The organism is Pseudomonas sp. IT-196MI5 (assembly GCF_949767415.1).
Taxonomy (GTDB): domain Bacteria; phylum Pseudomonadota; class Gammaproteobacteria; order Pseudomonadales; family Pseudomonadaceae; genus Aquipseudomonas.
Genome location: NZ_CATKPZ010000083.1, coordinates 56,872 through 114,542, shown reverse-complemented (window position 1 = coordinate 114,542; position 57,671 = coordinate 56,872). Strand labels below are relative to the sequence as shown.

The window sequence follows — 57,671 nt, the reverse complement described above, 5'->3', positions numbered from 1 at the left end:
AATCCGCCTGAAAGACATCTGGCCGAGCGACGAAGAAATCGACTCGGTGGTGAAAGCCTCGGTGAAACCTGAGCAGTTCCGCCAGGTGTACATCCCGATGTTCGCCATCCACGAAGACACCGGCCCGAAAGTCGCGCCGCTGTACGACTGGCGCGAAATGAGCACCTACATCCGCCGTCCGCCGTACTGGGAAGGCGCGCTGGCCGGCGCTCGTCCGCTCAAGGGCATGCGCCCTCTGGCGGTACTGCCGGACAACATCACCACCGATCACCTGTCGCCATCCAACGCCATCATGCTCGACAGCGCCGCCGGCGAATACCTGGCGAAAATGGGCCTGCCGGAAGAGGACTTCAACTCTTACGCAACTCACCGTGGTGACCACCTGACCGCGCAACGCGCCACCTTTGCCAACCCGAAACTGTTCAACGAAATGGTTCAGGAAAACGGCAAGGTCAAGCAGGGTTCGCTGGCCCGTGTCGAGCCGGAAGGCAACGTGATGCGCATGTGGGAAGCCATCGAGACCTACATGGATCGCAAGCAGCCGTTGATCATTATCGCCGGGGCCGACTACGGCCAGGGTTCGTCCCGCGACTGGGCGGCCAAGGGTGTACGTCTGGCGGGTGTGGAGGCGATTGCCGCCGAAGGTTTCGAACGTATCCACCGCACCAACCTGGTGGGCATGGGCGTGTTGCCGCTGGAATTCAAGCCAGGCACCAACCGTCACACCCTGGCCATCGACGGCAGCGAAACCTACGACGTGATTGGCGACCGCACTCCGCGTGCAGACCTGACGCTGGTGATCCATCGCAAGAACGGCGAACGCGTCGATGTGCCGGTGACCTGCCGCCTCGACACCGCTGAAGAAGTGTCGATCTACGAAGCCGGTGGCGTGTTGCAACGCTTCGCCCAGGACTTCCTCGAAGAATCGGCGGTTGCCGTTTAACACAAGCAGTGCAGGCACGGGACTTCAGGTCCCGTGTCTCATTTCAAGGAGTAACGAGCACCATGGTTCACGCAGCTACTTTTCCAAAGCAAATAAGGATACCCGCCACCTACATGCGCGGCGGCACCAGCAAAGGTGTGTTCTTCAGCCTGCAAGACCTGCCTGAAGCGGCACAGGTCCCAGGCCCGGCCCGCGACGCTTTGTTGCTGCGCGTAATCGGCAGCCCCGACCCGTACGACAAGCAAATCGACGGCATGGGTGGCGCGACCTCCAGCACCAGCAAAACCGTGATCCTGTCGAAAAGCATCAAGGCCGATCACGATGTCGACTACCTGTTCGGTCAGGTGTCGATCGACAAGCCGTTCGTGGACTGGAGCGGCAACTGCGGCAACCTGTCGGCGGCGGTCGGTTCGTTCGCCGTCAGCAACGGTCTGGTGGACGCCAGCCGCATCCCGCACAACGGCGTGGCGGTGGTTCGCGTGTGGCAGGCCAATATCGGCAAGACCATCATCGCCCACGTGCCGATCACCAACGGTGAAGTGCAGGAAACCGGCGATTTCGAACTCGACGGCGTGACCTTCCCGGCAGCCGAAGTGCAGATCGAGTTTCTCGATCCGGCGGCGGATGAAGTGGGCGGCGGTTCGATGTTCCCTACCGGTAACCTCGTGGATGACCTGGAAGTGCCCGGCGTCGGTACCTTCAGGGCGACCATGATCAACGCCGGCATCCCGACGATTTTCGTCAATGCCGAAGACATCGGCTACAAGGGCACGGAGTTGCAGGGCGCGATCAATGGCGACCCGAAAGCCTTGCTGATGTTCGAAACCATCCGTGCCTACGGCGCGCTGCGCATGGGGCTGATTTCGAACATCGACGAAGCGGCCAAGCGGCAGCACACGCCGAAGGTGGCCTTCGTGGCCAAGCCTGCGGACTACGTGGCCTCAAGCGGCAAGGCGATTGCGGCAGGTGATGTCGATCTGCTGGTACGTGCACTGTCCATGGGTAAATTGCACCACGCGATGATGGGCACGGCGGCGGTGGCGATCGGTACGGCGGCAGCGATTTCCGGCACTTTGGTCAACCTCGCGGCGGGCGGTATCGAACGCAATGCGGTGCGCTTCGGCCACCCGTCCGGTACTTTGCGTGTCGGCGCCGAGGCCAGTCAGGTCAATGGCGAATGGACCGTGAACAAGGCGATCATGAGCCGCAGTGCGCGGGTGTTGATGGAAGGTTTCGTTCGCGTGCCAGGCGACTCGTTCTAATCCGATTTTGAACTGAACACAAAACCCTGTGGGATCGAGCTTGCTCGCGATAGCGGAGTGTCAGGCAACATCAATGCTGGATGTGCTGACGTCATCGCGAGCAAGCTCGCTCCCACAGGGAACTGTATTTCGATAATAAGAAACTGGTCACCGACTGAGATTGGTCCCTGAACCGAGGTCCCATCAACGACCCACTTCATAGAGTGAATCGAACATGAGTGCCAACGTCGACCTGAACAACCGCCCCGACTACGACAAGGTCCTGCAGGACATTGCCGATTACGTTCTCAACTTCAAGATCGAGTCCGAAGAGGCGCTGGATACCGCGCGCAACTGCCTGATCGATACCTTGGGTTGCGGCTTGCTGGCCCTGCGTTTTCCGGAGTGCACCAAGCATCTGGGGCCTGTGGTCGAAGGCACCGTCGTACCGTTTGGCGCCCGTGTGCCGGGCACCAGTTACCGGCTCGATCCGGTGAAGGCGGCGTGGGACATCGGCTGCATCGTGCGCTGGCTTGACTACAACGACACCTGGCTCGCCGCCGAGTGGGGACATCCGTCGGATAACCTCGGCGGCATTCTCGCGGTGGCCGACCACCTGTCGCAAAAGCGCCTGGCTAATGGCGAGGCGCCGCTGACCGTTCGCACGGTGCTTGAATCGATGATCATGGCCCACGAGATTCAAGGCGTGATCGCCCTTGAGAATTCGTTCAACCGCGTCGGCCTCGATCACGTGATTCTGGTGAAAGTCGCCTCGACCGCCATTACGGCCAAGCTGATGGGCGCCAATCGCGAGCAGTTGTTGTCGGCGTTGTCCCATGCCTTTGCCGACGGTCAGGCCTTGCGCACGTACCGGCATGCGCCGAATGCCGGCTCGCGCAAGTCCTGGGCGGCGGGCGATGCGTCCAGTCGTGGCGTGCGCCTGGCGGACATCGCGATGCGCGGCGAGATGGGCATCCCCGGCGTATTGAGTGCCAAACAGTGGGGTTTTTACGACGTACTGTTCAGCCACACCAATAGCGATCTGGCACTCAAGCCTGAAGACAAGCGCGGGTTCAGTTTCTCGCGGCCGTACGGCAGTTATGTGATGGAAAACGTGCTGTTCAAGATCAGTTTTCCGGCGGAGTTCCATGCGCAGACGGCCTGCGAAGCGGCGGTGACCTTGCATCCGCAAGTGCGTAATCGCCTGCACGAAATCGCCAGGATCGTCATCACCACCCATGAATCGGCGATTCGTATCATTTCCAAAGTCGGTCCATTGGCAAACGCCGCCGACCGCGATCACTGCATCCAGTACATGACTGCCGTGCCGCTGGCCTTCGGCAATCTGGTGGCGGAGCACTACGAGGACGATTTCCACAAGGCGCATCCGATCATCGACGTGCTGCGCGACAAGATGGTTATCGTCGAGGAACCACGTTACACCCGTGAATATCTGGAGGCCGACAAACGCTCCATAGCCAATGCGGTGCAGGTGTTTTTCAAGGATGGCTCCAGTACCGGGAACGTGGTGGTGGAGTATCCGATCGGGCATCGGCGGCGCCGGACTGAAGGTATCCCGTTGCTGGAGGAGAAATTCAGGGCGAACTTGCTGACACGATTCACCGGTCAGCGCAGCGAAGAGATTTTTGCGCTGTGCAAGGATCAACAGAAACTTGAGGCGACAGCGGTGAACCGGTTCGTGGATTTGTTTGTTATCTAGGAGACCGCGTTATCGTTCTTCACGAGCAGGCTCGCTCCCACAGGGTGCGGTTGTGAATGCAGTATTTGCGAACACCAACAAAACCTGTGGGAGCGAGCTTGCTCGCGATGAGGCCAGAACGAGCAATAGAGATTTATTTGAAACGCCGCTCCACACCTTTCTCCACGAGAATCTTCGCGGAGATTTCTTCCACGGAAAAATGCGTGGAGTTGATGTGCGGAATGTTTGCGCGGCGGAACAGGTTCTCGACCTCGCGCACTTCGAACTCGCACTGGGCGTAGCTCGAATAGCGGCTGTTGGGCTTGCGCTCGTTGCGAATCGCGGTGAGGCGGTCGGGGTCGATGGTCAGGCCGAACAGCTTGTGCTGGTGGGCGCGCAGGGCGTTTGGAAGTTGCAGGCGTTCCATGTCGTCTTCGGTCAGCGGGTAGTTGGCTGCGCGGATACCGAATTGCATCGCCATGTACAGACACGTCGGTGTCTTACCACATCGCGACACGCCCACTAGTATCAGATCGGCCTTGTCGTAATAGTGCGTGCGGGCGCCATCGTCGTTGTCGAGGGCGAAGTTCACCGCTTCGATACGCTCCATGTAATTGGTGTTGGAGCCGATGGAGTGGGATTTGCCCACGGTGTAGGAAGAATGCTCGGTCAGTTCCTGTTCAAGTGGTGCCAGGAACGTCGAGAATATGTCGATCATGAAACCATTCGAGGTTGCGAGAATCTCACGAATGTCCTGATTGACGATGGTGTCGAAGATAATCGGACGGAAGCCGTCGGTTTCGGCGGCTTTGTTGATTTGTTGTACCATGGCCCGCGCTTTGTCCACGTTGTCGATATACGGCCGCGTGACTTTGTTGAAGGCAATGTTTTCGAACTGCGCCAGAAGGCTTTGACCCAGGGTTTCGGCGGTAATGCCGGTACCATCGGAGATAAAGAAAGCAGATCGTTTCATTTGCACCTTGGGCCTTAAGCTAGTGACGAATCTTGGATATGATAGGCGCGATTTGTCGGCCGCCATTGGCCCGCATTCTCACTTATTTTCCAGGTCCAGGCCATATGGCCGGCAAACGCTCCCCCGAGCAGCCGGTTTTGAGCTTTTCCAACACAGTTAGTGGAGAGATCACCTTGGTAGAGTACGTAGTTTCCCTCGATAAGCTCGGCGTCCATGATGTAGAGCATGTGGGGGGCAAGAACGCATCCCTCGGCGAGATGATCAGCAATCTGGCAGGCGCCGGTGTATCGGTGCCCGGTGGCTTCGCCACGACCGCTCAGGCTTATCGTGATTTCCTGGAGTTGAGCGGCCTGAACCAGCAGATTCATGACGCCCTCGATGCCCTGGACGTCGATGACGTGAATGCCCTGGCCAAGACCGGTGCCCAGATCCGCCAGTGGATCATGGAAGCCGAGTTTCCTGAAAAGCTGAATGCCGAAATCCGCACCGCGTTCGCCACGCTGTCCGCCGGCAACCCTGACATGGCCGTGGCCGTGCGTTCCTCCGCCACCGCCGAAGACTTGCCGGACGCTTCCTTCGCCGGCCAGCAGGAAACCTTCCTGAACATCCGTGGTGTCGAAAACGTCATTCGCGCCGCCAAAGAGGTGTTCGCCTCGCTGTTCAACGACCGCGCCATTTCCTATCGCGTGCACCAGGGCTTCGACCACAAGCTGGTTGCCCTGTCCGCTGGCGTGCAGCGCATGGTCCGTTCCGAAACCGGCACCGCTGGCGTGATGTTCACCCTCGATACCGAATCGGGCTTCCGTGACGTGGTGTTCATCACCGGCGCCTACGGCCTGGGTGAAACCGTCGTACAAGGCGCGGTGAACCCGGATGAGTTCTACGTCCACAAGGGCACGCTGGCTGCCGGTCGTCCGGCCATCCTGCGTCGCAACCTGGGCAGCAAGGCCATCAAGATGATCTACGGCGACGAAGCCAAGGCCGGTCGTTCGGTGAAGACCGTCGACGTGGACAAGGCTGAACGCGCGCGTTTCTGCCTGACCGACGCCGAAGTCAGCGAGCTGGCCAAGCAGGCAATGATCATCGAGAAGCATTACAAGTGCCCGATGGACATCGAGTGGGCCAAGGACGGTGACGACGGCAAGCTGTACATCGTGCAGGCCCGTCCGGAAACCGTGAAGAGCCGCACCCAGGCCAACGTCATGGAGCGTTACCTGTTGAAAGAAACCGGCACCGTGCTGGTGGAAGGCCGCGCCATCGGCCAGCGCATCGGCGCCGGCAAGGTCCGCATCATCAAGGACGTGTCCGAGATGGACAAGGTCCAGCCAGGCGATGTACTGGTTTCCGACATGACCGACCCGGACTGGGAACCGGTCATGAAGCGCGCCAGCGCGATCGTCACCAACCGTGGTGGCCGTACTTGCCACGCGGCGATCATTGCCCGTGAGCTGGGTATCCCGGCAGTAGTAGGTTGTGGCAACGCCACCCAGCTGTTGAAAGACGGCCAGGGCGTGACCGTTTCCTGTGCTGAAGGCGACACCGGTTTCATCTTCGAAGGCGAACTGGGCTTCGACATCAAGAAGAACTCCGTGGACGCCATGCCGGAGCTGCCGTTCAAGATCATGATGAACGTCGGCAACCCGGACCGCGCCTTCGACTTCGCGCAACTGCCAAACGCCGGTGTGGGCCTGGCCCGTCTGGAGTTCATCATCAACCGCATGATCGGCGTGCACCCCAAGGCACTGCTGAACTACGACGGCCTGCCGCTGGACATCAAGGAAAGCGTCGACAAGCGCATCGCCGGTTACGACGATCCGGTCGGCTTCTACGTCGAGAAGCTGGTTGAAGGTATCAGCACCCTGGCCGCTGCGTTCTGGCCGAAAAAGGTCATCGTGCGCCTGTCGGACTTCAAGTCCAACGAATACGCCAACCTGATCGGCGGCAAGCTGTACGAGCCGGAAGAAGAGAACCCGATGCTGGGCTTCCGCGGTGCGTCGCGCTACATCAGCGAATCGTTCCGTGACTGCTTCGAACTCGAGTGCCGCGCTCTGAAGCGCGTGCGCAACGAGATGGGCCTGACCAACGTCGAAATCATGGTGCCGTTCGTCCGTACCCTGGGCGAAGCGAGCCAGGTGGTCGATCTGCTGGCGGAAAACGGTCTGGCTCGTGGCCAGAACGGCCTGCGCGTGATCATGATGTGCGAACTGCCGTCCAACGCGATCCTGGCGGAAGAATTCCTCGAATTCTTCGACGGTTTCTCCATCGGTTCCAACGACCTGACCCAGCTGACCCTGGGCCTGGACCGTGACTCCGGGATCATCGCGCACCTGTTCGACGAGCGTAATCCGGCAGTCAAGAAGCTGTTGGCCAATGCCATTGCCGCGTGCAACAAGGCCGGCAAATATATCGGCATCTGCGGTCAGGGTCCTTCGGACCACCCGGACCTGGCCAAGTGGCTGATGGAGCAGGGCATTGAAAGCGTTTCGTTGAACCCGGACTCCGTACTGGAAACCTGGTTCTTCCTGGCGGAAGGTCAAGCTTCGGCTTGATCCGCTCTCTGTGGGAGCGAGCCTGCTCGCGATGGTCGTAAACGATAACGCGTGTTTTCTGGATAAACGCGTTGTTCTGGAGTCCATCGCGAGCAGGCTCGCTCCCACACGGGGCGGTGCCTTTAAGATTCAAGCAGGGCGGGCTCCATCTGGATGCCGCCCTTTTTTGTGCAAGAGATTATGCAAAGCAGCAGCAACCTATTTCCTGTCGCTCTGATCAGCGCCGAACGGCGCGGTGATCTGAGCGAAGATGTCTATCGTTTGAAACCCGGTAACAGCCCCGACTTCACCGTCGAACTGGCTGTGACGCGTCTTGGCATGGCCGATGAGTCGTCCTCCCGTGGCGTGCCGGTAATCCTGCTGCACGGCAGCTTTTCCAATCGCCGGTTCTGGTTTTCTCCCAAAGGCATCGGGCTTGGCGCTTACCTGGCTCGCCTGGGGTTCGACGTCTGGATTCCGGAAATGCGCGGTCACGGCTTGTCCCAGCGTAACCACGATTACCGCAAGAATCGTGTTGCCGACTACGCACGCTATGACCTGCCGGCCATCGGTGCATTTGTCCGTGAACAGAGCGGGCAGGTGCCGCACTGGATCGGTCACTCACTGGGCGGTACTACACTGGCCGCAGCGCTGGGCGGCGAGTACATCGGTGAGCCGGTGGTGGCTTCCGCGGCGTTTTTCGGCACCCAGGTGAGTCGCACTTACTGGCCATTGAAGATTCCACCGGTGGAGTGGAGCGGTCGCTTCATTCTCAAGCGTTTTGCTCAATTGTCCGGTTCACGCCTCAAGCGCGGCCCGGAGGACGAGCCCATCGGCCTGGCCCTGGAAAGCATGCGCTGGTTTGGCTTGTTCGGGCGCTTCGGCGATGCCGACAAGGACTGGTGGGCAGGCCTGGCCGAGGTCAAGTTGCCCGTACTGGCGGTCAGTGCCGCGGGTGATCATCAGGACCCGGCCTGGGCGTGTCGCAAGTTGTTCGATCAGGTCGGTTCGCAGCACAAGCAATTCATCAATCTGGGGCGTGAGCAGGGCTTCGGCGACAATTTCGGTCACGTGGAAATGCTCGTCAGCAAGGCAGCCCAGGCTGAAGTCTGGCCATTGGTGACTCGTTGGCTGGCTGATCAGCAGACACCTTTGCCGGGAGCACAACAGGATTTGGCCGCGGCAATCTGAGCCTGACGCTCTAACAAGGGCATTTCGCTCTGATCGGCTTGCGGCTAAGATATGACGCATTGAGCTGTTCCGGTCACTTTGCGTGACTGAGTCATCACCGATGTTCGTGCTGTCTTCCTCTTTTCAGGAGTTTCTCGATGATCCATTACCTCACGCCTGACCTGTGCGACGCCTATCCGGAACTGGTGCAGGTGCTGGAACCGATGTTCAGCAATTTCGGCGGCCGTGATTCGTTCGGCGGCGAAATCGTGACCATCAAGTGCTTCGAAGACAACTCGCGGGTCAAGGAGCAAGTCGAGCTCAAGGGGAATGGCAAAGTGCTGGTGGTAGACGGTGGCGGTTCACTGCGTCATGCGTTGCTGGGTGACATGCTGGCCGAGAAAGCCGCGAAAAACGGTTGGGAAGGGCTGGTGATCTACGGTTGCATCCGTGACGTCGATATCATCGCACAGACCGATCTGGGCGTTCAGGCCCTCGCCAGCCACCCGAGGAAATCCGACAGGCGCGGGCTCGGCGATCTCAACGTTGCCGTGACCTTCGCCGGCGTGACCTTCCACCCGGGTCATTACATCTATGCGGACAACAACGGCGTGATCATCTCGCCAAGCCCGCTGAAAATGCCTGAATAAAGCGCTGGTCGACCAAAGGAGTGCGGATGTTCGAGGAAGAAAACGCGCAATGGGGGCTGGTACATGCCCTGGTGCTGGACGGTAGAGGCGGCGCGCGTTCGATTGCCCGGACTGAACTCGATGACTTGCAGTTGCAGGCCCATGAAAGCCTGTGGCTGCACTGGGATCGCAGTCATCCGCAAACCCGGACCTGGTTACGCAAATCCAGCGGTCTGAGCGAATTCAGTTGTGACCTGTTGCTCGAAGAAAACACCCGTCCGCGACTTTTACAGCTTTCCGACAGCGAACTGCTGCTATTTTTGCGCGGGGTCAATCTGAACCCCGGTGCCGAGCCCGAGGACATGGTGTCGGTGCGGATCTTCGGCTCTGCCCAGCGTGTCATTTCCCTGCGTTTGCGTCCGTTGCGTGCCACTGACGAGTTGCTGGTGCAACTGTCCGAGGGCAAGGGGCCGAAAACTGCCTCCGAACTCATCCTGTGCATGGCACAGTACCTCACCAACAAGGTGCAGGATCTGGTCAGCTGTCTGTCGGAAGTGGTCGATGAGGAAGAAGAAAAACTGGATGCCGACGAACGGTATACTCCTGAGCACGGATCGGTTTTGCAGATTCGTCGCCGGGCGGCTGCGTTGAAGCGCTTTCTTGCTCCGCAGCGAGACATTTTCGGGCAGTTGACGCGAATCAAGTTGCCCTGGTTCGTGGAGGACGATGGCGATTACTGGAACGAATTGAACAACAGCCTGACCCGCTACCTCGAAGAGCTGGAATTGACCCGGGAGCGGGTGGGGCTGGTCCTGGAGGCTGAAGACCGTCGTTTGAGCGTGCGCATGAACCGCACGATGTATCGCTTTGGCATCATCACCGGGATCTTTTTGCCAATGAGTTTTCTGACCGGGCTTTTGGGGATTAACGTCGGTGGAATTCCATTCTCTGCAAGCCCTTATGGCTTTCTGATCGCCTGCCTGATGATGGTCTCGGTGGCGCTGGGGCAATGGTGGTTATTCCGACGTTTGCGCTGGGTCTGAGGGAATCAATGTGACCCGATCAAAACTGACCGCGTCTCCCACAGACATTACGAGAGGTGCGTATGCACGATCCGTTTGAACAGTCTTTACGCGACATGCTCAAGGCCTCACCGTCCACCCGGGACGACGATGCGTGCCTGGGGCGTGTGCTGAAAACCGCCAACCGCCAGGTTGGCGCCGGTGATCTGTTCAGTCTGCTGGGGCGCTGGTTGCCCGCACTGATGATCGCCCTGAATAACGGATCGGCCCATGTCGCGCCGGTATCCCGTCTTCGTAAACCTGCTGCCCGCACTGCTGATAAGGCTGATTGAATATGGAACTTGATCTCTGGACTCAGAGCCTCGTCACTGCAATGACTGCGTTGTGGACCAAGGTTGCGAACTTCATTCCGAACCTGTTCGGCGCACTGGTTGTGCTGCTGTTGGGTTTTGTCGTGGCCAAACTGCTGGACACCCTGCTCTCCAAGTTGCTCGCCAAACTGGGCCTTGATCGCTTGATGGGCGGCACTGGCCTGACCAAGCTGCTGTCCCGCGCTGGATTGCAAGTTCCTATCTCGACCCTGATCGGCAAGATCGTCTATTGGTTCATTCTGCTTATTTTTCTGGTTTCTGCCGCAGAATCTCTTGGGCTTGAGCGGGTTTCAGCTACGCTGGATATGCTCGCGTTGTATCTGCCGAAGGTTTTCGGCGCGGCGCTGGTGTTGCTGGTAGGTGTTTTGCTGGCGCAACTGGCCAACGGGCTGGTGCGTGGAGCGGCAGAAGGCGTGGGCCTGGACTATGCTTCAGGGCTTGGTCGAATTGCCCAGGGCCTGGTGATCATCATCAGTATTTCGGTTGCGATCAGCCAGCTTGAGGTCAAGACTGACCTGCTGAACCATGTGATCGTGATCGTGTTGATAACCGTTGGTCTGGCGGTAGCGCTGGCCATGGGGTTGGGAAGCCGGGAAATTGCCGGCCAGATTCTTGCGGGAATCTATGTGCGTGAGCTGTACCAGGTTGGGCAACAAGTGCGTGTTGGCGAGGTCGAAGGCCAGATCGAGGAGATCGGCACGGTTAAAACCACATTGCTGACCGATGAGGGTGAGCTAGTCTCTCTTTCCAATCGGATCCTCCTTGAGCAGCATGTGAGTAGCCGCTAACCCGGCAAACCCTGCTAATGTATGCCGCCGCAAAATGCCTGTTGATGCTGGCTGCGGTGGACATTGACCTGACTGTCGGCCCGACTTGTTTTGAATAAAACCCAATCGTTATCCATGCGCTACGACCCCCGCGAGCTCTCTGATGAGGAGTTGGTCGCGCGCTCGCATACCGAACTGTTTCACGTAACACGCGCCTATGAAGAACTGATGCGGCGTTACCAGCGAACATTATTTAACGTGTGTGCACGGTATCTCGGGAACGATCGCGACGCAGACGATGTCTGTCAGGAGGTCATGTTGAAGGTGCTGTATGGCCTGAAGAACTTCGAAGGTAAATCGAAGTTCAAGACGTGGCTATATAGCATCACGTACAACGAATGCATCACACAATATCGAAAGGAACGGCGAAAGCGTCGCTTGATGGACGCATTGAGTCTTGATCCCCTTGAGGAAGCGTCCGAAGAAAAGGCGCCGAAACCTGAGGAAAAGGGTGGACTTGATCGCTGGTTGGTGTATGTGAACCCGATTGACCGCGAAATTCTGGTGCTACGTTTTGTCGCAGAGCTGGAGTTTCAGGAGATCGCAGACATCATGCACATGGGTTTGAGTGCAACAAAAATGCGGTACAAGCGCGCTCTAGATAAATTGCGTGAGAAATTTGCAGGCATTGCTGAAACTTAGTTCAGCGCAAATATCTCTTACGCGTAGGCAAGTTCTGTTAGACTTGCCGCCGAGTTGTCCCCCGGTTTGCGGGACTGCTTCACAATCACCAGATGGGGATTTAACGGATGAAACTGAAAAACACCTTGGGCTTGGCCATTGGTACTCTTATTGCCGCTACTTCGTTCGGCGCACTGGCACAAGGCCAAGGCGCAGTTGAAGGCGAGCTCAACTACGGGAAGAAGTACAACGACAGCGTTAACAACGTTGAAGACGGCTACACTCCTGGCGCCTCCATCGGTTACTTCTTGACCGACGACGTATCGTTGAACTTCACCTACAACAACGATGACTACACCCGTTCGAACAACAACACCGGCAACCAGAAAATCGAAGGCGACCAGTTCGGTCTGAACGCCCAGTACCACTTCAACAACGCTGGCGACGCTCTGCGTCCTTACGTTCAAGGTGGTGTCAAGCACGGCAGCCTGACCAACGTAGCTGCTGACGGCCACACCGGTCGTGACCAGTCGACTTTCCTGACTGCTGGCGCTGGCGTTAAGTACTACTTCGTTGAAAACGTTTACGCTCGTGCTGGCGTAGAAGCTGACTACAAGCTGGACAACGGCCGTTGGGACTACATCCCGTCCGTAGGTCTGGGCGTGAACTTCGGCGGCGGCAACAAGCCTGCTGCTGCTCCGGTTCCAGCTCCAGAAGTCTGCTCCGACAGCGACAACGATGGCGTTTGCGACAACGTTGACAAGTGCCCGGACACCCCAGCCAACGTTACTGTTGACGCTGATGGTTGCCCAGCAGTTGCTGAAGTCGTTCGTGTAGAGCTGGACGTGAAGTTCGACTTCAACAAGTCGGCAGTCAAGCCAAGCAGCTACGCTGACATCAAGAACCTGGCTGACTTCATGAAGCAGTACCCATCCACCACCACTACTGTTGAAGGTCACACTGACAACGTCGGTCCTGACGCTTACAACCAGAAACTGTCCGAGCGTCGTGCAAGCGCCGTTAAGCAAGTTCTGACCAACCAGTACGGTGTTGAATCGTCCCGCGTTCAGTCCGTTGGCTACGGCGAATCCCGCCCGGTTGCTGACAACAAAACTGAAGCTGGTCGTGCTGTTAACCGTCGCGTAGAAGCGCAGGTTGAAGCTCAAGCTAAGTAATTAGCTCGCAGCTCTGAGAAAAGCCCGGCTTAAGCCGGGCTTTTCTTTGTCTGCGATTTAGTGAGGAGGGACGCGTCAGGCGCGTTGATATCCAACATTGATGTCGACGGACAGAACCTCTTCGCGAGCAGGCTCGCTCCCACAGGAGGGGATGGCGTTGGCTGCGACTGCGCCAATCACCAGGATTGCCGGGCTTTTCAACTCGAAAGCACAGGCATCTTCCTCCATTGCCATCAGGCTGCTTCGACATTCCCGTTGATGCGGCAACGATGCATTTTCAATCATTGCCACCGGCGTATCTGCCGCCATTGCCCCCGCCAGCAGTTGCTCACGGATCTCGCTGAGCTTCGCCACCCCCATGTAGATCACCAGTGTCGTGCCGCCTTGGGCCAGCGCTTGCCAGTTCAGGCTGCTGTCATCCTGAGTGTGGGCGGTCACCAGAGTCACCCCTCGTGCCACGCCGCGCAGGGTCAATGGAATATCGCATTGCGTCGCGCCCGCCAGGCCGGCGGTGATGCCATTGACCAGCTCAACCTCGACCCCGCGCTCACGCAACCACTGCGCTTCTTCACCGCCACGCCCGAAGATGCACGGGTCGCCACCCTTGAGGCGCACCACGCATTTGCCCTGACGGGCATAGCGCAACATCAGGCGATGGATAAAGGCTTGCGGCGTTGAGCGACAGCCGCCGCGCTTGCCCACCGGAATTATCCGCGCGCCGGGACAGTGCTCCAGCACCGCGTCGTTGACCAGATCGTCGATCAGCACTACATCCGCTTCTCTCAACGCCCGAACAGCTTTGAGGGTCAGTAATTCAGGATCGCCGGGACCTGCACCCACCAGCCAGACTTTTGCGCTCATAGTGTTTTCCTCACGAGATGGTGGCTTGCGGCTGCGCGGTGGCGGCCAGCAAACGCTTGATTTCCGGGACGCAGGAGCCGCATTGCGTGCCGCAACCCAATTCTTGTTTCAAACCCGGCAAGTCCAGGCCGCGGCGGATGCCAGCGCAGACCGCGTTTTGGCTGACGTTTTTGCAGTTGCACAGGGTTTTGTTGCCGGTCGCTTCGGCGTCAACCTGGCCCGGTGGGGCGCTCAGTGGCGCGAGCAGCCAGCGCCGTAGTTGTTCATCGGTGCGACCTTCGAGCCAGAGGTTTTGCAGCCAGTGCCGGGCGAGGGTTTCACCCGCCAAGCGGATCGCGGTGATCCGGCCGTTCTCGATCCGCACCCGCTTACCGATGGAGCGTCGTGGATCGTCGTAGGCCAGTACCGGTCCATCGTTTAGCCCCAGGCATTGATCGATATCGCGCAGCAGTTGCGGATCTGGCGGCATGGCGCTGGCAGCGCGTATCAGCAGTGCAGGGCGCTCACGGCCGGTCAAACTGAGGCTGACGTAGGAAAACGCCTCGCAGAGGGGGCGCAGAGTCTCAAAGTGTTGTTGGACATCGCCCTCTATCAGCGCGAAAAGGTGCCAAGGTAAATGCACCGGTTCCAGGCGCACGCCGCTGTGTTTGAGTTCCGGTTGTTTCGACAACGGGTCGAAGGCAGGCAGGGTGAGGCTGTTCACGCCCCCCTTGAGGAAACGGTCACCAAAATGCATCGGCAAGAAGGCTTGGCCCGGACGCACGCTGTCGTCACTGGCGACCGGCACGATCACCGCGCCGCGGCGGCTTTTCAGGCTGATCAAATCGCCCGTTTGCAGGCGATGCCGGCGCAGCTCATCCGGGTGCAGGCTCAATACGGCTTCACTGACGTGACCGAACAGCTGCGCGGCGGTGCCGGTGCGGCTCATGCCATGCCATTGATCGCGCAAGCGGCCGGTGATCAGGGTCAGCGGGAAGCGTGCATCGCGTTGTTCTTTGGCGGCGCGGTACGGATCGGCCACGAACTGTGCGCGCCCATTGGCAGTGGCAAATATCCCGTCGACGTAGAGCCGTGCCGTGCCTTCGACGGCACCCGCAGGGAAGGGCCACTGCTGCGGGCCGAGACGATCGATCAGTGCATGGCTGATACCGGACAGATCCAGGTCGCGACCGTGAGTCAGGTGTTTGTATTCATCAAAGACCTGGGCGGGGCTATCAAATGCAAACAGGCTGGTTTGGCCGGGGCGCAGGTATTTCTCCAGGCGTTGTGCGAAATCTACCGTAATTGCCCAGTCCGGCCGTGCCTCACCCGGTGCGACGATTGCCTGGCGTACATGGGAAATGCGCCGTTCGGAATTGGTCACGCTGCCTTCCTTTTCTCCCCAACTGGCCGCGGGCAGCAGGAGGTCGGCAAACTTCGTGGTTTCAGTAGTGCGAAAGGCTTCCTGCAACACCACGAACGGGCAGGCTTGCAAGGCGGCGCGCACGGCCGTCTGGTCCGGCATGGATTGCGCGGGGTTGGTGCAGGCGATCCACAACGCCTTGATCTTGCCGCTGCGCACTTGCTCGAACAGCTCGATCGCCGAGAGCCCGGGATTTTCCGGCAGTTGCTCGACGCCCCAATAGGACGCAACTTGCTCACGGTGTTGCGCATTGGCGGCATCACGATGGCCGGGCAGCAGGTTGGACAAACTGCCGGTTTCCCGCCCACCCATGGCATTTGGCTGACCGGTGAGGGAGAAAGGTCCGGCGCCGGGGCGGCCGATCTGCCCGGTGGCAAGGTGCAGATTGATCAGTGCACTGTTTTTCGCGCTGCCGGCGGTGGACTGGTTCAAGCCCATGCACCACAGCGACAGAAAGCTTGGGGATGTACCGATCCACTCGGCACATTGCTGCAATTGCTCGATGCTGATTCCGCAGAGCTGCGAAACCATTGGCGGGGTGTAGTCACGCACCAGGCTTTTCAGCTCAGCCAGACCTTCGGTGTGGTCTTTGATGAAGTCACGATCGATCCAGTCTTCCCACAGCAGCAAATGCAAAATCCCATGGAATAAAGCGACATCGGTGCCCGGCAAGATCGGCAGGTGCAGGTCAGCCAGATCGCAGGTGTCTGTACGACGTGGGTCAATGACGATGACCTTCATCTGCGGCCGGCGGGCTTTGGCTTCCTCCAGGCGACGAAACAGCACCGGATGGGCGTAGGCCATGTTGCTGCCCACGATCATCACGCAATCGCTCGATTCCAGGTCTTCGTAGCTGCAAGGCGGCGCGTCGGCACCCAGGCTGCGCTTGTAGCCGACTACCGCCGAGGACATGCACAGCCGCGAATTGCTGTCGATGTTATTGGTACCCACCAGGGCACGTGCCAGCTTGTTGAAGGCGTAGTAGTCCTCGGTCAACAGTTGCCCGGAAATGTAAAACGCCACGCTGTCCGGGCCATGTTCGGCAATGGTCGCGGCAAATACGCTGGCGGCGTGATCGAGGGCGGTATCCCAGTCGGTACGGGTGCGGGCCAGTCCTTTACCGAGGCGCAGTTCGGGATACAGCGCCCGCGCCGTCAAGTCGCCAGTCAGGTGCAGGGTCGAACCCTTGCTGCACAGTTTGCCGAAATTGGCCGGGTGCGTCGGATCGCCGCTGACGCCGAGGATGCGTGAACCGTCGTGCTCGATCAGCACGCCGCAGCCGACCCCGCAGTAACAGCAGGTGGATGCAGTGATCTGGCGGTCCATCAGCCTGCATCCCGCAGGGCCAGCATCACCCGGCCATTTTCCACCCGGGCGAGATGGTGATGGGCACAGCCGATGTCCGGGGCCAGTGCTTCGCCGCTTTGCAGGTCGATTTGCCAGTTGTGCAACGGGCAGGCCACCCGCTTGCCGTAGACCAGGCCTTGGGACAACGGGCCGCCCTTGTGCGGGCAGCGGTCGTCAAGGGCGAACACTTCGTCGTCGCTGGTACGAAAAATCGCGATGTCTCCCTTTGGCCCGGCGATGATCCGTGAGCCCAGGGCATTGATCTCTTCCAGTGCGCAGATATCCAGCCAGTTCATGCCAGCACCTCCAGGTTTTTCACGGGGATGACGTCGAATTCTTTTTTCAGCTGGGGCTGTTCCAGGCGTTCCTTCCACGGGTCCTGTTCGAACGACAGGGAGAACTGCAGGCGATCGTTGAGCGCCTTGCGCCGCTCCGGGTCCTCGAGCACGGCTTTCTTGATATGGTCCATGCCAACCCGTTGCAGGTAGTGCACGGTGCGTTCGAGGTAAAAGGCTTCTTCGCGATACAGTTGCAGGAATGCACCGTTGTATTCGCGGACTTCTTCGGCGGTTTTCAGTTTGACGAAGAATTCCGCGACTTCGGTCTTGATCCCGCCGTTGCCACCGATGTACATCTCCCAGCCGGAGTCCACGCCGATAATTCCCACATCCTTGATGCCGGCTTCCGAACAGTTGCGCGGGCAACCGGAGACAGCCAGTTTCACCTTGTGCGGTGACCACATGTTGAACAGGTCATGTTCCAGTTCGATGCCCAACTGTGTGGAGTTCTGGGTGCCAAAGCGGCAGAACTCGCTGCCGACGCAGGTTTTCACCGTGCGGATGGATTTGCCGTAGGCGTGGCCGGACGGCATGTCCAGGTCTTTCCATACCCCCGGCAGGTCTTGCTTGCGGATGCCCAGCAAGTCGATGCGCTGACCACCGGTGACTTTGACCATCGGCACGTTGTACTTGTCGGCAACATCGGCAATGCGCCGCAGTTCCGAAGGATTGGTCACACCGCCCCACATCCGCGGGACTACAGAGTAAGTGCCGTCTTTCTGAATGTTGGCGTGAGCCCTTTCGTTGATCAGGCGCGATTGCGGATCGTCCCTGGCTTCCCCCGGCCAGGTGGAAATCAGGTAGTAGTTGAGCGCCGGCCGGCAGGTGGCGCAGCCATTGGGGGTGCGCCAGTTCAGGTAGCTCATGGTGCCGGCGATGGTCAGCAGGTGCTGTTCGCGGATGGCCTGACGGATTTGCCCGTGGTTGAGGTCGCTGCAGCCGCAGATGGCCTTTTCGCTTTTCGGTTTGACGTCGGCGGCACCGCCCACGGTGTTGATCAGGATCTGTTCGACGAGGCCGGCGCAGGAACCGCAGGAGCTGGCGGCCTTGGTGTGTTTCTTCACTTCGTCGACGCTGAACAGCCCGTGTTCCTGAATGGCCTTGACGATGGTGCCTTTGCACACGCCGTTGCAGCCGCAGACTTCGGCCGTGTCAGCCATGCTCATGGCTTTGTCCTGGCCTTGATGTCCTACGTCACCCAGTGCATTTTCACCGAACATCAAGTGATCGCGGATCTCGTCGATGGCGTGATTTTCACGGATCTGCCGGAAATACCAGCCGCCGTCTGCCGTATCGCCATACAGGCAGGCGCCGACCAGCACGTCATCCTTGATCACCAGTTTCTTGTAGACCCCGCCAATCGGGTCCGAGAGGGTGATGGTCTCGGTGCCTTCACCGCCCATGAAGTCGCCGGCGGAGAACAGGTCGATACCGGTAACCTTCAATTTGGTCGAAGTCACCGACCCCTTGTAGGTGGCAAAACCCAGTTGGGCGAGGTGGTTGGCGCAGACTTTGGCCTGTTCGAACAGCGGCGCCACTAAACCATAGGCGATGCCGCGGTGGCTGGCGCATTCGCCGATGGCGTAGACCCGGGGGTCGTAGGTTTGCATCGTGTCGTTGACCAGAATCCCGCGGCTGCAAGGGATGCCGGATTTTTCCGCGAGTTCGGTGTTGGGGCGAATGCCGGCGGCCATCACCACCAGGTCGGCGGGGATGATGTCGCCGTTCTTGAACTGCACCGAGCCGACCCGGCCGTTGCCGGCGTCGTGCAGGGCCTGGGTCTGTTCGCACAGGCGAAAGTGCAGGCCACGAGCTTCCAGGGCGGTTTGCAGGAGTTGGCCGCTGGTTTTGTCCAGTTGCCGTTCCAGCAGCCATTCGCCGATGTGCACCACGGTGACGTGCATGCCGCGCAGCATCAGGCCGTTGGCGGCTTCAAGGCCCAGCAGGCCGCCGCCGATGACCACGGCGTGCTTGTGGGTCTTGGCGGTGTCAATCATCGCCTGGGTGTCGGCAATGTCGCGGTAGCCGATCACGCCCTGCAAGGTATTGCCGGGGATTGGCAGGATGAACGGGGTCGAGCCGGTGGCAATCAGCAGGCGATCGTATTCGGCTTCGGTGCCGTCTTCGGCGATGACCCGGCGTTTGACCCGATCGATCTCCACCACTTTGCGGTTGAGCAGCAGCTTGATGTTGTTTTCCAGATACCAGTCCAGATCGTTGAGCACGATCTCTTCGAACGTCTGTTCGCCCGCCAGTACGGGCGACAGCAGGATGCGGTTGTAGTTGGTATGGGGTTCGGCGCCGAAGACCGTGATGTCGTACAGTTCATTACTCAGCTTGAGCAGTTCTTCCAGGGTCCGGACCCCGGCCATGCCGTTGCCGATCATCACCAGTTTTAGTTTTTTCATCAGGTTCTCCGGGGAGCTCAGGCCTGCCTCATCAGGGTTCAGGCCATGCTCGACAAAATTTTGCGCAAACAAAAAAAGGCGTCCCGCTAGTTGCCTAGCGAGGACGCCTTTGTCCTGGTCCCGTTCTCTCGGGAAGTGCAGCCTTCGTCGTTGAAGCCCGCGCTTTATGTCTGTTGAATGAGGTAATGCAGTGGTTGTGCCAACTCTCGCAAGGGCCTGATTTATGGGCTCTCACCGTGGGAGGAGAGGGTTGGCGTGCACCGGTTCAAGGCGTAGTGCCCGGTTTTGAAGCAGAAAAACTCAGCCATGAAACAGCAAAAACAGTAGCACCAGATTCACCAGTAACGACACCAGCGCCAATGTCCGCCAGACTTTCAGCGGCTCGCGCTCCAGCAACGGTCTGGGGCGCACGCTCAAGTTACGACGTTCTCCCTGTTCCAGTAGCAACAACCATTCTTCCGCCGTTTCGAAGCGCTGATCCGGAGCCGCAGCCACCGCGCGCTCCAGGCTTTGCGCGATCCATTCCGGCAGGTCGGGCCGGTAGCGACTGGCGCTGACAGGCACACTAAACCGTGGTCGCTGGAACGCTTCGATTTCGCCGTAGGGATAATGCCCGGTCAGCAGGTAATACAAGGTCACGCCGACTGCATACAAATCCTGTTGTGGCGTAGGAGGGTCGCCTCGAAAAGCCTCCGGCGCGATATAGCTGGGCGTTCCGGGCAGGGCGCAAGCTTGATCTTCGGACAGCCCAGGGCAGTAGGCGAGGCCGAAATCCAGCAGGCGCAACTCGCCGTCGTCCCCCAGCAACAGGTTCTCCGGTTTGATATCGCGATGCAGAATCTGCCGTCGATGCAGTATGCCGACGGCCCGCAGCAGGCGTTCGGCCAGGTCCAGCCATTGAGCCAGTGGCAGCGTTGCGACACGCTCATGCAGCTCAGCCAGGGTAGACCCGGAATATTCACGCATCACGTAGTACAAATGCTGACGCTGACTGGAGGCATGGACTTCGGGAAAATGCCGCCCGGCCACACGCTTGAGAAACCATTCCTCCGATAACAATGCCTGCCCGGCCTGATGATCGTCACGGAGCGCACCGGGCAAGGTTTTCAGCAACCAGGGTTGTTGCTGCGCGTCGCTCACCCGATACAGCAGCGATTGCTGGCTCTGGCCGAGGATCCCTTCCACGTGCCAGCCTTCGAAGGTCTGGCCCGGCTTCAGTGCAGGCGGGAGTGGCCATTGCTGCAAATGAATCAGTGCATCGCCAATGCTGGTTTCGCCAAGGGCATCGACCCGCACCAGCAGGGCGCTGGCATTGTCCTGGCTGCCGGCCAGGTGCGCGGCGCTGACCAGCGTTTGCGCGGCACTGTCCAAATCAGGCTGATCCCGCAGAATCGCCGCAATGGCCGTGTCGCCCAGCACGGCCCAGATGCCGTCGCTGAGCAGCACGAAACTCTCGTTCAGCCGAAGTTCGCCATCGAGAAAGTCCAGCACCAAGTGTTGATCCAGCCCGAGGGCCCGTTTAAGCACATGCTGCATGCCCGGCTGGTCCCAGACGTGATCCTCGCTCACTCGTTGCAGCGTGTCGGCGTGCCAGCGATATACCCGGCAATCGCCAACGTGAGCCAAGGTAAAACGCCGGCCGCGCATCACCAAGGCACTGACTGTGGTCAGCAGCGGTTGGCCGCCACCGTTAGCCTGCAACCAGCGATTTTGCGCCAGCAGCAGGCGATCCAATGCCTGGGCGACGCCCCAGGTTTCCGGGGTGGCGTAGTAGTCCAGTGCCAGGGCCTGCAAGGTCGAACGGGCGGCGAGCCCGCCATCGGCGCATTGGCTGACGCCGTCGGCGATGGCGAACAGATAACCTTTGCTCGCTGCCAGCGCCGGGGCCGGAGTGACCAGGCGCAGAGCGTCCTGGTTCTCCTCGCGGGGACCGATGGCGCTGTGTTCGGCGAAGCTCAGTTGCAGGCTCATGCAGTCCTCACACCCGTGCAGCGGTGACGGCTGCCGAACCCCAAGTGGTTCTCCAGCGACGTTTCACCCCATGTAGACCGAACCAGGCGAGTACGCCGAGGCTGGCGAACAACCACAGCGCCAGTTGATAGCTGCCGGTGCTTTGCTTGATCGCGCCCATGCCGGCCGCGAGGGCAAATCCACCGATGCCGCCGGCCATGCCGATCAGACCGGTCATCACGCCGATTTCCCGACGAAAACGCTGCGGCACCAACTGGAACACCGCGCCATTGCCTGCACCCAAACCGAGCATGGTGCAGACGAAAAGTGCCAGTGCGGCGTAGGAATTCGGCAGGTTGAAGCCGACAGCGGTAATGCAGATCGCCGCGACGGTGTACATCGCCAACAAGGTCCGAATGCCGCCGAACCGGTCGGCCAGCGCGCCGCCCAGAGGGCGCATCAGGCTGCCGCCGAACACACAGGCGGCGGTGTAGTAGCCGGCAGTGACCGGGCTCAGGCCGTACTGGTCGTTGAAATAGCCGGGCAGGGCACTGGCCAGGCCGATGAAGCCGCCGAACGTCACGCTGTAGAAAAACATGAACCACCAGCTGTCACGATCGCCCAGGGCCTTGAAGTAGTCGGCGATGGCTTTGGCTTTTGGCCGCTCGGGGGCGTTTTTGGCCAGCCAGGCGAAGACGATCAAGGCCAGAATCAGCGGGATCAGGGCGAACCCGAACACGTTGCTCCAGCCAAACGCCGCCGCCAGCACCGGGGCGATCAATGCGGCGAACACCGTGCCCGAGTTCCCCGCACCGGCGATGCCCATGGCCTTGCCTTGATGCTGCGGCGGATACCACTGCGATGCCAGGGGCAGGGCGACGGCGAAAGAAGCGCCGGCCATGCCGAGGAACAGACCCAGTAGCAACGCTTGCTCGTAGCTGTGGATACCGAGTTTCCAGGCGCCAAACAATGCGCAGATCACGATGACCTGACCGATCAGCCCGGCGGTTTTGGGCGACAGGCGATCAGCCAGCATCCCCATCACGAAACGCAAGACCGCCCCGGCCAGGATAGGCGTGGCGACCACCAGCCCGCGTTGCTGCGTCGTCAGGTGCAGGTCGGCGGCGATCTGTACCGCCAACGGACCGAGGAGGTACCAGACCATGAAGCTCAGGTCGAAGTAGAGGAAGGCTGCGAACAATGTGGGTGTATGGCCAGATTTCCAGAAGCTTGAATTCATCGCGCACCTCAGCTGTGAAGAGTCTCGAAAGGAGTCATGAGCTTGCAGGTGGGGCGCCGTTACGGCCGCACCACCGGCCCCGTGCTGTGGGGCCAAAACGAAAAAACGCCGCCACCCGATCCGCCAGGGGCGAATGAGGTGCGCGACGTCTTTGTCGTAGGTGGGGCAACCGCCGTTGGTTACCTGTGGTGATTACTTAGCGAGATCTGTGCCAACACTCGAAATCGAGTCGCCGCCATTCGCGAGCAGGCTCGCTCCCACAAGGGAATGGCGTCGAACACAAATCACCTGTGGGGGCGAGCTTGCTCGCGATGGCGCTCGGACAGGTGGCACAGGACTTCAGCCGAGCAACTCGCTCATGGCAATGATCTGCTCCGCCACCTGAATCAGCTTCTGCTGGCGGCTCATCGCCTGGCGGCGCATCAGCGTGTAGGCCTCTTCTTCGTTGCAGTCCTTCATTTTCATCAGCAGTCCCTTGGCCAGTTCGATGCGCTTGCGCTCGGCCAGTTGCTGGTCGCGGGCCTGCAATTGGGCACGCAAGGCCTGATCGCTTTCGAAGCGCGCCATGGCCACATCGAGAATCGGCTGCAGGCGTTGTGCGTGAATGCCTTCGACGATGTAGGCACTGACTCCGGACTTGATCGCCTGTCGCATCACACCGGGGTCGTGTTCGTCGGTGAACATCACAATCGGTCGTGGCTGGTCGCGAGTCACCAGCACCACTTGTTCCATGACATCGCGACCCGGTGACTCGGTATCGATCAGAATCACATCCGGACGCACCGTTTCGACGCGTTCGGGCAGGTCGATGGTCAGGCCGGATTCATCGATCACTTCGAATCCGGCCTCGGTCAGGGCGGCCTTCAGGCGTCCGACTTTTTTTGCGGTGTCGTTGATCAGCAGGATACGCAGCATGTTCGTGGTCTCCTGTCAGCGGCTGGCGGATCGAGGGGAGTTGTCGCTCATGGCGTGCAGTTTGAAACTGCGGGCATAACCGGCCGGGTCCGAGCCGTCCCAGATTTTGCCGTCGATCAACTGGCTGCTGCGCATTTCCTCGGCGGGTGAGGCGACGCCGACGGCACTGGCGGCTTCACGGTAGAGGTCCAGTTGCTGGACCTGCCGGGCCACCGCGAGATAGTCCGGGTCATCGCGCAACAAGCCCCAGCGGCGGAACTGGGTCATGAACCACATGCCGTCGGACAGATACGGCAGGTTGACCTCGCCATCCCCGTGCAAGCGCAGTGCGTGCGGGTCTTGCCAGCGATGGCCAAGGCCGTCGGCGTATTCGCCCAGCAGGCGCGGTTCGATACAGTCCAGTGGCGCGTCAAGGTACTGATCGGCACTGAGCAATTGTGCGGTACTGCGGCGATTCTCGGTGCTTTCTTCAATGAAACGGCTGGCCTCGAGAACCGCCATCACCAATGCCCGGGCAGTATTGGGGTATTGCTCGACGAACGCGCGGGTGCAGCCCAGGACTTTTTCCGGATGATCGGGCCAGAGGGTCTGGGTGGTGGCCAGGGTGAAGCCGAGGTCCTGTTGCACGGCGCTGGCGGACCAGGGTTCGCCGACGCAGAACCCGTCGATACGCCCGGCTCGCAGGTGCGCGACCATTTGCGGTGGCGGCACCACCACGCTGTCGACATCCTGCAATGGGTGAATGCCCTGGCTGGCGAGCCAGTAATACAACCACATGGCGTGGGTGCCGGTTGGAAAAGTCTGGGCGAAGGTGAGTTTTGAGCGAGTTTGGTGCACGTGCCGATCCAGTGCTTCAGGACTGGTCACTCCCAGCGCCTGCAAGCCGCCGGACAGATTGATGCTTTGGCCGTTCTGATTCAGGCCCATCAGCACGGCCATGTCGGTCGCCGCCACGCCACCGATGCCCAGGTGTACGGCGTAAATCAGACCGTAGAGGCTGTGGGCTGCATCGAGTTCGCCGCTGACCAGTTTGTCCCGCAGGTTGGCCCAGGACGACTGGCGCTTGAGGTTCAGGGTCAAGCCGTGGGGTTGGGCGAAGCCCTGGGTGGCGGCGACCACCACCGAGGCGCAGTCGCTCAGGGCCATGAAGCCGAGATTGATTTCGGTTTTTTCCGGGGCATCGCTGCCATTGACCCAGGCCAGAGGGCCGGCTGACGGTTCGTTCATCGCATGTTTACCTTGCAAAAAAAAACGTCGACCCGAGTCCTTGCATGAGCAGGCCGTGGACGACGCCATTGTCTTTGCACACATTCCGTCGTCGGCATGGGTGCTGGTACCTGGATTGGTGCAAGGCATATGCCATTAACCGCAGATTTGCTCACGCGCCTCGCTTGCAGCCCCGATGCCCGGCTATAATCGCCGCCTCAATTCGCCGTCAATCGAGTCAAATCCGCCCATGTACACCCTGGCCCGTCAGCTGTTGTTCAAACTCTCCCCGGAAACCTCCCACGATCTGTCCCTGGACCTGATCGGCGCGGGCGGGCGTCTTGGGCTCAACGGCTTGCTGTGCAAGGCCCCGGCGAAGATGCCGGTGAATGTCATGGGCCTGGACTTCCCGAATCCCGTGGGACTGGCCGCCGGTCTGGACAAGAATGGTGCGGCCATCGATGGTCTCGCCCAACTGGGTTTCGGTTTTGTCGAAATCGGCACCATCACGCCGCGTCCGCAGCCGGGCAACCCGAAGCCACGCCTGTTCCGTTTGCCGCAAGCCGAGGCGATCATCAATCGCATGGGCTTCAACAACCTCGGCGTCGATCACCTGCTGGCTCGAGTGGCGGCGGCCAAGTACAAGGGCGTGCTGGGTATCAACATCGGCAAGAACTTCGATACGCCGGTCGAGCGCGCCGTGGACGACTACCTGATCTGCCTGGACAAGGTTTACGCCCACGCCAGCTATGTGACGATCAACGTCAGTTCGCCGAATACGCCGGGTCTGCGCAGCCTGCAATTTGGCGACTCGCTCAAGCAGTTGCTGGCCGATCTGGCCGAGCGCCGCGCGGAACTGGCGTTGCGTCATGGCAAACATGTACCGCTGGCGATCAAGATTGCGCCGGACATGAGCGACGAAGAAACCGCACAGGTTGCGCAAGCGCTGATCGAAACCGGAATGGATGCCGTCATTGCGACTAACACCACCCTGAGCCGCGTAGGCGTCGAAGGCTTGGAGCATGGTGACGAAGCCGGTGGTTTGTCTGGTGCACCGGTTCGCGACAAGAGCACCCACACCGTGACAGTGCTGGCATCGGAGCTGGGTGGTCGGCTACCGATCATCGCTGCCGGCGGCATTACCGAAGGCAAGCACGCCGCAGAAAAAATCACCGCAGGCGCGAGTCTGGTGCAGATCTATTCGGGCTTCATCTACAAAGGCCCGGCGCTGATTCGTGAGTCTGTGGACGCAATCGCAGCGCTACGCTGAACCCCTGTGGGAGCGAGCTTGCTCGCGATGGCGGTGTGTCAGGCGGCATGGATGTTGGATGTGCTGGCCTCATCGCGAGCAAGCTCGCTCCCACAGGTAAGTGTGTAGTTCAAGGTGAGTAATCCGCAGGCATAAAAAAGGGCTCCTTAAAAGGAGCCCCTGGGCCGGAGCCCGCCGTCCGGATGGGACGCGCATGGTTAATTCAGTACAAAATCAGATTGTCGTGTCGGAGTGTTTTGCCCTGTAATTAGCCGACGGCGTGAAGTTCGTTGAGTCTGTGGATTCCCGCAGTGCCGGTCATACCGTCCCAGTTGTCGCCGCGTCCTTCTCGCCAGCCGTTGATCCAGGCTTGACGTACCGACGGTAGAGTAAATGGGCAAAGCTCACGGGATTTACCACCAACGCCATATTGATATCCGCGCAAAAATGCTCTTTCCAACGGATCACGCTTAAGTCTTCTCATAGGGTGTTGCCCTCACTTGTTGACTGTATTTATCGCGTCGACCTCAATTGAGGTCTGGCAGAAAACTCTGCCGTTGGGGGCTCGTTGCCGGCGTGACGAGCCAAGGTGTTGGCGTCATTGCGGCGCCAACCTGAGTTGAGTTCTAACCAATGCGTCACATCGAGGGAATGATCGTTTTGTCATAAGGACGTAACTGTTCATGTGTTAAGGCCATAAGTAACAGCGTGTTTTACCGTATTTATTGGCCAAACCCCGGTATGATCGGCCCTGCGCTGGATGATGGGCTTAATCCTTTAGTGAGAATGGCTCCTGTTGCCGGGAAGCACTATTCGACGAAGGGTCAACTTATGACATTTTGTTGCATCAACTTTTTTATCTGTCCTTGCATCTAAGCTCTTTTAACCTGGGCAGCAAGGGTGGAACGGCACACCTTCGTGCCACGCGGGCGCTCTTCGAGAAAAGCGCCTGATTGAAAACCGGACCGGCAATGCGTTGCCCGGTCACTCAGCTAAAGGTTCTGGAATTCCCATGTCCGATCGTTTCGAACTCTTCCTCACTTGCCCAAAAGGCCTTGAAGGCCTGCTCATCGAGGAAGCCGTCGGGCTTGGCCTTGAGGAAGCGCGGGAGCACACCTCGGCCGTGCGCGGCATGGCCACCATGGAAACCGCTTATCGCCTGTGCCTGTGGTCGCGCCTGGCCAACCGTGTGCTGCTGGTGCTCAAGCGTTTTCCGATGAAGGACGCCGAAGACCTGTACCACGGCGTGCTGGACATCGAGTGGCAAGACCACATGCTCAATGACGGCACCCTGGCCGTCGAATTCAGCGGCCATGGCTCGGGTATCGACAACACCCACTTCGGCGCGCTGAAGGTCAAGGACGCCATCGTCGACAAGCTGCGTACCCCGCAAGGCGACCGTCCGTCCATCGACAAGCTCAACCCGGACCTGCGCATTCACCTGCGCCTGGACCGTGGCGAAGCCATTCTGTCCCTTGACCTGTCCGGCCACAGCCTGCACCAGCGCGGCTATCGCCTGCAGCAAGGTGCGGCACCGCTGAAGGAAAACCTCGCGGCCGCCATCCTGATCCGTTCCGGCTGGCCACGTATCGCGGCTGAAGGCGGCGCGCTGGCCGACCCGATGTGCGGTGTCGGTACCTTCCTGGTCGAAGCCGCGATGATCGCCGCCGACATCGCGCCGAACCTGCGTCGCGAGCAGTGGGGTTTCACCGCCTGGCTCGGTCACGTCCCGGCGCTGTGGAAAAAACTCCACGAAGAAGCGTCCGAGCGCGCCGCTGCCGGTCTGGCCAAAACACCATTGTGGATTCGCGGCTATGAAGCCGATCCACGGCTGATCCAGCCGGGTCGTAACAACGTCGAGCGTGCCGGCCTGAGCGAGTGGATCAAAATCTACCAGGGTGAGGTCGCGACTTTCGAGCCGCGCCCGGACCAGAACCAGAAAGGCCTGGTGATCTGCAACCCTCCATACGGCGAGCGTCTGGGTGACGAGGCGAGCCTGCTCTACCTCTACCAGAACCTTGGCGAGCGCCTGCGTCAGGCCTGCCTGAACTGGGAAGCGGCGGTGTTCACCGGCGCGCCGGACCTGGGCAAGCGCATGGGTATCCGCAGCCACAAGCAGTATTCGTTCTGGAACGGCGCCTTGCCGTGCAAGCTGCTGCTGATCAAGGTGCTACCGGACCAGTTCGTCACCGGCGAGCGTCGTACCCCGGAGCAACGCCAGGTCGAGCGTGAACAGGCCGCCTACGATCAGGCGCCGAACGAGCCGCAGGAACGCAAGTTCAACAAGAATGGCAACCCGATCAAACCGACGCCGGTACCGGCTCCGGTGATCGAGCAGCCGCGCCTGAGCGAAGGCGGGCAGATGTTCGCCAACCGCCTGCAAAAGAACCTCAAGGCCCTGGGCAAGTGGGTCAAGCGTGAAGGCATCGACTGCTACCGCGTGTATGACGCCGACATGCCGGAATATTCCATGGCCATCGACCTGTATCACGATTGGGTTCACGTCCAGGAATACGCCGCGCCGAAATCCATCGATCCGGAAAAGGCCTCGGGCCGTATGTTCGATGCCCTGGCAGCCATCCCGCAGGCATTGAGCATCGACAAGAGCCGTGTGGTGGTCAAGCGCCGCGAGCGTCAGAGCGGCACCAAACAGTACGAGCGCCAGGCGGCGCAGGGCAAGTTCGTCGAAGTCAATGAAGGTGGTGTGAAGCTGCTGGTGAACCTCACCGACTACCTCGACACCGGTCTGTTCCTCGACCATCGGCCGATGCGCATGCGTATCCAGAAGGAGGCGGCCGGCAAACGCTTCCTCAATCTGTTCTGCTACACCGCAACGGCCAGTGTGCATGCAGCCAAGGGCGGCGCGCGCAGCACCACCAGTGTCGACCTGTCGAAAACCTATCTCGACTGGGCGCGGCGCAACCTGTCGCTGAACGGTTTTTCCGACAAGAACCGCCTGGAGCAGGGCGATGTGATGGCGTGGCTCGAAGCCAGTCGTGACGAGTACGACTTGATCTTCATCGACCCGCCGACGTTCTCCAACTCCAAGCGCATGGAAGGCGTGTTCGACGTGCAGCGTGACCAGGTGCAACTGATTGACCTGGCCATGGCGCGACTGGCACCCGGCGGCGTGTTGTACTTCTCCAACAACTTCCGCAAGTTCGAACTGGAGGCCAACCTCGGCGAGCGTTATGCGGTCGAAGAGATCACTGCCCAGACCATCGACGCGGATTTTTCCCGCAACGCCAAGATCCATCGCGCCTGGAAAATCATGGCTCGTTGACACCTGGATCTGTGTAGGAGCGAGCTCTGCTCGCGATGGTCGACAACGATAACGCGTGCTTTCTGAATGCACGCGGTGTTCTTGAGTCCATCGCGAGCGATCGAGCGTCGACCGGCTGCTCCTACAGTGCTGGTCAAATTAGTGGCTAATAGCTATAACTCAGTCCATGGCCAAAGGGCTTCTCCGCACCTGGCGTTTTGAGTTTGCGTTTTATGTCGTTGCACGCCGTGCGCCCCAAGATTCTGGGATTTATCAGCGAAGATATTTCGGCCTGGCTGGTCGCGCTGTTGGTATTGCTGGTCGGCGGGGTGCTTACCGGGTTACTGGCGTGGTCGACGCTCAACCTGTTTCACCATCAATTGCGGCAACGTTTCCAACTGCTGGCCAGTGAGCGTTACAGCCGTATCGAAGAGCGTTTTGAAGATCAGGAGCAGCGTCTCGATGGCCTGCGCCGGTTTTTCGCCAACTCCGATTCGGTTTCTCGAGCGGATTTCGACGGTTACACCCAGCCTTTACTGCTGCGAACCCAGGCTTATTCCTTTGCCAAACGGGTCACTCGTGACGAGCGGGCGGCGTTCGAGGGGCGAGTGCGTGACGAAGGCTTGAGCAGCTTCACCCTGAGAGAACTCAACGCTGACGGCCAATTGCAACTGGCCGGCGAGCGAGATGAATACGTAGCGGTCCTGTATAGCCAGACACAAAGCAGACTCGGCTCCCCCCTCGGTTACGACTTGCTGGCCCAGCCGCTACGGCGTGCCACGCTCGATCGGGCCGATCAGCGTGGTGGCATGGCAGTGTCGCAACCGATGCAACTGGTGAATATCGAGCCGACTTATGCGCGCGGCGTGCTGCTGGTCGCGCCGGTCACGCAACATAACAGTCAGGACCACAAAGCCACGAAACCCTACGGTTATGTCATGGCAGTGATCAGCATGCGCCAGTTGCTGGCGGACGGACTGCCGGAAGTGAGCCGTGACTATCTCTCGGTGCGCATCCTCGATTTGTCGAGCGCCGAGCAGCACGAGGTGCTGTTCGAGTCGGCCAACCCGCCGGCTATCAGCGAGTTGTCCGCCACGCGCCTGCTGCGCATGGCCGACCATGACTATCAAGTCGATATACAGCCCAGCGACGCGTTCGTGCAGGCCAACCATTCCTCCGTGACCAGTCTGGTGGTGTTGGGTGGTTTGCTCAGCGTGTTGCTCAGTGCCTTGCTGTATGTGCTGGTCAGTCAGCGGCAGCGGGCGCTGAAACTGGTCGAGCAACGTACCCGGGAGCTGCGGGATCGAGAACAGGAACTGCGTGGCACCCATGGCCAGTTGCGTGGCGTGCTGAATGCCGCCACTCAGGTTGCGATCATCGCCACCGACCTGCGTGGCGTCATCAGCACCTTCAACGCCGGTGCCGAGCAGATGCTCGGCTATACCAGTGCCGAGGTGGTGGGGCGCATGACCCTGGAGAACCTGCACCTGTCCCGGGAGCTGGTCGCTCGCTCGGCGGAGTTGAGCGCACGCTATGGCAAGCCGGTGCCAACCTGCCACGCGATGCTGGTCGAAGGCGACGTGGAGGGCGCCCACGAGGCGCGGGAGTGGACGCTGACGCGCGGCGATGGCAGCCATTTGATGGTCAACATGCTCGCCACGCCAGTGCTCGACGAGCAAGGCCTGTGGGTCGGGCACCTGGCGGTGTGCATCGACATCACCGAACGCAAACGGGTCCACGAAGCGCTCGCGGCGCGGGACCTGCTGTTGAAGAAACTCAGTGCCCACGTGCCCGGTGGCATCTACCAGTTCAAGATGGAGTTCGACGGACGCTTCAGTGTGATCTATGCCAGCGACGGCATTCGCGAGATCTACGAACTCGAACCCGACGTGCTGGTGCTCAATGCCGAAGCGATCTTCACCCGGATTCACCCTCTGGACACCACCCGTGTCCGCGCCTCGATCCGCGCCTCGGCCGACACCCTCAGCCCCTGGCGCGAGGAATACCGGGTGCAACTGCCGCAACGTGGTTTGCGTTGGGTGCGCGGCGAAGCCACTCCGGAGGAACTGCCCGGTGGCGGCGTGCTGTGGCACGGCTACATCTCGGACATTTCCGATATGAAGCGGGTGGAAGAAGAACTGCGCGCGTTGTCGGTCACCGATTCGCTGACCGGTATCCACAACCGGCGTTATTTCCAGGAACGCCTGACCACCGAAATGGCCCGGGTGGAGCGTGGCGGTGGGAATCTGTCGGTGATCATGCTCGATATCGACCATTTCAAGCGCATCAATGACCTGCACGGCCATGCCATCGGTGATCGGGTGTTGCAGGCAGTGTGCGAACGGATCGGTCGCCGGCTGCGCCGTACCGATGTGTTCTGCCGCCTGGGCGGTGAGGAGTTCATGGTGCTGTGCCCGGATATCAGCGGCGAACATGCCTACGTGTTGGCCCGGCAATTGTGGCAAGGCTTGCGCAGTTCACCCATTGAAGATGTCGGTACGGTCACCGCCAGTTTCGGGATTGCCAGTTGGCGGGCCGGGGAGGGCGCCGATGCCTTGCTGTTGCGCGCGGATTCGGGGGTCTATGCGGCGAAGCAGGCGGGAAGGGATCGGGTTGAGGCGGAGCTGAATTAGACGGGCAGTCTACTGACCCTGTGGGAGCGAGCTTGCTCGCGATGGCGGTCAGTCAGTCACATCAATGCTGACTGAACTGTCGCAATCGCGAGCAAGCTCGCTCCCACAGGGGACTGCGTTGTGCTTAAAGTACCGAAGCCGTCTGCGGCATTTTCGGTTGGCGGTACAGGTCCAGCAGCACCTGATCGAGCACCGAAGAGGCGCCGAACGGGGCCTTGTCGTTGAGGATCGCCACCACCGCCCAGGTGTTGCCGTTGACGTCGCGACTGAAACCGGCAATCGCCCGCACGGTGTTCAGGGTGCCGGTCTTGACGTGGGCTTCACCGCGCATGGCCGTGGTCTTCAGGCGCTTGCGCATGGTGCCGTCGGTGCCGGCAATCGGCATCGAACTGATGTACTCGGCGGCATACGGGCTGTGCCAGGCAGCTTCGAGCATCGAGGCCATTTCCCGGGCGCTGACACGCTCGGCACGGGACAGGCCGGAACCGTTCTCCATCACCAGGTGCGGCGCGGTGATGCCTTTTTTCGCCAGCCACTGACGCACGACCCGCTGGGCGGCCTTGGCGTCGTCACCATCGGCATCGGTGCGGAAGCGTTGGCCCAGGCTCAGGAACAACTGCTGGGCCATGGTGTTGTTACTGTACTTGTTGATGTCGCGGATGATTTCCGCCAGGTCCGGCGAGAACGCCCGGGCCAGTACCTTGGCGTCCTTAGGTGTTGGTGCCAGCACATCCTTGCCCTGAATGCTGCCACCCAGTTCCTTCCAGATCGCGCGGACGGCGCCGGCGGTGTAGGTCGCGTGGTCGAGCAGCGACAGGTAAGTCTGCGAGCTGCAGCCTTCACCCAGTTGGCCGCCGACCGTCACGGTCATGCTGCCATCCGCCTGCGTCACCGGGTTGTAGCGCACGCCGCCGGTGCATTGTTTGGAATTGAGGGCCTTGACCTGGTTGTCGATGCGGATGCTCGCAATCGGCGGTTCCACCGAGACCAGCACCTTGCCCAAGTCATTGCGTGCGACGAAGCGCAGCGCCTTGAGGTTGACCAGCAGCGAGTCGGGTTTGACCAGGAACGGCTTGTTCTCGTCGTTGCCGTCGTCATTGAACTCCGGTAGTTGCGGTTGCACGAAAAAGGTTTTATCCAGCACCAGGTCGCCGGTGACCTGGGTCACGCCGTTGGCACGCAGGTCACGCATCAGCAGCCAGAGTTTTTCCATGTTCAGCTTCGGATCGCCGCCACCCTTGAGGTAGAGGTTGCCGTTGAGAATGCCGCCACTCAAGGTGCCGTCGGTGTAGAACTCGGTTTTCCACTGGTGGTTCGGGCCGAGCATTTCCAGGGCCGCGTAGGTGGTGACCAGTTTCATGGTCGACGCCGGGTTGACCGAGACGTCTGCGTTGAACACTGTCGGGGTGCCAGGGCCGGTGAGCGGGATCATCACCAGCGACAGGGCGTTGTCCTGCAACTTGCTGGCTTTCAGGGCTTTTTCAACGTTGGGCGACAACGCGGTATTGATGGGAGCTGCGCAAACGGGAAGGGCCAGGGGGAGAAGAAAACCGGCCAACAGCAATGGACGCAAAGATTTGATCATCTGAAATAAAACCCTACAGTCGAGGGGAAATAAGGTGAGGGCATGGAGATAAATTCCCTCAATGGTCATGAAAGTGTCGGCATTATGCCCCAAGGTGTCACCGCTTGTGCCGTGCGCGGGCATTCTGATCGGCTATTTTTTTACCGACGGTAGGCATCGTGGCCCAGAGAGTCAGGCAATCGGCGGCTTAAACTGCTAAAGTGCCGGCCGTTATTACTTAAGAGGATTGTTTCAATGGCGACTAACCGTTCCCAGCGTCTGCGCAAAAAACTGTGCGTCGATGAATTTCAAGAGCTGGGTTTCGAACTGAACCTGGATTTCAAAGAAGATTTGGCTGATGCAGCCATTGATGCTTTCCTCGACGCGTTCCTCAAAGAAGCCATGGAAGCCAACGGTCTGGGTTATGTTGGCGGCGACGACTACGGTCTGGTTTGCCTGCAGAAGCGTGGCTCGGTCAGCGCTGAACAGCGCGCTGCCGTTGAAGCCTGGCTCAAAGGCCGCACCGAGCTGACCAGCGTTGAAGTCAGCCCGCTGCTGGACGTCTGGTACCCGGAAAAGCCGATCAATCCGGTAGCTTGATGTTCTAAAAAAACGGCGACCCAAGGGTCGCCGTTTTTTTTTGCTTTTTTTTGTAGGAGCGAGCTTGCTCGCGATGAACCTGAGAGCACTGCGGGGTGTCAGGTTTCCAGCGTTATCGTTGACGACCTTCGTCGGAACGCCGCCCGGAGCAAGCTCGCTCCTACAGGGCCTTGCGCCAGTTCAGGATCAGCAGCGTCACCACCCCCGCGACAATCCCCCAGAACGCCGAACCGATGGAAAACAGCGTCAAGCCCGATGCCGTGACCATGAAAGTGATCAGCGCTGCTTCACGTTCCTTCACTTCGCTCATGGCGATGCTCAAGCCGTTGATGATCGAGCCGAACAGTGCCAGCGCCGCAATCGACAGCACCAGTTCCTTGGGTAGCGCGGCAAACAATGCTGCGAGCGTCGCGCCGAACACTCCGGCGATCCCGTAGAAAACCCCGCACCAGACCGCAGCGGTATAGCGCTTGTGGCGATCCTCATGGGCGTGCGGTCCGGTGCAGATCGCTGCGCTGATCGCCGCCAGATTGATCCCGTGGGAACCGAACGGTGCCAGCAGCAAACTGGCGATGCCGGTGGTGGTGATCAGCGGCGAGGCGGGCACCGTGTAGCCGTCGGCGCGCAATACGGCGATACCGGGCATGTTTTGTGAGGTCATGGCGACGACAAACAGCGGGATGCCGATGCTGATGGTCGCGGCCAGGGAGAAGTGCGGCGTGGTCCAGACCGGCGTGGCCACTTCCAGGTGGAAACCGCTGAAGTCCAGCAGCCCCATGAAGCCTGACAATGCCGTGCCGATCAGCAATGCCGCCAACACTGCATAGCGTGGCGACAGGCGCTTGACCACCAGATAAGTGACAAACATCCCCAGTACCAGGGCGGTGCGGTGTTGCGCTGCGACGAAAATCTCGCTGCCGATCTTGAACAGGATCCCCGCCAGCAGGGCGGCGGCCAGGGATGCGGGAATCTTTTTCATCAGCCGTTCGAAGCTGCCGGTCAGCCCGCAAATCGTCACCAGCACCGCGCAGGTAATATAGGCACCGATGGCTTCGCCATAGCTCACGCCGCCCAAGCTTGTGATCAGCAGCGCGGCGCCGGGGGTCGACCAGGCAATGGTGATCGGCGTGCGATATCGCAAGGACAGGCCGATGGAGCACACCGCCATGCCGATCGAGATGGCCCAGATCCACGAAGAAATCTGCCCGCTGCTCAGGCCCGCCGCTTGCCCGGCCTGAAACATCAGCACCAGGGAACTGGTGTAGCCGGTCATCATGGCGATGAATCCGGCGACGATGGCCGAAGGCGAGGTGTCGGCCAACGGGCGGATTTGCATGTGCGTGGCGTCGTTCATGACGGGGGTGTTCCTTATAAGGATGAAAATATCCGAAATCCTGCTCGCCCCTGTAGGAGCTGGCTTGCCGGCTCCTACAATGGATCTGTTCAATCCACGGATTTCGGGTTTAAGCCTAAACTCAAAAGTAACCAGACGTTGCGATACAGCCGAAGCAACATTCAGCCGTACAGTCGTGTTGCCACCGTCCATTGTGTACAATCGATATGTTATTTACGCGATACTTGCCAGCGACCCACCGTGCCGTCATACAGTCACCGTCAATTCGCCGCAATTCTTCCGACTCGAGTGCCCATGAACGAACAGTTGCAACCCCTAAAGAAACAACCGCGAGCAGGCAAAGCCGGCCGCAGCGGTACCCAGGACGATATTGTCTACGCGCATATCTTCGAGGCCATCCTCGAACAGCGCCTGGCGCCCGGCACCAAGTTGAGCGAAGAAGCGCTGGGGGAAATTTTCGGGGTCAGCCGCACCATCATTCGCCGCGCCTTGTCGCGCCTGGCCCATGAAGGCGTGGTGCTGTTGCGTCCGAACCGCGGTGCCGTCGTCGCCAGTCCGAGTGTCGAAGAGGCGCGCCAGGTGTTCATGGCCCGGCGTCTGGTCGAGCGCGCGATCACCGAATTGGCGGTGCAGCACGCAACCGCCGAGCAGATTGCCGAGTTGCGCCAGATGGTCAACGACGAGCGCGACAGCTTTTCCCGTGGTGACCGTGGTGCCGGCATCCGCCTGTCGGGCGAATTCCACCTGAAACTGGCCGAAGCGGCGAAAAACGCCCCGTTGATCAGTTTCCAGCGCAGCCTGGTGTCCCAGACTTCGCTGATCATCGCCCAGTACGAAAGCGGCAACCGCTCCCACTGCTCCTACGACGAGCACACCCAGTTGATCGACGCCATCGAGAAGCGCGACGGTGAACTGGCGGTGAACCTGATGATGCATCACATGGATCACATCGACAGCAAGCTCAACCTCGACGAGGAAAGCGCTTCGGATGATCTGCATGCGGTGTTCTCGCATTTGCTGCAGACCAAGAAGCCTGGGCGGTCGCCGGCGAAAATCTAACACCGCCCCTGTAGGAGCGAGCCTGCTCGCGATGGTCGTTAACGATTACGCGGGAAGCCTGACACCCCGTGGCGCCCTCGGGTTCATCGCGAGCAGGCTCGCTCCTACAGAGGATCAAAAAAATCCCCCGGAATCTGATGATCACGGGGGATTTTTTTATGCCCGGAAGAATTTAGCGCTGATGCACCAGATTCCCCGCCGCATACGTCTGCAGCACAGTCCGGTCATCACCCAGGGTCATCAACACAAACAACGTCTCGGCGATGTTATTGGCCTGCTTCAGGCGATAGCCCAGCAGCGGCGTGGCGTTGTAGTCCAGCACCAGGAAGTCGGCGTCGGTGCCCGGTTGCAGGTTGCCGATCTTGTCTTCCAGGCGCAGCGCGCGGGCGCCGCCGAGGGTGGCCAGGTACAGCGACTTGAACGGGCTCAGGCGCGCACCTTGCAGTTGCATGACCTTGTAGGCTTCGTTGAGGGTTTGCAGCAGCGAAAAACTGGTGCCGCCGCCGACATCGGTGCCGATGCCGACATTGAGCTTGTGCTTCTCGGCCATCGGCAGGTTGAACAGGCCGCTGCCGAGGAAGAAGTTCGAGGTCGGGCAGAACGAGATGGCCGAACCGGTTTCTGCCAGCCGCGCACACTCTTCATCGCACAGGTGCACACCGTGGGCGAACACCGAGCGCTCGCCGAGCAACTGGTAGTGGTCATAGACGTCCAGGTAGCCCTTGCGCTCCGGGAACAGCGCCTTGACCCACTCGATTTCCTTGAGGTTTTCGCTGATGTGGGTCTGCATGTACAGATCCGGGTATTCGCTCAGCAACTGGCCGGCCAGGGTCAGCTGTTCCGGGGTGCTGGTCGGTGCGAAGCGTGGGGTGACGGCGTAGTGCAGGCGACCCTTGCCGTGCCAGCGCTCGATCAGCGCCTTGCTTTCCACGTAGCTGGATTCGGCGGTGTCGGTCAGGTAGTCCGGGGCATTGCGGTCCATCATCACCTTGCCGGCGATCATCCGCAGGTCGAGCTGCTCGGCCGCTTCGAAGAACGAGTTCACTGATTGCGGGTGCACGCTGCCGAATACCAGCGCAGTGGTGGTGCCATTGCGCAGCAGTTCCTTGATGAAAATGTCCGCGACCTGGTCGGCGTGGGCCTTGTCGGCGAACTGGCTTTCGCACGGGAAGGTGTAGGTGTTGAGCCAGTCCAGCAACTGCTCGCCATAGGCGCCGACCATGCCGGTTTGCGGCAGATGGATATGGGTGTCGATGAAGCCGGGAGTGATCAGTGCGTCCTGATAGTGGGTGATTTCGACGTCAGCCGGCAGGGTCGGCAGCAATTCGCTGGCGTGGCCGAGGGCGCTGATCTGGCCGTTATCCACAACCAGCAAGCCGTCTTCGAAATACTCGTAGGAGGCTTCGATACCAACGATGGCGGGGTCGGCGATGCTGTGCAGGATGGCGGCGCGGTAGGCTTTGCGAGTCAGTGGCATGGGGATTCTCAATGGGAGGCCTGGCTGCGGCGTGACGCAGGCAGCAGTTTGGCAATCGATCCGGCGCTGGCGGTGTGCTGCCCGAAGTTCGCGTTATAGGTGGCGATGATTTCGCCGGCGATGGAGATGGCGATTTCCACAGGCAGCTTGCCTTTGACTTCGCCGATGCCCATCGGGCAGCGCATGCGTTGCACGACGCTGTTGTCGAAACCGCGCTCGCGCAGGCGATGTTCGAACTTCACCCGTTTGGTCTTCGAGCCGATCAGGCCGAAGTAGGCGAAGTCGTTGCGCTTGAGGATCGCAGCGGTCAGTTCGAGGTCGAGTTGATGGTTGTGGGTCATCACGACGCAATAGCTGCCGGCGGGCAGGTCATCGATTTCATCCACCGGTTCTTCGCTGACGATCTTGCGCACGCCGTGGGGGATCTGCTCAGGGAATTCATCTTCCCGCGAATCGATCCAGCGTACCCGGCAGGGCAGGCTGGCGAGCAGCGGCACCAGTGCGCGGCCGACATGACCGGCTCCGAACACGGCGATCTGCGCCTGCACCTGGCCCATCGGTTCGAACAGCAATACCGTCGCACCACCGCAGCATTGGCCGAGGCTGGCGCCGAGGCTGAAGCGCTCCAGATGCGTGTCCTGCTTGCCGCTGGCCAGCATCTCGCGGGCGATCTTCATGGCCTTGTATTCCAGGTGCCCGCCACCGATGGTGTCGAAGCTCTGGTTCGCGCTGATGACCATCTTCGAGCCAGCGTTGCGCGGCGTCGAGCCGAGCTCTTCGATGATGGTCACCAGCACGCAGGGCTCACCCCGGTTTTGCAGGTCGGCGAGGGCGTCGATCCAGTTATACATAAACACCTCAACATCTCTGTTGTCTGTTCGGGCCTCATCGCGAGCAGGGCTCACTCCTACACTTGGAATGCATTCCCCTGTAGGAGTGAGCCTGCTCGCGATAGGCGCGCCTCGGTCTTAGAGCGAAGCCAACTCGGTCTCAGACTCGACAGCCTTCGCCGCCTTCAGCTGGCGCATCTGCTCACAACCCCACAACACCCGCTCCGGAGTCGCCGGTGCGTCGATTTTCGGTTGATGTTTGTAATCACCCAGGCTCGCCACGGCGTCCTTGATCGCACACCAGGAGGCAATGCCGAGCATGAACGGCGGCTCACCCACGGCCTTGGAATGGAACACCGTGTCTTCCGGGTTCTTGCGGTTTTCCACCAGCCTGACGCGCAGGTCCAGCGGCATGTCCGCCGCGGTCGGGATCTTGTAGCTGGCCGGGCCGTTGGTCATCAGCTTGCCCTTGTCGTTCCACACCAGCTCTTCCATGGTCAGCCAGCCCATGCCCTGGATGAAACCGCCCTCGACCTGACCAATGTCGATGGCCGGGTTGAGCGAGGCGCCGACGTCGTGGAGGATGTCGGTGCGCAGCATCTTGTATTCGCCGGTCAGGGTATCGACCAGCACCTCGCAGCACGCCGCGCCGAAGGCGAAGTAGTAGAACGGACGGCCACGGGCCTGGCTGCGGTCGTAGTAGATTTTCGGGGTCTTGTAGAAGCCGGTGCTCGACAGCGACACCTGGGCGAAATACGCCTGCTGGATCAGTGCTTCGAAGGTCAGGATGTGATCGCGGACCCGCACGTGGCCGTTGTGGAATGCCACGTCTTCTTCGCTGACCTTGTATTGGCGAGCGGCGAATTCCACCAGGCGTTTCTTGATGGTTTCAGCCGCGTTCTGCGCAGCCTTGCCGTTCAGGTCGGCACCACTGGAAGCGGCGGTCGGCGAAGTGTTCGGCACTTTGTCAGTGTTGGTCGCGGTGATCTGCACGCGGTCCATTTCCACCTGAAACACTTCGGCCACGACCTGCGCGACCTTGGTGTTCAGGCCCTGGCCCATTTCGGTGCCGCCGTGGTTCAAGTGGATGCTGCCGTCGGTGTAGACGTGCACCAGGGCACCGGCCTGGTTGAGGAAGCTGGCGGTGAAGGAAATACCGAATTTCACCGGGGTCAGCGCCAGGCCTTTTTTCAGGATCGGGCTGTTGGCGTTGTAGCGACGAATCGCTTCGCGACGCTCGGCGTACTGGCTGCTTTCTTCCAGTTCGGCGGTCATCTCTTCGAGCATGTTGTGCTCGACGGTCTGGTAGTAGTGGGTGACGTTGCGCTCGGTCTTGCCGTAGTAGTTGGCCTTGCGCACGGCCAAAGGATCCAGGGCCAGATGGCGAGAAATGGCGTCCATCACTTCTTCGATGGCGACCATGCCTTGCGGGCCGCCGAAACCACGGTAGGCAGTATTCGACGCGGTGTTGGTCTTGCAGCGGTGACCGTTGATGGTCGCATCGCCCAGGTAGTACGAGTTGTCCGAGTGGAACATCGCCCGGTCGACGATCGACGCCGACAGGTCAGGCGAGCAACCGCAGTTGCCGGCCAGTTCCAGGTTGATGCCGTGCAGGCGGCCGGTGCTGTCGAAACCGACGTCGTACTCGACATAGAACGGGTGACGCTTGCCGGTCATCAGCATGTCTTCGACGCGCGGCAGGCGCATCTTGGTCGGCTGGCCGGTGAGGTGCGCGATCACCGCGCACAGGCACGCCGGGCTCGCCGCCTGGGTTTCCTTGCCGCCGAACCCGCCGCCCATGCGGCGCATGTCGACGACGATCTTGTTCATCGACACGTCCAGCACTTCGGCCACCAGCTTCTGCACTTCGGTGGGGTTCTGCGTGGAGCAGTAGACGATCATGCCGCCGTCTTCGGTCGGCATCACCGAAGAGATCTGGGTTTCCAGGTAGAAGTGCTCCTGGCCGCCGATGTGCAGGGTGCCCTGGATGCGGTGCTCGGCGGTGGCCAGCGCCGTGGCCGAATCGCCGCGTTTGTGGGTGTGGCTGTCGAGTACGAAGTGGCGTTTGCGCAGGGCTTCGACCACATCCAGCACGGGCTCGAGGTCTTCGTATTCGATGATCGCGGCCATGGCCGCTTTGCGCGCGGTTTCCAGGTCTTTCGCAGCAACGGCGACCACCGGTTGACCGACGAATTGCACGGTATCGATGGCCAGCAGCGGATCGCCGGGCAGCAATGGGCCGATGTCTTTCAGGCCCGGCACGTCTTCGTGGGTGATGGCGATGCGCACGCCTTCGAAGGCGTAGCACGGCGAAGTGTCGATGCTGATGATCCGGGCGTGGGCGCGGTCCGACATGCGCGCATAAACGTGCAACTGGTTCGGGAACTCCAGGCGATCGTCGATGTACTGCGCTTCACCGGCCACATGCTTGGCGGCGCTGTCGTGCTTGACGCTGCGGCCGACACCGGTGGTCAGGTCCTTGGCGAACAGTTCAGCCAGTTCGGCTTGGGTCTTCTCTACGGCGTGATGATTAGACATAAGCGGTCACCCGAGTCTCGATGTGCGGTGTTTGCAGTTCAATGAAGTATTTGCGCAGCAGGTTCTGCGCGCTGAGCAGGCGGTATTCCTTGCTGGCACGGAAGTCCGAGAGCGGCGTGAAGTCTTCGGCCAGGGCAGCGCTGGCACGCTCGATAGTGGTGCTGTTGAATGGCGAGCCGAGCAACGCGGCTTCGCAAGCAGCGGCGCGTTTCGGGATGGCCGCCATGCCGCCGAAGGCGACGCGGGCTTCAGCGACCACGCCGTTCTCCAGGCGAATGTTGAAGGCTGCACACACGGCAGAAATGTCGTCGTCCAGGCGCTTGGAAACCTTGTAGGCGCGGAACAGTTTTTCGACGCTGGCGCGCGGCACGATGATCTTCTCGATGAACTCGCTTTCCTGGCGCGCCGTGACGCGGTAATCGATGAAGTAGTCTTCCAGTGCCAGGGTGCGGCGGGTTTCGCCTTTGCACAGCACGATTTGCGCGCCGAGGGCGATCAGCAGGGGCGGCGAGTCACCGATCGGCGAAGCGTTGCCGATGTTGCCGCCAAGGGTGCCCTGGTTGCGAATCTGCAAGGACGCAAAGCGGTGCAGCAATTCACCGAAGTCCGGGTACTCGGCGTTCAACGCCTCGTAGCAATCGGAAAGGGCGGTGGCGGCGCCGATTTCCAGGCGATCGTCAAAACGTTCGATGCGCTTCATCTCGGCGACGTTGCCGACGTAGATCATCACCGGCAGGGTGCGGTGGAACTGTGTGACTTCCAGCGCCAGGTCAGTACCGCCGGCCAGCAGGCGGGCCTGTGGATAAGCGTCGTAGAGGTCGGCCAGGTCGGCCACGGTCAGCGGCACCAGGCAGCGCTTGTCGCCGCTGTTGAGTTCGCCGATATCGGTCGGGGCAATGGCTTTCAGGCGCGCGATGGTGTCGGCCTCGCGGGCGTCGAACTGATCCGGTTGCTTGGCGCAGCAGGACTGCTCGGCGGCTTCCAGGATCGGCCGGTAGCCGGTGCAGCGGCACAGATTGCCGGCCAGTGCTTCGTGGGCCTTGGCATGGTCCGGTGCGTCGCTGTTCTTTTGCAGGGCAAACAGCGACATCACGAAGCCGGGGGTACAAAAGCCGCATTGCGAGCCATGGCACTCGACCATGGCTTTCTGCACGCTGTGCAGTTCACCCTTGTGCTTGAGGTCCTCAACGCTGATGAGCTGTTTGCCATGCAGGGACGACACGAACGTCAAGCACGAGTTGAGGCTGCGATAGCGAATGTGTTCACGGCCGTCGTCATCAGTCTGCAATTCGCCGACCACCACGGTGCAGGCGCCGCAGTCACCGCTGGCGCAGCCTTCTTTGGTGCCGGGCTTGCCCACATGGTCGCGCAGATAATTGAGCACGGTCAGGTTCGGGTCCAGGGCGTGCTCGCTACGGAGTTCCTGGTTTAGTAAAAACTGGATCACGGAAGGCCTCGCAGACTCATTATTGTTGTTAACCGATAGAAACCGAATTTAGCAGGTCTGACTTTTCGGTCAATGATTTTCTGACTTAAAGGTCAGGAAAATGCATTTTTTCGATTAACCACCTGTTCCCTAATTATTGTCGCTGGTTCGATCGCCTGCTTTTTAGCTTGAATCGTGCCAAAAACCTCCGGACGGGCACTCCGCCCTGATGCGGCAATTGCGCTACACTGCGCCGCTTGTACAGATCGAAGAGTTTGAAGGACAACCATGACGTTCAAGGCGCCGGACAGCCTCGCCGAGCAAATCGCTCACCACCTCGCCGAACGTATCATTCGCGGCGAAATGAAGCCCGGAGAGCGCATCCAGGAACAGAAAGTCACGCTGGCCCTCAATGTCAGCCGTGGTTCGGTTCGCGAGGCCTTGCTGATCCTCGAGCGTCGGCACCTGATCGCGATCCTGCCGCGACGTGGCGCCCACGTTACCGAACTCACCTCGCACAAGGTGCGGAGCCTGTGCACATTGATGAGCGAGCTCTACATTCTGCTCGGTAACTCGGTGGCCAGTAGCTGGAAAACCCAGGCCGACATGGCGCCGTTCGTGCAGATCCAGCAGCGCCTGACGGCCAGCTACGAGCGTCAGGACATCCGCACCTTCGTCGACGACAGCTTCAATGTGATGCGCGCCGCGTATCCATTCGCCAACAACCCGTACTTGCAGGAAACCGTCGAGAATCTGCAGCCGGCCATGAGCCGCGCGTATTTCCTTGCCCTGGACCAGCGCAAAGCGTCGATGAGCGAATTCCTCGAGCTGTTCGAGCGTTTGCTCGCTGCGGTGCTGGCCCGTGATTTTCCGCAGATTCGCGAAGTGCTGACGGCTTACGCCCAGCGCAGTTGCGATCTGGTGGTTTCTGCCCTGACGGACGCCTGAGCGTGCGGCTCAAGTGCATCAAACTGGCGGGGTTCAAGTCCTTCGTCGACCCGACCACGGTGAACTTCCCCAGTAACATGGCGGCGGTGGTCGGGCCCAATGGCTGCGGCAAATCGAACATCATCGACGCCGTACGCTGGGTGATGGGCGAGAGTTCGGCGAAGAACCTGCGCGGCGAGTCGATGACCGACGTCATCTTCAACGGCTCCACCAGTCGCAAACCGGTGAGCCAGGCGAGCATCGAACTGGTGTTCGATAACTCCGACGGGACGCTGCTCGGCGAGTACGCCGCCTATGCGGAAATTTCCATTCGTCGCAAAGTGACCCGCGACAGCCAGACCACCTATTACCTCAACGGCACCAAATGCCGGCGCCGCGACATCACCGATATCTTTCTCGGCACCGGCCTCGGCCCGCGCAGCTACTCGATCATCGAGCAGGGGATGATCTCCAAGCTGATCGAGTCCAAGCCCGAAGACCTGCGTAACTTCATCGAAGAAGCCGCGGGCATCTCCAAGTACAAGGAGCGCCGGCGCGAGACGGAAAACCGCATCCGCCGCACCCATGAAAACCTGGAGCGCCTGACCGACCTGCGCGAAGAGCTTGAGCGCCAGCTCGAACGCTTGCACCGCCAGGCGGAGGCCGCCAAGAAGTATCAGGAATTCAAGGGCGAGGAGCGTCAGCTCAAGGCCCAACTGTCCGCCCTGCGCTGGCAGGCGCTGAACGATCAGGTCGGCCAGCGTGAAGCGATCATCGGCAACCAGGAAGTTTCTTTCGAAGCCCTGGTGGCCGAACAGCGCAATGCCGATGCGAGCATCGAACGCCTGCGTGACGGCCACCACGACCTCTCGGAACGCTTCAATCTGGTGCAGGGGCGTTTCTACTCGGTCGGCGGCGATATTGCCCGGGTCGAGCAGAGCATCCAGCACGGTCAGCAGCGTTTGCGCCAGTTGCAGGACGACCTGAAAGAGGCTGAGCGCGCACGCCTGGAAACCGAATCGCACCTGGGCCACGACCGCACGCTGCTGCTGACCCTCGGCGAAGAGCTGGACATGCTTACCCCGGAGCAGGAAGTCACCAGCGCCGCCGCCGAAGAGGCCGCTGCCGCGCTGGAAGAATCCGAAACCACCATGCACGGCTGGCAAGAGCAGTGGGATACGTTCAACCACACCGCGGCCGAACCACGACGTCAGGCTGAAGTGCAGCAATCGCGGATCCAGCAGCTGGAAACCAGCCTGGAGCGCCTGGCCGATCGCCAGAAGCGTCTTGGCGAAGAGCGCGCCTTGCTCTCGGCGGACCCGGAAGACGCGGCGATCATGGAACTCAGCGAGCAGCTCGCCGAATCCGAAGCGACCCTTGAAGATTTGCAGACCAGCGAAGAAGCGCAGGTCGAAAAGCTCGAACAGTTGCGTCAGGAACTGCAGCAGGCGCTGACGGCGCAACAGCAGGCCCAGGGCGATTTGCAGCGCCTCAACGGTCGGCTGGCTTCACTCGAAGCCTTGCAGCAAGCCGCGCTCGATCCGGGTACCGGCACCGCCGAATGGCTGCGTGAACAGAATCTTGCGAATCGCCCGCGCCTGGCCGAAGGCCTGAAGGTTGAGGCCGGTTGGGAGCTGGCGGTGGAAACCGTGCTTGGCGCCGACCTGCAAGCGGTGCTGGTCGACGATTTCAACGATTTCGATTTGTCCGGGTTTGCCCAGGGCGACTTGCGCTTGCTCAGCCCGGCCAGCGATGGCGTACGGGTGCCGGGCAGCTTGCTGGGCAAGGTCGAGGCGCAGATTGATCTGTCGCCGTGGCTGGGGCAGGTCAAGCCGGTCGACAGTCTCGAACAGGCCCTGGCCTTGCGCGGTCAACTGGCTGCCGGGCAGAGCCTGATCAGCCGCGACGGTTACTGGGTCGGTCGGCATTTTCTGCGGGTGCGTCGGGCCAGTGAAGCCGAAAGTGGCGTGCTCGCCCGTGGTCAGGAAATCCAGCAACTGGGCCTTGAGCGCGAAGAGCGCGAAGCCGCGGTCGAAACCCTGGAAACCCGGCTGCAGAATCTCAGGGCGCAGCAGCGTCAGCAGGAAAACGGTCGCGAACATTTGCGCCGTTTGCTGCAGGACGAAGCCCGCCAGCAAGGTGAGCTGAAAGCCCAGTTGTCCGCCGGCAAGGCCAAGGCCGAACAATTGACCCTGCGCCGAACCCGCCTCGACGAAGAGCTCACCGAGCTGGACGAGCAGCGGGCTCTGGAACACGAGAACATCGGCGAAGCGCGCCTGCAGTTGCAGGAAGCCCTCGACAGCATGGCGCTGGACACCGAGCAGCGTGAGTTGCTGTTGGCCCAGCGCGACAGCCTGCGTGAACGTCTGGACCGGGTGCGACAGGAAGCCCGGCAGCACAAGGATCACGCCCATCAGTTGGCGGTGCGTCTGGGCTCGCTCAAGGCGCAGCATGATTCGACGCGCCAGGCGCTGGAGCGACTGGAAATGCAGTCCGAGCGCCTGACCGAAAAGCGCGAACAACTGAGCCTCAATCTGGAGGAGGGCGAGGCGCCACTGGAAGAACTGCGTCTGAAGCTCGAGGAGTTGCTCGACAAGCGCATGACCGTCGACGAAGAACTCAAGACTGCACAGATCGCCCTCGAAGACGCCGACCGCGAACTGCGCGACGCCGAGAAACGCCGCAGCCAGGCCGAACAACAATCCCAGTTGATTCGCAGTCAGCTCGAAACCCAGCGCATGGAATGGCAAGCCCTGAGCGTACGCCGCAAGACCTTGCAGGACCAATTGCTGGAAGACGGCTACGATCTCCATGGCGTACTCGCGACGTTGACCGCCGAGGCCAGCGAGAAGGATGCCGAGGAAGAGCTCGAGCGCATCGCTGCGAGGATCCAGCGCCTGGGCGCGATCAACCTGGCGGCCATCGATGAGTACCAGCAACAATCGGAACGTAAACGTTATCTGGATGCGCAGAACGACGATCTGGTGGAAGCGCTCGATACCCTTGAGAACGTGATTCGCAAGATCGACAAGGAAACCCGTAACCGTTTCAAGGATACCTTTGATCAGATCAATGGCGGTTTACAGGCGCTTTTCCCAAAAGTTTTCGGTGGAGGCCGCGCGTATTTGGAACTGACGGGCGAAGATTTACTCGATACAGGGGTAACAATCATGGCGCAGCCGCCCGGAAAGAAGAACAGCACCATCCATTTGCTCTCCGGTGGCGAAAAAGCCCTGACCGCATTGGCCCTGGTTTTTGCGATCTTCAAGTTGAACCCGGCGCCGTTCTGCATGCTCGATGAGGTTGACGCGCCACTGGATGACGCTAACGTTGGACGCTACGCGCGATTGGTAAAAGAGATGTCACAGACAGTGCAGTTCATCTATATCACCCACAACAAGATCGCCATGGAAATGGCCGAGCAACTGATGGGAGTGACGATGCACGAACCCGGTTGTTCGCGTCTGGTGGCAGTGGATGTCGAGGAGGCGATGGCAATGGTGGATGCCTGAGTCGTGGTTGCAGGAAAGAGTGTTTACGGTTTGTAGGACTCTTTTACTGGCTTCGACTTGCTGGCCAATCGACATATTCGCGCTAGCCAATGTGGTAGACGGTGTAAAGTTACCTTTGGTCGTGCTAGTTTAATGTCAATTTTTCGTATACGTGGGCAAAACGCCTGTCAGAACATAGAGTTGGCGCCACGTTTTAAAGCGGTTTGCAGGTTGTAAACCCCTTATTTTTCAGCATTTTTCATAGAGGCACGGGATTACATGGAAATCGGTCTGCGCGAGTGGCTGATCGTCATCGGCATTATTGTCATTGCCGGTATTCTTTTCGATGGCTGGCGCCGTATGCGCGGCGGCAAGGGAAAACTGAAGTTCCGTCTTGATCGAAGTCTGTCCAGCCTGCCGGACGAGGAAGGCAGCACCAGCGCCGAGCTGCTGGGCCCGCCGCGCGTGCTGGACACACATAAAGAGCCGCAACTGGACGAGCAGGATCTGCCGTCGGTGAGCATGCCGGCCCGCGAGCCTCGCGAGTCGGGGTCCAAGCGCGGCAAGCGTGGCCACGGCGAGCCTTCCCAGGGCGACATGAACCTCAGTCTGGATCTGGACGGTGGCCCGAGCTTCAGCAGCCGCGACGACGACTTCCCGGATGACACCAAGGCATCGCCTTCGGTCAATGGCAAAGAACAACCGCAAGCTGAAGAAGTGCTGGTGATCAGCGTGATCTGCCGCGACGCTGCCGGCTTCAAGGGGCCGGCACTGTTGCAGAACATTCTGGAGAGCGGCCTGCGTTTCGGCGAGATGGATATTTTCCATCGTCACGAAAGCATGGCCGGCAACGGCGAAGTGCTGTTCTCCATGGCCAACGCGGTCAAGCCTGGCGTATTCGACCTGGATGACATCGACCACTTCAGCACCCCGGCGGTGAGCTTCTTCCTTGGTCTGCCAGGCCCGCGTCATCCCAAGCAAGCCTTCGATGTGATGGTGGCAGCGGCGCGCAAATTGTCCCAGGAACTCAACGGCGAACTGAAGGACGACCAGCGCAGCGTACTGACCGCCCAGACGATCGAGCACTACCGTCAGCGCATCGTGGAATTCGAACGCCGCGCCCTGACCCAGAAACGTTGATTGAATGGCTGGGCAGGCTTCTGTGGCGAGGGGGCTTGCCCCCGTTGGGCTGCGAAGCAGCCCCATTCAACTACACCGAGTTTGCCGGTTTTTACGACGGCTTCGCCGCCGAACGGGGGCAAGCCCCCTCGCCACAAAGTGCAAGCCTTCGGGCTATCGTGATTAAAAAATTGAGCAGCCTCGGCTGCTCTTTTGCTTTATGAGAGAACACCCATGACCGCCGCCAAGAACCGTATTTTAGAGCTGCGCGCTGAGCTGGATCAGCACAACTATCGCTACCACGTGCTCGACGAGCCGAGCATTCCGGACGCCGAATACGACCGTTTGTTCAACGAGCTCAAGGCGCTGGAAGCGGCCAATCCCGAACTGATCACCAGCGACTCACCAACCCAGCGAGTGGGCAGTGCGGCGCTGTCGGCGTTTACCCAGGTGCGTCACGAAGTGCCGATGCTCAGCCTCGGCAACGCCTTCGAAGAAACCGACATGCGCGAGTTCGATCGCCGCGTGACCGAGGGCCTGGATTTGCCAGCGGGCGATCTGTTCGGTGGCGGCGCGACAGTCGAGTACAGCTGCGAACCCAAGCTCGATGGCCTGGCCGTCAGCCTGCTGTATCAGGACGGCGTACTGGTACGCGGTGCCACGCGCGGCGACGGTACGACGGGTGAAGACATCAGCGTCAATGTGCGCACCGTGCGCAATATCCCGCTCAAGCTGCACGGCACCGGTTGGCCGGCGACCCTGGAAGTGCGCGGCGAGGTGTTCATGTCCAAGGCCGGTTTCGAACGGCTCAATGCCACGCAGCTGGAAGTCGGCGGCAAGACCTTCGCCAACCCGCGCAACGCGGCGGCAGGCAGTTTGCGCCAGCTGGATTCGAAGATCACCGCCAATCGCCCATTGGAATTCTGCTGCTACGGTATCGGCCAGGTGTCGGCGGACATTGCCGATACGCACATCGGCAATTTGCAGCAACTCAAGGCCTGGGGCATGCCGATCAGTCATGAGCTGAAATTGGCGCAGGGTATCGCCGAATGCCTGGATTACTATCGCGACATCGGCGAACGTCGCAGCGCGCTGCCGTATGAAATCGACGGCGTGGTGTTCAAGGTCAACAGCATTGCCTCCCAGCGTGAACTGGGTTTTCGCGCCCGTGAGCCGCGTTGGGCCATCGCCCACAAATTCCCGGCGATGGAAGAACTCACCGAACTGCTCGATGTGGAGTTCCAGGTCGGCCGCACCGGTGCGGTGACGCCGGTGGCACGCCTGAAACCGGTCAAGGTTGCGGGTGTCACGGTGGCCAATGCCACGCTGCACAACATGGACGAAGTCGCGCGCCTGGGGCTGATGATCGGCGACACGGTGATCATTCGCCGCGCCGGGGACGTGATTCCGCAGGTGGTGCAAGTGGTCATGGAGCGTCGTCCGGAAAACGCCCGGCCGGTGCAGATTCCCGCGCAGTGCCCGGTATGCGGTTCCCATGTCGAGCGCACGCAGCTGATCAAGCGCAGCAAGGGCCGCGAGACGGTCAGCGAAGGCGCGGTGTATCGCTGCGTCGGTCGCCTGGCCTGCGGCGCGCAACTCAAGCAGGCCATCATTCACTTCGTTTCCCGTCGTGCCATGGACATCGAAGGCCTGGGCGAGAAGAGCGTCGAGCAACTGGTCGACGAAGGCCTGGTGAGTTCGCCGGCCGATCTGTACGCCCTGACCTTCGAGCAGATCGTCGATCTGGAAGGCTTTGCCGAACTGTCGAGCAAGAACCTGCTCGGCGCCATCGAAGACAGCAAGAAGCCGAGCCTGGCGCGGTTCATCTACGCCCTCGGGATTCCCGATGTCGGTGAGGAGACGGCCAAGGTCCTGGCGCGCTCCCTGGGCTCGCTGGAGCGGGTGCAGCAGGCCTTGCCGCAAGTATTGACGTACTTGCCGGACGTCGGGCTGGAAGTCGCGCACGAGATCCACAGCTTCTTCGAGGATGCGCATAACCAGCAGGTGATCGCTGATTTGCTCAGGCATGGCATGCAGATTCAGGATCAGGGCGAGTTGGGCGCCGAGTTTTCGGCGAGCACCACACTCGGCGGCTTCCTCGACAAGCTGCACATTCCGTCGGTCGGGCCGGGCGGGGCGCAGAAACTGGCGGACAAATTCGGTTCGCTGCAAGGAGTGATCGGCGCGGACTGGCTGGACATGCGTCAGGCGCTGCCGGAGAAACAGGCCAATTCGGTACGCGAGTTTTTTGCGGTCGAAGAAAATCGCCAATTGGCCGAAGCGGCCGAGAAGCAACTGGCCGATTTCGGCATGCACTGGCAGAGCGAGAAGAAGGTCGTCGAAGGCTTGCCGCTGGCCGGACAGACCTGGGTGCTGACGGGTTCGCTGGAGCTGATGAGCCGCGATGTGGCCAAGGACAAACTCGAAAGCCTGGGGGCCAAGGTAGCGGGCTCGGTGTCGGCCAAGACCCATTGCGTGGTCGCAGGTCCTGGCGCCGGGTCGAAGTTGGCCAAGGCTAACGAGTTGGGGCTGAAGGTGCTGGATGAGGAGGCATTTGTTGAAACATTGCGAGGGTACGGCAAGCTCGATTAAAGGCGCGATTTAAATGTGGGAGCGAGCTTGCTCGCGATGAGGCCGTTACTGCCGACATTAATATTGGCTGATCTGCCGCCATCGCGAGCAAGCTCGCTCCCACAGGTGTTGCGCTCGACTTGCTAATTGGTGCAAGCCTTTCATTCGCACCATGGGAACGATCATCTCTGGGGAATGATCTAGTCTTGGCAAACCCCAGGGAGAGATCGACATGTACCCTTTCTTCGAGCAGCTCAGCTCGCGCATCGCCGCGCCGTTCAAGGGCGAGCGTTCACGCAACAGCAAGGTCTGGTCCTGTCGTTGCGGGCAGTCGCTGTTCTTTCGCAACAGTCAGTGCCTGGCCTGTTCGGCAGCGTTGGGTTATCAGTCGGCGCAGAGTCGCTTGTCCTCACTGCAAGCGGGTGTACAAACGGACACCTGGCTGCTTGATGTCGATCCCGAGGCTGGCCTGTTTCGACGCTGCGCCAACCTCGACTCCCCGGCAGCCTGCAATTGGTTGCTGCCAGCCAATGATCATGACGTCTTGTGCATTGCCTGCAGCCTCAATCGCACCATTCCCGACCTGTCGATAGCCGACAACCACGAGCGCTGGGGCAAGGTGGAAATTGCCAAGCGACGCCTGGTCGCCCAACTGGTCAGTCTAGGGTTGCAGGTAACTCCCAAAACAGTCGATGAAGAGACTGGCCTTGCTTTCGATTTTATTGGCGTGGACCTGGAAGGAACGCTGCCGACCACGGGCCATGCCAACGGCCTGATCACCCTTGATATCAAGGAAGCCGACGACGCCCACCGCGAGCAGGTGCGGGTGCAAATGCATGAACCCTATCGCACGTTGCTCGGGCATTTTCGTCACGAAGCCGGGCATTACTACTGGGATCGATTGATCGCCAATAGCCAGTGGCTTGAGCCTTTTCGCGGATTGTTCGGCGATGAACGCGCCAGCTATGCCGAAGCCCTCGAACGACATTATCAGCAGAACGCGCCGCTCGACTGGCAGCAGCACTGCGTCAGCGCCTACGCCACCATGCACCCGTGGGAAGACTGGGCCGAGACCTGGGCGCATTACCTGCACATGATGGATGCGGTGGACACCGCGCTGGGCTTCGGCATGAGCGCCCGGGACATGGACTTCGACTATCAGCCGTTTCCGCTGGATACCCTCTACGATCCACAGCATCCCGATGGCGCGGCATTTCTATCGTTCGTCAACGCCTGGATCGAACTGGCCGGCATGCTCAATGAACTGTCGCGCAGCATGGGACAGCCGGATTTCTATCCGTTCGTCCTGCCGCCGGCGGTAATCGCCAAGCTGCACTTTATTCATCTGGTGATTCAGCAGGAGGGCGGCAGGGCGGATGAGGTGTTGGCACAATAGGATCAAAAGATCGCAACCTGCAGCTGCTGCATCTTGGATCTCGGTCTTCAGTGGGGGCTCGCTTCTTGATGGACAAGTACAATCCCAAAGCGGGCTTGCTCGCGAAAGCGATTTTACATTCAGCATGAATGCTGATGGGGATTTCGCTATCGCAAGTAAGCTCGCTTGCATGTTTAGACGTGAGGGGGCTTTGTTACCTGGCGGAAAACAAGTCGCTCTCATCACAACTTGATGCCTGGTGTTATTGGATTGTGACGGTGAACCTGTTCCTTACAGCGCCAGTGCCTCCCTTGCTTTGTGTAGCCCGCGCTTCCCGCTCGCCAGCAGATAGTTTCATGCCAACGTAGGACCAGTCTCCGTTCGTGTTGACAATGGCTGCTCCCACCAGGCGCCAGGGGGCAGTACGCAGCCCCTGCTCGATTGTGACCGTGGCGCCGGGAGTACCCTTGCCCGCATAGACAGGTCTGTGATCCTCATTAAACGAAACACCTTCGGCGGGAAATGTCAGGGTCGGAGGAATCTCAACTATCTCGGAAACCGTGAATCTGTTCTTGGCGAAATCGGTGTCATCGTCGCCTTGCGTCGCCCGTGCTTCCCGTGCATCAGCAGTGAGTGGCGAGCCGATCAAGAACCAGTCTCCGGAATCATTGACCGTGGCCGTGCCTACCCGACGCCACGCGCCCGTGCGCGGACCCTCGTCGATTCTGACCGTCGCGCCCGGAGTGCCTTTGCCGCTGTAGATAGGTACATGGTCCTCACCGAACAAAGCACCTTCCGCAGGCGAGGTCATTGTGACCTCAATCGCCTCCAATTCCGTGACCGTAAAGGGATTTCTTGCGAAGCCAGTGCCCTCATTGCTCAATGTTGCCCGCGCTTCCCGATTACCGGCAGGGAGCGCAAGACCTTGGAACGACCAGTCACCGGAAGCTCTGACCGTGGTCGTTCCAACAGGATACCAGGCGCCGTCGAGCCGACCCTGCTCGATGGTAACCGTGGCCCCCGGCGTACCTTTGCCCTCATATAAAGGTGCGTGGCTCTCACAAAACGAAGCTCCCCTGGCTGGAGACGTCAAAGTGGCAGGAACCAGCAGAGGAGGAACAGTGCGTTCGATGACGTCGGTTGGTCGGTTCATGTTGTTCCAGATCTCGTACTTGAGCGCGGGAAGCTTGGCGAGTTCCGAGCGGGTCGCGTCATCAAGCGGCATGCCCCACTCCTCGAAGAACCGGGTCAGGTTACGGTTAGCCACTTTCCCTGAGGTGAGCATGAAGTGCCGCTGAATGCCTAGGGCCGTTTCTGGCTCTGGAATGCCTGCCGAGTTTTCGGTGCGAAACTGTTGGGCAAGTTGAGCGTAAAAGTTACCTCCGAAACCACGGCGGAGTTGGTCGAGCATCAGCAGCTTGAGCCATACATTGGAAATAGATGCATAGTCACGGTCAGCAATGGGCGTCTTGCGGAACTCGGCCACCGCATTTCGTGTCGGCGTATCGTCTAGAGCGTTTGGAAAACCCAGTGCTTCTTGTACCGCAAGCGATGATATATTTACCGAAACTTCGGTCATGCTAGACCAGCGAACTTCGTAGGGTTGATAGGTGTGGCCGACCTCATGGTATAGACCCCACAAATTGTTTTCGGGGTTCATTAGAATCGCCCTGCCAGCACCAGTGTTAACCTGGAAAGTGATGCGCCCATCTGTAGCTGAAGCAAACCCGGGGCCGCTATCTGGATTGGATATGTAGATGCGGTTTGAAGATTTATGTGCGACACCGTGCGCATGTTTTGATAATCCGTAAAGGACGTTGGTATGAGCGACGACCGCGTCGAACACACCGATTCTTCTGTCGAGGTCGATATCAAGTATCCACGGAAGAACCCCGCGGCTCTGAAAGTCCCCCATGACATAGTCACCGATAAGCTCGACAAAGGGCGCTGTTTTCCAGCGATCGACCTGCGCACGGAAGTCCGCGTTTGTTGTCACGCCTTTAATGTAGGTGGGAACCGGTTCTCCACCGCTCACTTCGACGGTCGCAACGGTGTTGAATATCCGGTTTTGAATGTAGATCATGCCGTCGAGCGGCGCCACGATCACGTTCGCACCCGGATTCAAGGCGAACCGTGCGTGTGACTTCTGCACCCCGCCATTATGTTCCCCATAGATCCCAAACAGTCCGATGACCAGTTCGAGACCGCTTAGCGATGGGGAAACTATGACGTTTAATTGAGTGTCTGTCCGGGCATAACGGCCAGTAGGTTGCAAGTTACTGTGGTTAAACCACCGCCCCTCACTTTTCCTGGCTGCATCAGCATCGACTTCTGCATCAGCTCGAAGAATGGAGTTCTGATCGGTGACCACCAGTTCAACTGGCCGGAATGCGCTCGAAAAATTTTCAACGATTGAATTCATGATTTTCTCGATTTGAGTAATTGAAGTTGCATCCAGAAAAGGGGCGGGGTATCGATCGCCGTTATTGCAGTACTGGGCTGTCGAGTTGTCCGGCCAAACCTGTTAGTAAGGCCGTTAGTTTTAATCTCCAATGCAGGCCTTGTCGACTGTCAGAAATACCAGTTTTTGTTTGCGGTGATATGGAAGTTTGTATAGGTCAACTATTTCCACAACAGCGTCAGAAGGACTCCGTTCATGGCTCGAGAGCGACCCGGTTTCAAGGCTCCAGCCTTTTCCCTGGTTGTAGGTAATCTGTCCGGTGTGAACCTGGTGAGCTTCGCTGGCAAGCGCAGAATTCTGGATATCTTCCCAAGCGTGGAAATCCAGCCTGCGTCGCATCGGCGCGCGAGTTGATTGCCAAGCTGTGATCCAGCAACAAGGCGGCAGGGCGGATGAGGTGTTGGCACAATAGGATCAAAAGATCGCAACCTGCGGCAGCTCCTACAGGTGTACGCCGATCCATGCAGGAGCTGCCGCAGGCTGCGATCTTTAAGGCCAGCGCATGTCCTTGAAGCAGCTCATATTTTTTAATATCCCCGAACGGTTGTAAGTTCGCCTCAGATAGGTACAATGACGCGGCTCGCCGACAGGTGAGCGTCGTTATGGTGACCCCATCGGTCCCCCCGCAACGATCAACCGTGAACCCGGTCAGGCCTGGAAGGGAGCAGCCGCAGCGGTGACATTGTGTGCCGGGGTGTGGCTGGTGGGGTTACCACCTTAACGCCACGCGAGTGTTCTCTCGCGTTATTTATCTGAAAACAGACTTTCGCTAGCTGCCAGGATCTTGTCCGGGGCGGTTTTTCGTCGTTTGCGGTTTATCCACAGGCGCAGGCTCGTCACCGATATACAGCCGAACAATCGCATCGATCTCCCCGGACATTTTCATCTGCACCAGGGTGCGCAGAATGCGCTGCACCGGCACTTGCGGATCGTTGCGTACATAGCAGCCGAGATTCTGCTCCTGCAGTACCGCCACGCTGTGCAGTTGTTGGTCCGACAGCAGTCGCTGATTGAACCAGTCCAGGCTCCATTGATTGCTGACGGCATAGCGGTTGCGGCCGGCGATGAGTTTTTCCAGCACCAGTTCCTGATTGCGTGCGTCGTCGCGCTGCAGTTGGCCGGCGTCGAACAGCGGTTGCAGGGCCGGATAGCTGTAGCCCAGCACGGTGCCGATGGACTGATCCGGCAAATCCACCGGGTTCACAGCGGTGGGGCGCGCATTCCGGGTGATCAACAGGTCGGGCTGGGTAAAGAGCGGGATGCTCCAGAGATAATCGCCAGACTGATTGGGTAGCCACGATTGCGCGGCATAACAGCGGACATCGACTTCGCCTTGCTCCATGGCGTTTTGCACCCGCCCGCGGGGCAATACATGGAATTCGGCCGGTACGCCGACCTGGGTCGCGAGGCTGAGCATCACGTCATACAGGATGCCCTGGGTCGGTTTGTCCTGTTCAAGTTGCACCATGGGCATGGTCCAGCTGTCGGGTATCACGAAGCGCAGCGGTGCTTGCGCAGCCATGCCGTCCAGGCTGATCAACAGCAATGCCCCCAAGGCCGGCCGCATAAACACTCCGTTAATAGCCCCCGATGTGCAGCTTAGCCAGAATACACGAGCGCACCGGATGCAATTTGTGCCTTGCTCCGCTAGCATTAGCCGCTTCTGCTTCCTTCGCTGCGACGGTTTTCGATGAGTTATCAGGTTCTTGCACGTAAATGGCGTCCGCGCTCGTTCCGCGAAATGGTCGGCCAGACCCATGTGCTCAAGGCTCTGATCAATGCCTTGGACAGCCAACGGCTGCACCACGCGTACCTGTTCACCGGTACCCGGGGGGTCGGCAAGACCACCATCGCGCGGATCATTGCCAAATGCCTTAACTGCGAAACAGGTATCACTTCGACCCCCTGTGGCGAATGCTCGGTGTGTCGCGAAATCGACGAAGGCCGCTTTGTCGACCTGATCGAGATCGACGCCGCGAGCCGCACCAAGGTCGAAGACACCCGTGAATTGCTCGACAACGTGCAGTACGCCCCGAGCCGTGGGCGCTTCAAGGTCTACCTGATCGACGAAGTGCACATGCTCTCCAGCCATTCCTTCAACGCGCTGCTCAAAACCCTCGAGGAGCCGCCACCCTACGTCAAGTTCATCCTGGCCACCACCGACCCGCAGAAACTTCCTGCAACGATTCTGTCGCGGTGCCTGCAGTTCTCCCTGAAGAACATGACGCCGGAACGCGTGGTCGAGCACTTGACCCATGTTCTGGGTGTCGAGAACGTGCCGTTCGAAGACGATGCGCTGTGGTTGCTGGGCCGCGCGGCTGACGGGTCGATGCGTGACGCGATGAGCCTGACCGACCAGGCGATTGCCTTCGGTGAAGGCAAAGTCATGGCCGCCGATGTGCGGGCGATGCTCGGGACCCTCGATCACGGGCAGGTCTACGACGTCCTGCATGCGCTGATCGAAGGCGATGCCAAGGCGTTGCTCGAAGCTGTCCGCCACCTGGCCGAGCAAGGCCCGGACTGGAACGGCGTGCTTTCGGAAATTCTCAATGTGCTGCACCGCGTTGCCATCGCCCAGGCCTTGCCGGAAGGCGTCGATAACGGTCACGGCGACCGTGATCGCGTGCTGGCGCTGGCCCAGGCGTTGCCGGCCGAAGACGTGCAGTTCTACTACCAGATGGGCCTGATCGGCCGCCGCGACCTGCCGCTGGCGCCGGATCCCCGGGGCGGTTTTGAAATGGTGCTGCTGCGGATGCTGGCGTTCCGGCCCGCAGACACCGCGGATGCCCCGAGGCAACCGCTAAAGCCAGTGGGGATCAGCCAGGCCACAGTTGATTCCGCAAACTCAGTGGCTGCCGCGCCGGTTGTT

Annotated in this window: 41 protein-coding genes and 1 other RNA gene (2 of these 42 only partly in view); 24 read left to right on the top strand and 18 right to left on the bottom strand. The window is 60.0% G+C overall.

What is annotated here, in order from left to right:
- The 3 genes from acnD to prpD all read left to right on the top strand — a co-directional run.
- Positions 1-943, top strand: partial view of a Fe/S-dependent 2-methylisocitrate dehydratase AcnD gene (gene acnD / locus ACM6IK_RS27530; protein ID WP_414876807.1) — the final stretch only. 1,652 nt of this gene lie to the left of the window's left edge; only the last 943 of its 2,595 coding nucleotides appear in the window; its start codon lies beyond the left edge, outside the window; it ends in the stop codon at positions 941-943.
- Between the two features lie 62 nt (positions 944-1,005).
- Positions 1,006-2,205, top strand: a complete 1,200-nt coding sequence (prpF, locus tag ACM6IK_RS27525; protein ID WP_414876806.1) for a 2-methylaconitate cis-trans isomerase PrpF — start codon at positions 1,006-1,008, stop codon at positions 2,203-2,205.
- Positions 2,206-2,419: 214 nt separating this feature from the next.
- Complete coding sequence (prpD, locus tag ACM6IK_RS27520; RefSeq protein ID WP_414876805.1) at positions 2,420-3,904, top strand: 2-methylcitrate dehydratase; 1,485 nt, start codon at positions 2,420-2,422, stop codon at positions 3,902-3,904.
- A 133-nt stretch (positions 3,905-4,037) separates the two neighbouring features.
- Here the strand turns inward: prpD and ACM6IK_RS27515 are convergent, their stop codons facing one another.
- Positions 4,038-4,856, bottom strand: coding sequence for a pyruvate, water dikinase regulatory protein (locus ACM6IK_RS27515; protein WP_223544165.1), 819 nt, complete (start codon positions 4,854-4,856; stop codon positions 4,038-4,040).
- 173 nt (positions 4,857-5,029) lie between these two features.
- Here ACM6IK_RS27515 and ppsA point away from each other — a divergent pair, with 173 nt between their 5' ends.
- The 8 genes from ppsA (at position 5,030) to ACM6IK_RS27475 (ending at position 13,199) form a co-directional block, all read left to right on the top strand.
- Positions 5,030-7,405 carry a phosphoenolpyruvate synthase gene (gene ppsA / locus ACM6IK_RS27510; RefSeq protein ID WP_218431364.1) on the top strand — a complete coding sequence of 792 codons (2,376 nt, stop codon included), beginning with the start codon at positions 5,030-5,032 and terminating at the stop codon, positions 7,403-7,405.
- Between the two features lie 180 nt (positions 7,406-7,585).
- Entirely contained in the window at positions 7,586-8,575 is a 990-nt protein-coding gene (locus ACM6IK_RS27505) for an alpha/beta fold hydrolase (RefSeq protein WP_108218915.1), read from the top strand.
- A 140-nt stretch (positions 8,576-8,715) separates the two neighbouring features.
- On the top strand, positions 8,716-9,204 hold the full coding sequence (rraA, locus tag ACM6IK_RS27500; protein ID WP_414876898.1) for a ribonuclease E activity regulator RraA: 489 nt from the start codon (positions 8,716-8,718) through the stop codon (positions 9,202-9,204).
- Between the two features lie 26 nt (positions 9,205-9,230).
- Entirely contained in the window at positions 9,231-10,226 is a 996-nt protein-coding gene (locus ACM6IK_RS27495) for a zinc transporter ZntB (protein ID WP_414876804.1), read from the top strand.
- A gap of 62 nt (positions 10,227-10,288) precedes the next feature.
- A complete protein-coding gene (locus ACM6IK_RS27490) occupies positions 10,289-10,537 on the top strand; it encodes a hypothetical protein (protein ID WP_007996720.1) in 249 nt (82 codons plus the stop codon).
- A 2-nt stretch (positions 10,538-10,539) separates the two neighbouring features.
- A complete protein-coding gene (locus ACM6IK_RS27485; protein ID WP_007996721.1) occupies positions 10,540-11,364 on the top strand; it encodes a mechanosensitive ion channel family protein in 825 nt (274 codons plus the stop codon).
- A 90-nt stretch (positions 11,365-11,454) separates the two neighbouring features.
- Positions 11,455-12,045 (top strand): RNA polymerase sigma factor SigX, encoded by a 591-nt coding sequence (sigX, locus tag ACM6IK_RS27480; RefSeq protein ID WP_081501652.1) that lies wholly within the window; start codon positions 11,455-11,457, stop codon positions 12,043-12,045.
- A gap of 107 nt (positions 12,046-12,152) precedes the next feature.
- Positions 12,153-13,199 (top strand): OmpA family protein, encoded by a 1,047-nt coding sequence (locus tag ACM6IK_RS27475; RefSeq protein WP_414876803.1) that lies wholly within the window; start codon positions 12,153-12,155, stop codon positions 13,197-13,199.
- A 75-nt stretch (positions 13,200-13,274) separates the two neighbouring features.
- On the opposite strand, the gene cobA is transcribed toward ACM6IK_RS27475, so the two are convergent.
- The 8 genes from cobA to ACM6IK_RS27435 form a co-directional block, all read right to left on the bottom strand.
- Positions 13,275-14,060, bottom strand: coding sequence for a uroporphyrinogen-III C-methyltransferase (gene cobA / locus ACM6IK_RS27470; RefSeq protein ID WP_414876802.1), 786 nt, complete (start codon positions 14,058-14,060; stop codon positions 13,275-13,277).
- 10 nt (positions 14,061-14,070) lie between these two features.
- On the bottom strand, positions 14,071-16,788 hold the full coding sequence (locus tag ACM6IK_RS27465) for a molybdopterin-dependent oxidoreductase (RefSeq protein ID WP_414876801.1): 2,718 nt from the start codon (positions 16,786-16,788) through the stop codon (positions 14,071-14,073).
- Positions 16,788-17,105, bottom strand: coding sequence for a nitrite reductase small subunit NirD (gene nirD / locus ACM6IK_RS27460; protein ID WP_085723155.1), 318 nt, complete (start codon positions 17,103-17,105; stop codon positions 16,788-16,790). Before nirD ends, ACM6IK_RS27465 begins: the two co-directional genes overlap by 1 nt.
- Positions 17,102-19,555 (bottom strand): nitrite reductase large subunit NirB, encoded by a 2,454-nt coding sequence (nirB, locus tag ACM6IK_RS27455; protein ID WP_414876800.1) that lies wholly within the window; start codon positions 19,553-19,555, stop codon positions 17,102-17,104. Before nirB ends, nirD begins: the two co-directional genes overlap by 4 nt.
- Positions 19,556-19,855: 300 nt before the next feature.
- Positions 19,856-21,526, bottom strand: coding sequence for a protein kinase domain-containing protein (locus ACM6IK_RS27450; RefSeq protein WP_414876799.1), 1,671 nt, complete (start codon positions 21,524-21,526; stop codon positions 19,856-19,858).
- A 7-nt stretch (positions 21,527-21,533) separates the two neighbouring features.
- A complete protein-coding gene (locus ACM6IK_RS27445; protein ID WP_414876798.1) occupies positions 21,534-22,745 on the bottom strand; it encodes a nitrate/nitrite transporter in 1,212 nt (403 codons plus the stop codon).
- Between the two features lie 339 nt (positions 22,746-23,084).
- Complete coding sequence (locus ACM6IK_RS27440; protein WP_108218906.1) at positions 23,085-23,660, bottom strand: ANTAR domain-containing response regulator; 576 nt, start codon at positions 23,658-23,660, stop codon at positions 23,085-23,087.
- A 15-nt stretch (positions 23,661-23,675) separates the two neighbouring features.
- On the bottom strand, positions 23,676-24,887 hold the full coding sequence (locus tag ACM6IK_RS27435; RefSeq protein WP_414876797.1) for a CmpA/NrtA family ABC transporter substrate-binding protein: 1,212 nt from the start codon (positions 24,885-24,887) through the stop codon (positions 23,676-23,678).
- A 229-nt stretch (positions 24,888-25,116) separates the two neighbouring features.
- Between ACM6IK_RS27435 and ACM6IK_RS27430 the strand changes: the two genes are divergently transcribed.
- Positions 25,117-26,136, top strand: a complete 1,020-nt coding sequence (locus ACM6IK_RS27430) for a quinone-dependent dihydroorotate dehydrogenase (RefSeq protein ID WP_414876796.1) — start codon at positions 25,117-25,119, stop codon at positions 26,134-26,136.
- 247 nt (positions 26,137-26,383) lie between these two features.
- On the opposite strand, the gene rmf is transcribed toward ACM6IK_RS27430, so the two are convergent.
- A complete protein-coding gene (rmf, locus tag ACM6IK_RS27425; RefSeq protein ID WP_003223300.1) occupies positions 26,384-26,599 on the bottom strand; it encodes a ribosome modulation factor in 216 nt (71 codons plus the stop codon).
- Between the two features lie 528 nt (positions 26,600-27,127).
- Here rmf and rlmKL point away from each other — a divergent pair.
- Positions 27,128-29,398, top strand: coding sequence for a bifunctional 23S rRNA (guanine(2069)-N(7))-methyltransferase RlmK/23S rRNA (guanine(2445)-N(2))-methyltransferase RlmL (gene rlmKL, locus ACM6IK_RS27420; protein WP_414876795.1), 2,271 nt, complete (start codon positions 27,128-27,130; stop codon positions 29,396-29,398).
- A 212-nt stretch (positions 29,399-29,610) separates the two neighbouring features.
- Positions 29,611-32,010, top strand: coding sequence for a diguanylate cyclase (locus ACM6IK_RS27415; RefSeq protein WP_414876794.1), 2,400 nt, complete (start codon positions 29,611-29,613; stop codon positions 32,008-32,010).
- A 124-nt stretch (positions 32,011-32,134) separates the two neighbouring features.
- Here ACM6IK_RS27415 and dacB read toward each other — a convergent pair whose 3' ends face one another.
- The gene (gene dacB / locus ACM6IK_RS27410; protein WP_414876793.1) at positions 32,135-33,595 is read right to left on the bottom strand and encodes a D-alanyl-D-alanine carboxypeptidase/D-alanyl-D-alanine-endopeptidase; all 1,461 of its coding nucleotides are present in this window, start codon (positions 33,593-33,595) and stop codon (positions 32,135-32,137) included.
- A gap of 234 nt (positions 33,596-33,829) precedes the next feature.
- Between dacB and ACM6IK_RS27405 the strand changes: the two genes are divergently transcribed.
- On the top strand, positions 33,830-34,174 hold the full coding sequence (locus ACM6IK_RS27405) for a YggL family protein (RefSeq protein ID WP_108218900.1): 345 nt from the start codon (positions 33,830-33,832) through the stop codon (positions 34,172-34,174).
- Between the two features lie 160 nt (positions 34,175-34,334).
- Here ACM6IK_RS27405 and ACM6IK_RS27400 read toward each other — a convergent pair whose 3' ends face one another.
- Positions 34,335-35,528, bottom strand: coding sequence for a benzoate/H(+) symporter BenE family transporter (locus ACM6IK_RS27400; protein WP_108218899.1), 1,194 nt, complete (start codon positions 35,526-35,528; stop codon positions 34,335-34,337).
- Between the two features lie 294 nt (positions 35,529-35,822).
- Between ACM6IK_RS27400 and ACM6IK_RS27395 the strand changes: the two genes are divergently transcribed.
- Positions 35,823-36,587, top strand: coding sequence for a GntR family transcriptional regulator (locus ACM6IK_RS27395; protein ID WP_150715740.1), 765 nt, complete (start codon positions 35,823-35,825; stop codon positions 36,585-36,587).
- 172 nt (positions 36,588-36,759) lie between these two features.
- Here the strand turns inward: ACM6IK_RS27395 and guaD are convergent, their stop codons facing one another.
- The 4 genes from guaD to xdhA form a co-directional block, all read right to left on the bottom strand.
- On the bottom strand, positions 36,760-38,064 hold the full coding sequence (gene guaD / locus ACM6IK_RS27390; protein ID WP_414876792.1) for a guanine deaminase: 1,305 nt from the start codon (positions 38,062-38,064) through the stop codon (positions 36,760-36,762).
- Between the two features lie 8 nt (positions 38,065-38,072).
- Positions 38,073-38,915, bottom strand: a complete 843-nt coding sequence (xdhC, locus tag ACM6IK_RS27385; protein WP_414876791.1) for a xanthine dehydrogenase accessory protein XdhC — start codon at positions 38,913-38,915, stop codon at positions 38,073-38,075.
- A 117-nt stretch (positions 38,916-39,032) separates the two neighbouring features.
- A complete protein-coding gene (gene xdhB, locus ACM6IK_RS27380) occupies positions 39,033-41,432 on the bottom strand; it encodes a xanthine dehydrogenase molybdopterin binding subunit (protein ID WP_414876790.1) in 2,400 nt (799 codons plus the stop codon).
- Positions 41,425-42,879 carry a xanthine dehydrogenase small subunit gene (gene xdhA, locus ACM6IK_RS27375; protein ID WP_414876789.1) on the bottom strand — a complete coding sequence of 485 codons (1,455 nt, stop codon included), beginning with the start codon at positions 42,877-42,879 and terminating at the stop codon, positions 41,425-41,427. Before xdhA ends, xdhB begins: the two co-directional genes overlap by 8 nt.
- 267 nt (positions 42,880-43,146) lie before the next feature.
- Here xdhA and ACM6IK_RS27370 point away from each other — a divergent pair, with 267 nt between their 5' ends.
- From ACM6IK_RS27370 to ACM6IK_RS27350, 5 genes are all read left to right on the top strand, one after another.
- Positions 43,147-43,806 carry a GntR family transcriptional regulator gene (locus ACM6IK_RS27370; protein ID WP_414876788.1) on the top strand — a complete coding sequence of 220 codons (660 nt, stop codon included), beginning with the start codon at positions 43,147-43,149 and terminating at the stop codon, positions 43,804-43,806.
- Between the two features lie 2 nt (positions 43,807-43,808).
- Complete coding sequence (gene smc, locus ACM6IK_RS27365) at positions 43,809-47,297, top strand: chromosome segregation protein SMC (RefSeq protein WP_414876787.1); 3,489 nt, start codon at positions 43,809-43,811, stop codon at positions 47,295-47,297.
- A 258-nt stretch (positions 47,298-47,555) separates the two neighbouring features.
- Positions 47,556-48,416, top strand: a complete 861-nt coding sequence (gene zipA / locus ACM6IK_RS27360; protein ID WP_108218890.1) for a cell division protein ZipA — start codon at positions 47,556-47,558, stop codon at positions 48,414-48,416.
- 213 nt (positions 48,417-48,629) lie between these two features.
- Complete coding sequence (ligA, locus tag ACM6IK_RS27355; RefSeq protein WP_414876786.1) at positions 48,630-50,987, top strand: NAD-dependent DNA ligase LigA; 2,358 nt, start codon at positions 48,630-48,632, stop codon at positions 50,985-50,987.
- A 211-nt stretch (positions 50,988-51,198) separates the two neighbouring features.
- Positions 51,199-52,362, top strand: a complete 1,164-nt coding sequence (locus ACM6IK_RS27350; protein WP_414876785.1) for a putative zinc-binding metallopeptidase — start codon at positions 51,199-51,201, stop codon at positions 52,360-52,362.
- A 241-nt stretch (positions 52,363-52,603) separates the two neighbouring features.
- Here ACM6IK_RS27350 and ACM6IK_RS27345 read toward each other — a convergent pair whose 3' ends face one another.
- Positions 52,604-54,763, bottom strand: coding sequence for a M60 family metallopeptidase (locus ACM6IK_RS27345; RefSeq protein ID WP_414876784.1), 2,160 nt, complete (start codon positions 54,761-54,763; stop codon positions 52,604-52,606).
- A gap of 234 nt (positions 54,764-54,997) precedes the next feature.
- Between ACM6IK_RS27345 and ACM6IK_RS27340 the strand changes: the two genes are divergently transcribed.
- Both ACM6IK_RS27340 and ffs read left to right on the top strand, forming a co-directional pair.
- Complete coding sequence (locus tag ACM6IK_RS27340) at positions 54,998-55,156, top strand: hypothetical protein (protein WP_414876899.1); 159 nt, start codon at positions 54,998-55,000, stop codon at positions 55,154-55,156.
- A 258-nt stretch (positions 55,157-55,414) separates the two neighbouring features.
- An RNA gene (gene ffs / locus ACM6IK_RS27335) (signal recognition particle sRNA small type) lies at positions 55,415-55,511 on the top strand.
- 60 nt (positions 55,512-55,571) lie between these two features.
- Here the strand turns inward: ffs and ACM6IK_RS27330 are convergent.
- Positions 55,572-56,369 carry a substrate-binding periplasmic protein gene (locus ACM6IK_RS27330; RefSeq protein ID WP_414876783.1) on the bottom strand — a complete coding sequence of 266 codons (798 nt, stop codon included), beginning with the start codon at positions 56,367-56,369 and terminating at the stop codon, positions 55,572-55,574.
- Positions 56,370-56,492: 123 nt separating this feature from the next.
- Here ACM6IK_RS27330 and dnaX point away from each other — a divergent pair, with 123 nt between their 5' ends.
- On the top strand, positions 56,493-57,671 hold the 5' portion of the coding sequence (gene dnaX / locus ACM6IK_RS27325) for a DNA polymerase III subunit gamma/tau (RefSeq protein WP_414876782.1). It continues 915 nt past the right edge of the window; only the first 1,179 of its 2,094 coding nucleotides appear in the window; the start codon lies at positions 56,493-56,495; its stop codon lies off the right edge, out of view.

Coding starts and splice junctions, on each gene's coding strand:
- prpF (WP_414876806.1), top strand. CDS start 1,006: ATGGTTCACGCAGCTACTTTTCCAAAGCAAATAAGGATACCCGCCACC.
- prpD (WP_414876805.1), top strand. CDS start 2,420: ATGAGTGCCAACGTCGACCTGAACAACCGCCCCGACTACGACAAGGTC.
- ACM6IK_RS27515 (WP_223544165.1), bottom strand. CDS start 4,856: ATGAAACGATCTGCTTTCTTTATCTCCGATGGTACCGGCATTACCGCC.
- ACM6IK_RS27505 (WP_108218915.1), top strand. CDS start 7,586: ATGCAAAGCAGCAGCAACCTATTTCCTGTCGCTCTGATCAGCGCCGAA.
- ACM6IK_RS27495 (WP_414876804.1), top strand. CDS start 9,231: ATGTTCGAGGAAGAAAACGCGCAATGGGGGCTGGTACATGCCCTGGTG.
- ACM6IK_RS27490 (WP_007996720.1), top strand. CDS start 10,289: ATGCACGATCCGTTTGAACAGTCTTTACGCGACATGCTCAAGGCCTCA.
- ACM6IK_RS27485 (WP_007996721.1), top strand. CDS start 10,540: ATGGAACTTGATCTCTGGACTCAGAGCCTCGTCACTGCAATGACTGCG.
- ACM6IK_RS27475 (WP_414876803.1), top strand. CDS start 12,153: ATGAAACTGAAAAACACCTTGGGCTTGGCCATTGGTACTCTTATTGCC.
- cobA (WP_414876802.1), bottom strand. CDS start 14,060: ATGAGCGCAAAAGTCTGGCTGGTGGGTGCAGGTCCCGGCGATCCTGAA.
- ACM6IK_RS27465 (WP_414876801.1), bottom strand. CDS start 16,788: ATGGACCGCCAGATCACTGCATCCACCTGCTGTTACTGCGGGGTCGGC.
- nirD (WP_085723155.1), bottom strand. CDS start 17,105: ATGAACTGGCTGGATATCTGCGCACTGGAAGAGATCAATGCCCTGGGC.
- nirB (WP_414876800.1), bottom strand. CDS start 19,555: ATGAAAAAACTAAAACTGGTGATGATCGGCAACGGCATGGCCGGGGTC.
- ACM6IK_RS27450 (WP_414876799.1), bottom strand. CDS start 21,526: ATGAGCCTGCAACTGAGCTTCGCCGAACACAGCGCCATCGGTCCCCGC.
- ACM6IK_RS27445 (WP_414876798.1), bottom strand. CDS start 22,745: ATGAATTCAAGCTTCTGGAAATCTGGCCATACACCCACATTGTTCGCA.
- ACM6IK_RS27440 (WP_108218906.1), bottom strand. CDS start 23,660: ATGCTGCGTATCCTGCTGATCAACGACACCGCAAAAAAAGTCGGACGC.
- ACM6IK_RS27435 (WP_414876797.1), bottom strand. CDS start 24,887: ATGAACGAACCGTCAGCCGGCCCTCTGGCCTGGGTCAATGGCAGCGAT.
- ACM6IK_RS27430 (WP_414876796.1), top strand. CDS start 25,117: ATGTACACCCTGGCCCGTCAGCTGTTGTTCAAACTCTCCCCGGAAACC.
- rmf (WP_003223300.1), bottom strand. CDS start 26,599: ATGAGAAGACTTAAGCGTGATCCGTTGGAAAGAGCATTTTTGCGCGGA.
- rlmKL (WP_414876795.1), top strand. CDS start 27,128: ATGTCCGATCGTTTCGAACTCTTCCTCACTTGCCCAAAAGGCCTTGAA.
- ACM6IK_RS27415 (WP_414876794.1), top strand. CDS start 29,611: ATGTCGTTGCACGCCGTGCGCCCCAAGATTCTGGGATTTATCAGCGAA.
- dacB (WP_414876793.1), bottom strand. CDS start 33,595: ATGATCAAATCTTTGCGTCCATTGCTGTTGGCCGGTTTTCTTCTCCCC.
- ACM6IK_RS27405 (WP_108218900.1), top strand. CDS start 33,830: ATGGCGACTAACCGTTCCCAGCGTCTGCGCAAAAAACTGTGCGTCGAT.
- ACM6IK_RS27400 (WP_108218899.1), bottom strand. CDS start 35,528: ATGAACGACGCCACGCACATGCAAATCCGCCCGTTGGCCGACACCTCG.
- ACM6IK_RS27395 (WP_150715740.1), top strand. CDS start 35,823: ATGAACGAACAGTTGCAACCCCTAAAGAAACAACCGCGAGCAGGCAAA.
- guaD (WP_414876792.1), bottom strand. CDS start 38,064: ATGCCACTGACTCGCAAAGCCTACCGCGCCGCCATCCTGCACAGCATC.
- xdhC (WP_414876791.1), bottom strand. CDS start 38,915: ATGTATAACTGGATCGACGCCCTCGCCGACCTGCAAAACCGGGGTGAG.
- xdhB (WP_414876790.1), bottom strand. CDS start 41,432: ATGTCTAATCATCACGCCGTAGAGAAGACCCAAGCCGAACTGGCTGAA.
- ACM6IK_RS27370 (WP_414876788.1), top strand. CDS start 43,147: ATGACGTTCAAGGCGCCGGACAGCCTCGCCGAGCAAATCGCTCACCAC.
- zipA (WP_108218890.1), top strand. CDS start 47,556: ATGGAAATCGGTCTGCGCGAGTGGCTGATCGTCATCGGCATTATTGTC.
- ligA (WP_414876786.1), top strand. CDS start 48,630: ATGACCGCCGCCAAGAACCGTATTTTAGAGCTGCGCGCTGAGCTGGAT.
- ACM6IK_RS27350 (WP_414876785.1), top strand. CDS start 51,199: ATGTACCCTTTCTTCGAGCAGCTCAGCTCGCGCATCGCCGCGCCGTTC.
- ACM6IK_RS27345 (WP_414876784.1), bottom strand. CDS start 54,763: ATGAATTCAATCGTTGAAAATTTTTCGAGCGCATTCCGGCCAGTTGAA.
- ACM6IK_RS27340 (WP_414876899.1), top strand. CDS start 54,998: ATGGCTCGAGAGCGACCCGGTTTCAAGGCTCCAGCCTTTTCCCTGGTT.
- ACM6IK_RS27330 (WP_414876783.1), bottom strand. CDS start 56,369: ATGCGGCCGGCCTTGGGGGCATTGCTGTTGATCAGCCTGGACGGCATG.